Origin of the sequence: Bradyrhizobium sp. ORS 86 (assembly GCF_045571475.1) — a bacterium.
Classification (GTDB): Bacteria; Pseudomonadota; Alphaproteobacteria; order Rhizobiales; family Xanthobacteraceae; genus Bradyrhizobium.
In genome coordinates, this window is sequence record NZ_CP120699.1 from 5,284,431 (window position 1) to 5,341,875 (window position 57,445).

At 63.2% G+C, this 57,445-nt stretch carries 52 protein-coding genes (1 of these 52 running past the window's edge); 30 read left to right on the plus strand and 22 right to left on the minus strand.

All coding sequences use genetic code 11. The features are described 5' to 3' along the window. Positions 1-79: 79 nt before the first annotated feature. The 8 genes from P6U25_RS24510 to P6U25_RS24545 all read left to right on the plus strand — a co-directional run bounded on the left by P6U25_RS24510 (position 80) and on the right by P6U25_RS24545 (position 9,951). A complete protein-coding gene (locus P6U25_RS24510) occupies positions 80-2,002 on the plus strand; it encodes an HAD-IIIC family phosphatase (RefSeq protein WP_407147332.1) in 1,923 nt (640 codons plus the stop codon). 59 nt (positions 2,003-2,061) lie between these two features. Then, the gene (locus P6U25_RS24515) at positions 2,062-3,501 is read left to right on the plus strand and encodes an MBOAT family O-acyltransferase (RefSeq protein ID WP_407147333.1); all 1,440 of its coding nucleotides are present in this window, start codon (positions 2,062-2,064) and stop codon (positions 3,499-3,501) included. Positions 3,502-3,503: 2 nt separating this feature from the next. After that, complete coding sequence (locus P6U25_RS24520) at positions 3,504-4,619, plus strand: hypothetical protein (protein WP_407147334.1); 1,116 nt, start codon at positions 3,504-3,506, stop codon at positions 4,617-4,619. A 72-nt stretch (positions 4,620-4,691) separates the two neighbouring features. Then, the gene (locus P6U25_RS24525; protein ID WP_280972472.1) at positions 4,692-4,931 is read left to right on the plus strand and encodes an acyl carrier protein; all 240 of its coding nucleotides are present in this window, start codon (positions 4,692-4,694) and stop codon (positions 4,929-4,931) included. Between the two features lie 6 nt (positions 4,932-4,937). Continuing rightward, a complete protein-coding gene (locus P6U25_RS24530; RefSeq protein WP_407147335.1) occupies positions 4,938-5,381 on the plus strand; it encodes a VOC family protein in 444 nt (147 codons plus the stop codon). After that, entirely contained in the window at positions 5,378-5,839 is a 462-nt protein-coding gene (locus P6U25_RS24535; protein ID WP_407147336.1) for a hypothetical protein, read from the plus strand. Before P6U25_RS24530 ends, P6U25_RS24535 begins: the two co-directional genes overlap by 4 nt. 138 nt (positions 5,840-5,977) lie before the next feature. Further along, positions 5,978-6,961, plus strand: a complete 984-nt coding sequence (locus P6U25_RS24540; protein WP_407147337.1) for an NAD-dependent epimerase/dehydratase family protein — start codon at positions 5,978-5,980, stop codon at positions 6,959-6,961. Between the two features lie 575 nt (positions 6,962-7,536). Next, positions 7,537-9,951, plus strand: coding sequence for a polysaccharide biosynthesis tyrosine autokinase (locus tag P6U25_RS24545; RefSeq protein WP_407147338.1), 2,415 nt, complete (start codon positions 7,537-7,539; stop codon positions 9,949-9,951). 596 nt (positions 9,952-10,547) lie between these two features. On the opposite strand, the gene P6U25_RS24550 is transcribed toward P6U25_RS24545, so the two are convergent. Continuing rightward, complete coding sequence (locus P6U25_RS24550) at positions 10,548-11,717, minus strand: polysaccharide biosynthesis/export family protein (RefSeq protein ID WP_407147339.1); 1,170 nt, start codon at positions 11,715-11,717, stop codon at positions 10,548-10,550. A 426-nt stretch (positions 11,718-12,143) separates the two neighbouring features. Between P6U25_RS24550 and P6U25_RS24555 the strand changes: the two genes are divergently transcribed. From P6U25_RS24555 to P6U25_RS24575, 5 genes are all read left to right on the plus strand, one after another. After that, the gene (locus P6U25_RS24555; RefSeq protein WP_407147340.1) at positions 12,144-12,797 is read left to right on the plus strand and encodes a hypothetical protein; all 654 of its coding nucleotides are present in this window, start codon (positions 12,144-12,146) and stop codon (positions 12,795-12,797) included. Positions 12,798-13,019: 222 nt separating this feature from the next. Continuing rightward, positions 13,020-14,324 carry an O-antigen ligase family protein gene (locus tag P6U25_RS24560; protein WP_407147341.1) on the plus strand — a complete coding sequence of 435 codons (1,305 nt, stop codon included), beginning with the start codon at positions 13,020-13,022 and terminating at the stop codon, positions 14,322-14,324. Between the two features lie 74 nt (positions 14,325-14,398). After that, positions 14,399-15,061 (plus strand): hypothetical protein, encoded by a 663-nt coding sequence (locus P6U25_RS24565; protein WP_407147342.1) that lies wholly within the window; start codon positions 14,399-14,401, stop codon positions 15,059-15,061. Between the two features lie 165 nt (positions 15,062-15,226). After that, on the plus strand, positions 15,227-15,559 hold the full coding sequence (locus tag P6U25_RS24570) for a hypothetical protein (protein WP_407147343.1): 333 nt from the start codon (positions 15,227-15,229) through the stop codon (positions 15,557-15,559). 995 nt (positions 15,560-16,554) lie between these two features. Further along, positions 16,555-17,295: a metallophosphoesterase gene (locus P6U25_RS24575; RefSeq protein ID WP_407152602.1), complete on the plus strand. Its 741-nt coding sequence runs from the start codon at positions 16,555-16,557 to the stop codon at positions 17,293-17,295. A 159-nt stretch (positions 17,296-17,454) separates the two neighbouring features. On the opposite strand, the gene P6U25_RS24580 is transcribed toward P6U25_RS24575, so the two are convergent. Next, positions 17,455-18,831 (minus strand): undecaprenyl-phosphate glucose phosphotransferase, encoded by a 1,377-nt coding sequence (locus tag P6U25_RS24580; protein ID WP_407147344.1) that lies wholly within the window; start codon positions 18,829-18,831, stop codon positions 17,455-17,457. Positions 18,832-19,426: 595 nt separating this feature from the next. Between P6U25_RS24580 and P6U25_RS24585 the strand changes: the two genes are divergently transcribed. After that, a complete protein-coding gene (locus P6U25_RS24585) occupies positions 19,427-19,717 on the plus strand; it encodes a hypothetical protein (RefSeq protein WP_407147345.1) in 291 nt (96 codons plus the stop codon). Between the two features lie 213 nt (positions 19,718-19,930). On the opposite strand, the gene P6U25_RS24590 is transcribed toward P6U25_RS24585, so the two are convergent. From P6U25_RS24590 to P6U25_RS24605, 4 genes are all read right to left on the minus strand, one after another. Beyond that, positions 19,931-20,941 carry an NAD-dependent epimerase gene (locus P6U25_RS24590; RefSeq protein WP_407147346.1) on the minus strand — a complete coding sequence of 337 codons (1,011 nt, stop codon included), beginning with the start codon at positions 20,939-20,941 and terminating at the stop codon, positions 19,931-19,933. A 223-nt stretch (positions 20,942-21,164) separates the two neighbouring features. Continuing rightward, positions 21,165-21,578, minus strand: a complete 414-nt coding sequence (locus tag P6U25_RS24595) for a hypothetical protein (RefSeq protein WP_407147347.1) — start codon at positions 21,576-21,578, stop codon at positions 21,165-21,167. 57 nt (positions 21,579-21,635) lie between these two features. Next, positions 21,636-21,920 (minus strand): hypothetical protein, encoded by a 285-nt coding sequence (locus P6U25_RS24600; RefSeq protein WP_407147348.1) that lies wholly within the window; start codon positions 21,918-21,920, stop codon positions 21,636-21,638. 580 nt (positions 21,921-22,500) lie between these two features. Then, on the minus strand, positions 22,501-22,653 hold the full coding sequence (locus P6U25_RS24605) for a hypothetical protein (protein WP_407147349.1): 153 nt from the start codon (positions 22,651-22,653) through the stop codon (positions 22,501-22,503). Positions 22,654-23,048: 395 nt separating this feature from the next. Between P6U25_RS24605 and rfbA the strand changes: the two genes are divergently transcribed. The 5 genes from rfbA to P6U25_RS24630 all read left to right on the plus strand — a co-directional run bounded on the left by rfbA (position 23,049) and on the right by P6U25_RS24630 (position 28,098). Beyond that, positions 23,049-23,933: a glucose-1-phosphate thymidylyltransferase RfbA gene (rfbA, locus tag P6U25_RS24610; protein ID WP_407147350.1), complete on the plus strand. Its 885-nt coding sequence runs from the start codon at positions 23,049-23,051 to the stop codon at positions 23,931-23,933. Between the two features lie 18 nt (positions 23,934-23,951). Beyond that, positions 23,952-25,052 (plus strand): dTDP-glucose 4,6-dehydratase, encoded by a 1,101-nt coding sequence (rfbB, locus tag P6U25_RS24615; protein WP_407147351.1) that lies wholly within the window; start codon positions 23,952-23,954, stop codon positions 25,050-25,052. Between the two features lie 316 nt (positions 25,053-25,368). Further along, the gene (locus P6U25_RS24620) at positions 25,369-26,397 is read left to right on the plus strand and encodes a UDP-glucuronic acid decarboxylase family protein (protein ID WP_407147352.1); all 1,029 of its coding nucleotides are present in this window, start codon (positions 25,369-25,371) and stop codon (positions 26,395-26,397) included. Positions 26,398-26,852: 455 nt separating this feature from the next. After that, positions 26,853-27,815 carry a Ku protein gene (locus P6U25_RS24625; protein ID WP_407147353.1) on the plus strand — a complete coding sequence of 321 codons (963 nt, stop codon included), beginning with the start codon at positions 26,853-26,855 and terminating at the stop codon, positions 27,813-27,815. 49 nt (positions 27,816-27,864) lie between these two features. Continuing rightward, entirely contained in the window at positions 27,865-28,098 is a 234-nt protein-coding gene (locus tag P6U25_RS24630) for a hypothetical protein (protein ID WP_407147354.1), read from the plus strand. 12 nt (positions 28,099-28,110) lie between these two features. Here P6U25_RS24630 and P6U25_RS24635 read toward each other — a convergent pair whose 3' ends face one another. Further along, positions 28,111-28,275: a Flp family type IVb pilin gene (locus tag P6U25_RS24635; RefSeq protein WP_407147355.1), complete on the minus strand. Its 165-nt coding sequence runs from the start codon at positions 28,273-28,275 to the stop codon at positions 28,111-28,113. Positions 28,276-28,609: 334 nt separating this feature from the next. Between P6U25_RS24635 and P6U25_RS24640 the strand changes: the two genes are divergently transcribed. Both P6U25_RS24640 and P6U25_RS24645 read left to right on the plus strand, forming a co-directional pair. After that, positions 28,610-30,244, plus strand: coding sequence for a thiamine pyrophosphate-requiring protein (locus P6U25_RS24640; RefSeq protein ID WP_407147356.1), 1,635 nt, complete (start codon positions 28,610-28,612; stop codon positions 30,242-30,244). A 93-nt stretch (positions 30,245-30,337) separates the two neighbouring features. After that, positions 30,338-31,552 carry an NAD(P)/FAD-dependent oxidoreductase gene (locus P6U25_RS24645; RefSeq protein ID WP_407147357.1) on the plus strand — a complete coding sequence of 405 codons (1,215 nt, stop codon included), beginning with the start codon at positions 30,338-30,340 and terminating at the stop codon, positions 31,550-31,552. Between the two features lie 309 nt (positions 31,553-31,861). On the opposite strand, the gene P6U25_RS24650 is transcribed toward P6U25_RS24645, so the two are convergent. From P6U25_RS24650 to P6U25_RS24680, 7 genes are all read right to left on the minus strand, one after another. Further along, positions 31,862-33,109, minus strand: a complete 1,248-nt coding sequence (locus P6U25_RS24650) for an ABC transporter substrate-binding protein (protein ID WP_407147358.1) — start codon at positions 33,107-33,109, stop codon at positions 31,862-31,864. 37 nt (positions 33,110-33,146) lie between these two features. Continuing rightward, positions 33,147-34,628 carry an ATP-binding cassette domain-containing protein gene (locus P6U25_RS24655; RefSeq protein WP_407147359.1) on the minus strand — a complete coding sequence of 494 codons (1,482 nt, stop codon included), beginning with the start codon at positions 34,626-34,628 and terminating at the stop codon, positions 33,147-33,149. Then, positions 34,628-35,554: a branched-chain amino acid ABC transporter permease gene (locus P6U25_RS24660; RefSeq protein WP_407147360.1), complete on the minus strand. Its 927-nt coding sequence runs from the start codon at positions 35,552-35,554 to the stop codon at positions 34,628-34,630. Before P6U25_RS24660 ends, P6U25_RS24655 begins: the two co-directional genes overlap by 1 nt. A 1-nt stretch (position 35,555) precedes the next feature. Then, positions 35,556-36,431 carry a branched-chain amino acid ABC transporter permease gene (locus tag P6U25_RS24665; RefSeq protein ID WP_407147361.1) on the minus strand — a complete coding sequence of 292 codons (876 nt, stop codon included), beginning with the start codon at positions 36,429-36,431 and terminating at the stop codon, positions 35,556-35,558. Positions 36,432-36,527: 96 nt separating this feature from the next. Continuing rightward, positions 36,528-37,781, minus strand: a complete 1,254-nt coding sequence (locus P6U25_RS24670) for an ABC transporter substrate-binding protein (protein WP_407147362.1) — start codon at positions 37,779-37,781, stop codon at positions 36,528-36,530. Positions 37,782-38,752: 971 nt separating this feature from the next. Continuing rightward, positions 38,753-40,348 carry an MDR family MFS transporter gene (locus P6U25_RS24675; RefSeq protein ID WP_407147363.1) on the minus strand — a complete coding sequence of 532 codons (1,596 nt, stop codon included), beginning with the start codon at positions 40,346-40,348 and terminating at the stop codon, positions 38,753-38,755. A 171-nt stretch (positions 40,349-40,519) separates the two neighbouring features. Further along, entirely contained in the window at positions 40,520-41,044 is a 525-nt protein-coding gene (locus P6U25_RS24680; protein ID WP_407147364.1) for a YcgN family cysteine cluster protein, read from the minus strand. Between the two features lie 276 nt (positions 41,045-41,320). Here P6U25_RS24680 and P6U25_RS24685 point away from each other — a divergent pair, with 276 nt between their 5' ends. From P6U25_RS24685 to P6U25_RS24695, 3 genes are read left to right on the plus strand one after another with little or no spacing between them, the layout of a single operon-like run. Continuing rightward, a complete protein-coding gene (locus P6U25_RS24685; RefSeq protein ID WP_407147365.1) occupies positions 41,321-43,600 on the plus strand; it encodes a transglycosylase domain-containing protein in 2,280 nt (759 codons plus the stop codon). A 1-nt stretch (position 43,601) separates the two neighbouring features. Beyond that, positions 43,602-44,180 (plus strand): DUF1214 domain-containing protein, encoded by a 579-nt coding sequence (locus P6U25_RS24690; RefSeq protein WP_407147366.1) that lies wholly within the window; start codon positions 43,602-43,604, stop codon positions 44,178-44,180. Continuing rightward, a complete protein-coding gene (locus tag P6U25_RS24695) occupies positions 44,177-44,788 on the plus strand; it encodes a DUF1254 domain-containing protein (protein WP_407147367.1) in 612 nt (203 codons plus the stop codon). The genes P6U25_RS24690 and P6U25_RS24695 overlap by 4 nt, the downstream gene beginning before the upstream one ends. On the opposite strand, the gene P6U25_RS24700 is transcribed toward P6U25_RS24695, so the two are convergent. After that, positions 44,785-45,630, minus strand: a complete 846-nt coding sequence (locus P6U25_RS24700) for an MBL fold metallo-hydrolase (protein WP_407147368.1) — start codon at positions 45,628-45,630, stop codon at positions 44,785-44,787. The genes P6U25_RS24695 and P6U25_RS24700 overlap by 4 nt on opposite strands. Positions 45,631-45,722: 92 nt before the next feature. On the opposite strand from P6U25_RS24700, the gene P6U25_RS24705 reads away from it, so the two are divergent. Continuing rightward, on the plus strand, positions 45,723-46,604 hold the full coding sequence (locus tag P6U25_RS24705) for a LysR family transcriptional regulator (protein WP_407147369.1): 882 nt from the start codon (positions 45,723-45,725) through the stop codon (positions 46,602-46,604). On the opposite strand, the gene P6U25_RS24710 is transcribed toward P6U25_RS24705, so the two are convergent. Together P6U25_RS24710 and P6U25_RS24715 are read right to left on the minus strand one after the other, a co-directional pair. Beyond that, positions 46,573-47,340 (minus strand): hypothetical protein, encoded by a 768-nt coding sequence (locus tag P6U25_RS24710; RefSeq protein WP_407147370.1) that lies wholly within the window; start codon positions 47,338-47,340, stop codon positions 46,573-46,575. The genes P6U25_RS24705 and P6U25_RS24710 overlap by 32 nt on opposite strands. Positions 47,341-47,356: 16 nt before the next feature. Next, positions 47,357-47,554: a hypothetical protein gene (locus P6U25_RS24715; protein ID WP_407147371.1), complete on the minus strand. Its 198-nt coding sequence runs from the start codon at positions 47,552-47,554 to the stop codon at positions 47,357-47,359. 296 nt (positions 47,555-47,850) lie between these two features. Here P6U25_RS24715 and P6U25_RS24720 point away from each other — a divergent pair, with 296 nt between their 5' ends. After that, positions 47,851-48,783, plus strand: coding sequence for a DUF2336 domain-containing protein (locus tag P6U25_RS24720; RefSeq protein WP_407147372.1), 933 nt, complete (start codon positions 47,851-47,853; stop codon positions 48,781-48,783). Here the strand turns inward: P6U25_RS24720 and P6U25_RS24725 are convergent. Further along, complete coding sequence (locus tag P6U25_RS24725) at positions 48,780-49,124, minus strand: DUF1491 family protein (RefSeq protein ID WP_407147373.1); 345 nt, start codon at positions 49,122-49,124, stop codon at positions 48,780-48,782. The two genes, P6U25_RS24720 and P6U25_RS24725, sit on opposite strands and share 4 nt — an antisense overlap. Positions 49,125-49,346: 222 nt before the next feature. Between P6U25_RS24725 and P6U25_RS24730 the strand changes: the two genes are divergently transcribed. Continuing rightward, on the plus strand, positions 49,347-50,990 hold the full coding sequence (locus P6U25_RS24730) for a hypothetical protein (protein WP_407147374.1): 1,644 nt from the start codon (positions 49,347-49,349) through the stop codon (positions 50,988-50,990). A 9-nt stretch (positions 50,991-50,999) separates the two neighbouring features. Here P6U25_RS24730 and P6U25_RS24735 read toward each other — a convergent pair whose 3' ends face one another. Both P6U25_RS24735 and P6U25_RS24740 read right to left on the minus strand, forming a co-directional pair. Further along, positions 51,000-51,749, minus strand: coding sequence for a peptidoglycan-binding protein (locus P6U25_RS24735; protein ID WP_407147375.1), 750 nt, complete (start codon positions 51,747-51,749; stop codon positions 51,000-51,002). Next, positions 51,742-53,550 (minus strand): PAS domain-containing sensor histidine kinase, encoded by a 1,809-nt coding sequence (locus P6U25_RS24740; protein WP_407152603.1) that lies wholly within the window; start codon positions 53,548-53,550, stop codon positions 51,742-51,744. Before P6U25_RS24740 ends, P6U25_RS24735 begins: the two co-directional genes overlap by 8 nt. Positions 53,551-53,976: 426 nt before the next feature. Between P6U25_RS24740 and P6U25_RS24745 the strand changes: the two genes are divergently transcribed. Together P6U25_RS24745 and P6U25_RS24750 are read left to right on the plus strand one after the other, a co-directional pair. Next, complete coding sequence (locus P6U25_RS24745; RefSeq protein WP_407147376.1) at positions 53,977-54,366, plus strand: DUF5330 domain-containing protein; 390 nt, start codon at positions 53,977-53,979, stop codon at positions 54,364-54,366. Between the two features lie 90 nt (positions 54,367-54,456). Next, on the plus strand, positions 54,457-54,888 hold the full coding sequence (locus P6U25_RS24750; RefSeq protein ID WP_407147377.1) for a SufE family protein: 432 nt from the start codon (positions 54,457-54,459) through the stop codon (positions 54,886-54,888). Between the two features lie 32 nt (positions 54,889-54,920). On the opposite strand, the gene P6U25_RS24755 is transcribed toward P6U25_RS24750, so the two are convergent. After that, the gene (locus P6U25_RS24755; RefSeq protein WP_407147378.1) at positions 54,921-55,334 is read right to left on the minus strand and encodes a MucR family transcriptional regulator; all 414 of its coding nucleotides are present in this window, start codon (positions 55,332-55,334) and stop codon (positions 54,921-54,923) included. Between the two features lie 176 nt (positions 55,335-55,510). Then, entirely contained in the window at positions 55,511-56,392 is an 882-nt protein-coding gene (locus P6U25_RS24760; RefSeq protein ID WP_407147379.1) for a DUF308 domain-containing protein, read from the minus strand. A 339-nt stretch (positions 56,393-56,731) separates the two neighbouring features. Here P6U25_RS24760 and P6U25_RS24765 point away from each other — a divergent pair, with 339 nt between their 5' ends. After that, positions 56,732-57,445 carry the 5' end (the start) of a glycosyltransferase family 39 protein gene (locus P6U25_RS24765; protein ID WP_407147380.1) on the plus strand. 936 nt of this gene lie beyond the right edge of the window, so 714 of the gene's 1,650 nt are visible here — the first part of the coding sequence; its start codon is at positions 56,732-56,734; its stop codon lies off the right edge, out of view.

Genomic DNA, 57,445 nt, shown 5'->3' on the forward strand with positions numbered 1-57,445 from the left:
AAAGATTGTGGCTAACAACAGTGAGGGGAACGCAAACAAGTCGGGCAATAACCGTGTTGCCAAGATAAAGGGAACGGCCGTGTCCGCAGAGCTGTATCGAGAACTCGCCTGGCTTCCAAAACCTCCGTCCGATTTCTCGATCCGCTGCAAGGAGCTGGCGAGCGGCTCCGGCGGCGCTCTCGGAAAGAAGATCAGAGCGCTCGCGAGCCACGCGCTCGATGAGCGACAACTGTCCAGACTCGGACGGACGATTCGATCATTGCAACTTGGCGGCGAGACCCTCGCGCCGCTCATACCCTTTCGCCTCGGCCTGATCGGAAACGGAACGCTCGATCTGATCGTACCCGTTCTGGTTGCAACCGCGGCCCGCCACGGTTTTGCGCTCGAATGCATCACCGGCGCCTATGATCAGTATCTGCAGGACGCGCTGCAGCCGGAGTCGATCCTCAACAAGGCGCAGCCCGACGCGGTCCTCATTGCGCTCGACCACCGCGGGCTGTCGTTGCAGCCGTGCCCGGGCAACGAGCAGCTCGCCACTGAAACCGTTGATGCGGCAATCGGACTTCTCGATTCGATTCGTGCCGGCGTGTCCCGCAACGGCGGCGCGCTCTGCATCCTGCAGACGCTCGCCGCGCCGCCCGAAGGACTGTTCGGATCGTTCGATCGCTCCCTGGCCGGCACGGCCCGCAATCTGGTCGATCGCATCAACCAGAAGATATCCAGCGCGGTGTTGCACTCGACCGACATGATGGTCGACGTCGCCGGCATCGCCGAGACCGTCGGCCTTGCCGACTGGCACTCGCCGGCCCAGTGGAATCTCGCGAAATTGCCGTTTGCGGATGCGCTGGTGCCGCTTTACGCCGAGCATGTTGTGCGCATCATCGGCGCGCTGCGCGGGAAGAGCCGCCGCGTTCTCGTGCTTGATCTCGATAACACCGTCTGGGGCGGGGTGATCGGCGACGACGGCATGGAGGGCATCCAGATCGCCCAGGGCGACGCCACCGGCGAAGCGCATCTTTCCGTGCAGCAGCTCGCGCTGACACTGCGGGCGCGCGGCATCGTGCTCGCGGTGAGCTCGAAGAATACCGACAGCGTCGCGCGGCGGCCGTTCAGGGAACACCCGGACATGCTGTTGAAGGAGGAGCATATCGCGGTGTTCCAGGCCAACTGGAACGACAAGGCGACCAACATCCGCGCCATCGCAAAGGAGCTCGCTCTCGGTCTCGATTCGTTCGTCTTCCTCGATGACAATCCGGTCGAACGCGGCTTGATCCGGCAGGAGCTTCCGGAGGTCGCGGTGCCCGAGCTCGACACCGATCCCGCGAGCTACGCCCGTACGCTGGCCGCTGCCGGCTACTTCGAGGCGATCAATTTCTCCGAGGAAGACCGCGCACGCGCCGAAATGTATCAGGCCAATGCGCGCCGGCTCAGCCTGCAAGGTCAAGCGACGGATCTAAACGCTTACCTGCGCTCGCTCGAAATGCGGATCGTGTTCGGCCCGTTCGACCGAACGACGCGAGCCCGCGTCACCCAATTGATCAACAAGAGCAACCAGTTCAACCTGACGACGCGCCGCTATACCGAATCCCAGGTCGAGCAGTTGGAAGGCGACGACCGGGTCATGACGCTGCACGCGCGGTTAATCGACAAGTTCGGCGACAACGGCATCATCTGCGTGATCGTCTGCCGCGCCACGAGTCCCGACATCTGGACGATCGACACCTGGCTGATGAGCTGCCGGGTGCTCGGGCGATGCGTCGAGCAGGCTGTGCTGGCCGAGGTCGTGTCGCGGGCACGGGCCGCCGGCGTCACGACCCTCGAAGGCGTCTATCTTCCGACCGACAGGAACGAGATGGTTCGCGACCACTATGGCAAGCTCGGCTTCACGCGCCTCGACGAGGGAGCCGACGGAAGCAGCCGCTGGGCGCTCCGGACCGACGTTGAACTGGAGGCTTTGCCGATGACGGTTCAGCGCGAAGAGAAGCAGTTTGAGCCGGCCTGATCGGATCAGATCGCCGACTGACTTGAACGAGAACTTCTGACAGCCTCGAGCCCACGGACATGAGTCTGACATCGCCCCTGTTTTTTGCCTTTGTTGCCGTGGTCGTCATCGCATTTCACGTCAGTGAATCGGTGATCTACCGACGGCTCGTGCTCGGGGCCGCAAATGCAATCTTCATTGCAAGCTATTTGAGCGACGTCAGCCAGGTGCTGCCGCTGCTCGCCTTCCTGGCGCTCGGCTATGTCTGCGTATCCGCGCTCTCCCTGCGCCAGTCGTCTCTGGTGCTCGCGGCCGGCGTCGTCGCGATCCTGTGCTGCTACGTATTCCTGAAGCGTTTCTCGTTCTTCGAAGGGCTCGGCCAGCTTCCGTTCCCGTATCTGACGATCGGGCTTTCCTACATCCTGTTCCGCATCCTGCACATCATGGTGGACGTGCGCTCGGGCGATCTCAGCGAGCGAATTGGTCCGCTGGCATTCTTTCGCTTCACCTGCAACTTCCTGTGCTTCGTCTCCGGCCCGATCCAGCGTTATCAGGATTTCAGCGCGATGGATGGGAAGGCCGCGGTTCAGCTCGACGCATCGGTGGTCTACGCGGCGTTTTCCAGGATCGCGACCGGCTATGTGAAGTTCGTCATCATTGCCGCGACCGCCGACTACGCCTTCACGTTCGTCAGCCCGCACCTGCTGCAGCCATCCGGCCTTTCCTTCCTCAAGCTGTGCGCCGTCTATGCGACGGTCGCCTCGCTCTACACGGTTTATCTGTATTTCAATTTCTCCGGCTACATGGACATCGTGATCGGCATCGGAACCCTGCTGGGGCAGACGCTGCCGGAGAACTTCGACAGGCCATTCTCGGCGCGCAGCTTCCTAGAATTCTGGCAGCGTTGGCACATGACGCTGTCGCAATGGTTCAAGTTCTACCTGTTCAACCCGCTCCTGATGTTCCTAATGACCTGGCTGCCGTCGCCGGCGCTGACATCCTATCTGGGCGTGCTCGCCTTCTTCATCACGTTCGGCGTGATGGGTGTCTGGCACGGCACGACCGCGGTCTTCGTCATCTACGGCCTCCTGATGGGCGCCGGCGCCAGCATCAACAAGCTGTGGCAGGTGGCGTGCACTGAACGCCTCGGCAAGAAGCGCTATCGCGCGCTGACCGAATCCACTGCCTACATCTATTTCGCACGTGGTCTCACGGTCGCCTATTTCGTGCTGGCGCTGACCTGCCTTTGGGTCCCCGAACTGCCTCAATTCACCGCTCTGCTGGCGCGGCTCGGTTTCACCGGCGTGGTCGCAACCTTCGTCGTGGTGGCGGCGGCGTTCGGGGTCGCGGCGCTGATCCTGGACATCGCCCAAGCTCGGCTTCGCATCCCCGTCGCTCTGTCGGCAATCCAGAGCGGCGAGATCACCAAAAATCTGCACCTGGCGGGCAAGATGATGGCAATCGTTGCCGTCGCGACCCTGCTGCATAAAGCTCCGGACTTCGTCTACAAGGCGTTCTGAAATTGAAATACATCCTTCGACAGTCGGCGTTGACCTTGTTGTCGTTCGCCTTCCTTTATGTGCTGCTCGCCGGCGCGTCATTCCTCGTCTTTCCGGATCCATCGAGCGCCGGTCCGCGGGACTTCCAGGCCGCGGGAGACACGCTCTACATGACAGTTCCCAAATATGTCTTCCTTGGCCGCAGCGTGCTGGCCAACCCGGACCGGAAGATCATTCTGGTGGGAGCATCGAATACCGGAGTCGGGTTCCGGCAGAAGCTCGTGCAGTCGAAACTCGGCTGCGGCACGGTCAGCAACCTCGCGATGGGGGGCGCCAACATCTCCGAGGTCAAACAAGTGATCGACCTCGTCCACGAGGTCCAGACCGATCCGGAACGCCGGCAGAACACTTTCGTCATCGGCATCTGGTTCGGCATGTTCATCGATTCCGATGTGAAGTTTGCGGATGGCGATCGGCACCGTGGCGAGACCGATATCGATATCGAGCGCTACCGCTACGGCTTCTATCGACGCACGCCCGATGGTCCGGTCGCCGTGTTGCCGCCGCAATGGCTGGATGCGGGCGTCATGGCGATCCGGCCGTTTCTGCTGCTTGAGAAGGCCGCGCGCGAGGCCAGGGCCGGCGTCAATCTCGTGATGACCGGCCGCACCAGCGCCCAGCGCACCGACGACGAGCGCGAACGTGTCGTGGTATCGGAGGAGTACAAGCAACAGGCGTTGCAATACTGGACGGATACCATGGGGCGGCCCAGTGACATTGCTCCAGGCCAGGTCGACGTCCTGAAACAGACCATCCAGGCGCTGCTGGATTCCGGAGAGAAGGTTGTGCTCGTCGACCTGCCGATCCCGGCTTGGCATCGCGATGCAAGCCCGTATGAACCGAGCTACCGACTGGCGCTGAAGGGCCTGCTGCAGGAATTTGGCGACCGGCCGAACTTCACCTCGCTGAGCATGGACGATCTCGATAACGACCTCGACTATTCGGACGAGGTGCATGCCAAGCGGCATCTGGCCGATGTCTGGTCGGTCAGGCTGGCGAAGACGCTGGATTCGTTCATCTGCCAGCAAAAGCCCAACAACGCGCCACGAGTCACCACCGTGCGCTCTTCGGAGGGCTGACTGCTGTCCCCGACGACTGACCGCAATCCACGCAGCGGCACCACCGCAACTAATCGACAAAGGAAGACGCAAATGGAGAAGGCCGAAGTCTACAGCAAGCTCACCGCTGTATTTCAGGACGTGTTTGACGAGGACGACCTCGCACTGACGCCGCAGACCACGGCCGACGACGTCGACGGCTGGGACAGCCTGTCCCACATCCGCCTCGTGCTGGCCGTCTCGAAGGCCTTCGGCGTGAAATTTTCGGCATCCGAGATCGGCGGCCTCAAGAATGTCGGCGAGTTCGCCGACTTGATCGAGAAGAAAGCGTAACTGGGCGTGGACCACCCGGCGAACGACATCGCGTCAGCATCTGACGTCCTGGCCTTCCATCACCTCGGGCTCGCGGTCGCCTCCCCCGAGGAGGCCTTTCGTTACCTGGCCGCACTCGGCTATGTCGCAGGAAACTCCGCCTATGATCCGATACAGCGGGTCAACCTCGCCATGCGGCATCACCCCGTGATGCCGGATGTCGAAGTGATCTGGCCGGGCGACGGTCCCTCTCCCATCGATAAGCTGATCAAGCGGACTGGCACCATGATCTACCATTTATGCTACGCCTGCCCCAATGCCGAACAGGCGCTTGATGTGCTGGCGGCGTCCGGGATCGAGATCGTGCCGGTCAGCGCGCCTGCGCCGGCGATCCTGTTCGGCGGCCAGAAGGTCTCGTTTCACCACGTTTCCGGCTTCGGCCTCATTGAGCTTCTCGAGACGGGCGCATGACGAGCGTTTTCCGGTCACGCCGCGTTGGTCACGTCAGCCGCATTTCGTGCAGCCTGATGGCCGCTGCCCTGCTCGGCGCCGTGCCGGCGCAGGCTCAGGTCGTCGGCTTCGGACGATCGTCGGCGCCAATGTACGGAGGAACCGGCGTGTCGCCGATGCCCGCGAACCCGTTCCCGCCGATGAAGGGCACATATGCGCCGCCGCACAAGGCACCGGACGGGACGACCTGTATATCGGTCCACCCATCGACACATCCGCAAGTCATCAATCCGAAGATCATCGACCAGATCGTGACTGTGAACAATGCTTGCGGCCAATCGATCAACGTTCAGGTCTGTTATGCCGGCAGCTCGGACTGCATCAAGGTCGCGCTGAGCGGCTACCAGAAGCTGCAAAGGATCCTCGGGATCTCGGCGGGTTCGACCGCATTCCGCTACGAGTATCGCGAGCTCTATTGATGGCGCAGTCAGCACCAACCGCAGCCGTTGTCGCGTCGCGCGTTGCTTGCCCGCCGACGCAAGTGGTCCCTGATGACGTCCTGATGGAGATTTCCAACGCCGAATTCAGCACCCTCACGCGAACCGGGCCTTGAGCGCATGTCGAACACCACTCAGGCAATCGTCTTCGGAGGTGCCGGCTTCATCGGAACGCATCTGATGAACCGGCTGATCGCGTCCGGACAATACCAGCGCATTGTTGCCGCCGACATCGGCAAGCCGAGGACGCTGGTTGCCGGCGTCGAATACATCCATCACGATGTCCGTGAGCCGATCGACCCCAAGCTCGCGCGCGGCGTACCCGCCGACATCTTCAATCTGGCGGCAATCCACACGACGCCCGGTCATCCGGACGGCGAGTACTACTACACCAATGTGCTGGGAGCGGTGAACGTATGCCGGTTTGCCCAGGAAACCGGCAGCCGGAATATCATCTTCACAAGCTCGATATCCATCTACGGCCCGAGCGAAGCCCCGCTTGACGAAGATTCGCAGCCCGCTCCGGTCAGCGCCTATGGACGTTCGAAACTGTCGGCCGAGGCCATCCATCGTCTGTGGCAGTCGGAGGACCCGACAAGACGTCTCACGATCGTGCGCCCCGCTGTCATCTACGGTCTCTACGAGGGAGGCAACTTCACGCGGCTGTCGCGACTGCTGCAGAGACGAGCCTTCGTCTATCCCGGCCGAACCGACACGATCAAGTCGTGCGGCTATGTGAAGGATCTGGTGTCGTCGATGCTCTTCATGGCGGCACGCAACGACAGCGTGTCGGTCTACAACTTCTGCTACGAGCACCGCTACACGATCAGCGACATCTGCGCAGCGTTCGCACAAGCCGCCGGCTACAAGAAGCCAACGCTGACCATTCCGATATGGTTCATGAACCTCGCCGTCCTTCCGTTCGAGGTGCTGCACAAGATCGGCATCAAGACCGGGATCAATCGCGAACGCATCCGGAAATTGTGGTTCTCAACGAACATCCTGCCCAAGCGGCTGGTCGCCAGCGGGTTCAAGTTCGAATATGACGTGGCAAGCTCGCTTCATGAATGGAAGCACGATTCCGCCGTCAGCGATTTCGATTGATTTCCGCGGGCGATCTCGAGCCGGTGTTGACCGAGCAAGAGCGTCCTGGCGCATGGCCCAATCCAAGGACAGTTGGCGACAATCCGCCTCGGCTTGGCATTCTCGTTGAGCTGGCGCTGCCGTTCCATCTCCGTCGGGGTTCGGCCGGCTGGGAGCAGCCGTTCTGAATCGATCGTCGTCGTCCGCCTGCTGTGCAGTGCGAAAGCTACCTTCCAGCCCATGGAACCCGGATCTCGGGCGCAGAATTGCCGCCGAAATATGCGCTGCGCCAGGAGCTTTGGTTGCTATGGGTCATGCCTCCCTTTTGACTGGTTGCTCGCTGCCGAATTGCCGCGACGCGCGCCACCTCGTGCGCTGGCAACCGGCACGGGAATTGCTCCGCCTTGGCCGGAACCACAATCGGCCGGTGACAGCGCCCCAGATCCGGAGGCACGTTCCGGAAATGAATGATGCACTGCACTCTTGCTGACACATTTGTTTGGCACGTTCGGGGGGCTGATGCGTTCAGCGTGGGCCAATTTTCGCTCACTTCGACGCGGCACAATCCAGGAACTCTAGTCAGGTAGACGAGCCGGATGCTCCAAACTCGAATCACACCTCCTCGCGAGATCGAATCTCCCACGCAAGAGTCGGCTTCGCTGGAGCAGACGATTTCTGCGGCGGTCGCGCTGATCGGCCGCCAGTACCCGGTGATGATCTTCGTGATGTGCCTCTGCATCGGCCTGGCCGGCGTCTATTTGATGACCGCACCGAAGCGATTCACCGGCACCGCCGTGCTGCTGATCGACAGCCGCAAGATGCAGGGCTTGCAGACCCAGCAGGCAACCAGCTCCGACAGTTCGATCGACTCGGCCATGGTCGACAGCCAGGTCGAAGTGCTGAAGTCGGAGACCATCGCGACAAACGTCATCAAGCAACTGCATTTGCTCGATTCACCTGAGTTCACCGGCGAGGAAGCCGGGCTGCTCTCCAGTGTCTCGAACCTGTTTTCCTGGATGTTTCCGGAACAACGTCCGTCCGAAGCCGCATTGATGCGAATCGCGATCGGCAAGGTGCTCGGCAATCTCTCGATCAAGCGCGTCGGCCTGAGCTATGTCATCGAGATTTCCTATCAGTCGCGTTCGCCCGACGAGGCTGCGCGTATCGCCAATGCAGTGGCCGAAGGCTACATCAACGATTCGCTGGAATCGAAGTATCAGGCGTCGCGGCGCGCCGCGGTTTGGCTCCAGGATCGGCTGAAGGAGCTGCGAACGGAGGCTTCCACCGCAGAACGCGCAGTCGTGGACTTCAAGGCGAAGAACAATATCGTCGATGCCGGCGGGCGCCTTCTCACCGAGCAGCAACTCGCGGAGATCAACAGTTCGCTGACGCAGGCTCGCGCTCAGCGCGCCGAAGCGCAGGCCAAGCTTGAGCGGATCACGGCAATTCTGAACGCGGACGACAGTGATTCCAAGGTCATCCTGAATGATCTGGCGACCGTCACCGACACCATGAACAATCCGGTGATCACCAAGCTAAGGCAGACCTATCTCGACTATGCGGCACGTGAGGCCGATTGGTCCAACCGATACGGACCGACCCATCTTGCCGTCGTCAACCTGCGCAACCAGATGCGCGAAATCAGGCATTCGATCACCGACGAGCTGCGGCGCACGGCGGAGGTCTACAAGAGCGACCTCGCGATCGCGAAAGCGCGTGAGGAATCCAGCCAAAAGAGCCTGAACGACACCATCGCACTGTCCAATGGCACCAACCAGGCACAGATCGCGCTGCGCGATCTGGAAAGCAATGCACAGAGTGCCCGCGCGCTCTCGGACAACTTCCTGCAGCTCTATATGGTTTCGGTTCAGCAGCAGTCGTTTCCGATCACCGAAGCACGCGTGATCACGCAAGCGTCCAATGCTCCCAACAAGACGTCGCCCAAGACCACCCTCATCCTGCTGGCAACGCTGATTGGCGGGGCCATCCTGGCAGGAGGCGTTGCCGTTCTGCTCGACATGATGGATCGGGTGTTCAGGACGGTATCTCAGGTCGAGCAGTACCTGCACACCAACTGTCTTGCGTCGATCCCCGCGATCGGGAGCGAGCAGAACGTAGGTCTGACGGGGCATACCCTGCTCTCCAGGGCGGGGCGGCTGTTCAACAGACGAGCGAAGAAACCGCAGCCGCTGACGCCAAAGTCGGTTCCTGCAGCAGCTTCAGGTTTACCGATGGGGAAATCCGAGCTCGGGTCGAAATACCCGCAGCCGCATGGCGATCGTCTCCTGGCGGCCGACCAGAGCGTCGGCAGATATGTGATCAACTCGCCCTTCTCGCGCTTTGCCGAGGGCTTCCGCTCCATCAAGCTTGCATGCGATCTCAGCAGCTACGGATCGTCCAACAAGGTGGTGGGCATCACTTCCGGGCTCCCCAATGAAGGCAAATCCACGGTCAGCGAGGCACTAGCCCAAACCGTTGCACAAAGTGGCTCCCGCACGCTTCTGATCGACGGTGATATCCGCAATCCAAGCCTCACTGCGAGGCTTGCCCCCTCCGCGCAGGCGGGCTTGATCGATGTTGTCCTGGGCCGGGTCGATTGGACCGATGCGGTTTGGATCGATCCCCAGACCAACCTCCATTTCATGCCGTGCGTCGTGACCTCACGCTTCTCCAATTCCAGCGACGTGCTGGCTTCGCAGCAAATGGAAAGGCTGTTCCAGCATCTGCGGGAGCACTACGACCGCATTGTCCTCGACCTTAGCCCGCTCGCACCGGTGATCGACGTTCGAGCCACCGGCGCGCTGGCGGATTCGTACATCCTGGTGGTCGAATGGGCCAAGGCCAAGGTCGATATTCTCGAGCGCGTGCTGGGCGAAGCTCCGGTTGTCCGCGAGCGCTTGCTCGGCGCGGTCCTCAACAAGGTGAACATGGCAGTGATGAGCCGCTACGACATCTACAGCGCCGGCTACTATCGCAACCGATATTACAAGCGATACGGATACGTCGACTAACGCCCGCCGAAGAGGGACGATCATCCGGTGCGCCAATGACAGCGGCGCCCGGTGGTTCGAGGACTATCGCTTATGCCGCCTTTGGGTGGCTGCGCACGTCCTCGGCCTCGTGGTTCGAGACGCGCCGCAAGCGGCGCTCCTCACACCATGAGGGCCTGCCGTTGTGCTGTAAAACAAGGCCTCATCCTCTGAGAGGAGATGCAAAGCTCGGACAAATCATGTCCGAGAATGCGGATGCACATTCTCTCTCAGTCGTCATGGCCCGCCACCGGGTCGCGCGAACGCGCGCCCGATGACAGGCTCCGGCGGGCCATCCAGTACGCCGCGGCATCTCGGTTCAAGCATTGGCCTCTCTGGAATACTGGATCACCCGCGCGGGTGATGACACCGCGCTGTTTGACACGTGAACTTGGAACGGCCCTGTCATTGCGGATTCAGACCGGCGTGAAGTCGCCGACCTGGAACTTACCCACTTCGACTAAGGCTGATCGCACTTCGGCATTACCGACTTGATCGCCTTGATCCGCGGCGTCGAGGCGGTGAATTTAGGCAGCCGCGCTGGGCCGGCAATGCGGCCCAGCGCGGCTGGTCTCGCCTCACTGGCGCGAGTTGATCCGCAGGATCTGCGCGTTGTTCGCGGCGACAATCGTGCTGTTGGCAGTGCCGACCACCGCCTGGACGAACGTCAGGAACTTGGTCGTGTCGACGGTGGCGGCGTTCGCGGCAAACAACACGTCCTTGTCCCGCATTTCAAACTTGCTGGCGAGGAAGAAGCCAGATGGATCGCGGAAGTCGGCGTTGTAAATCACCGGAACCAGCGGACCGGTAAACTTGGAGCAGTCGGCGCCCAGTCGTTCCGCGAGCTCGCGCGGCTCGCGCCGATACACATAGACGCCCGCAGGCTCGGCTTGCGCATCAATCAGGCCGCCAGCCTTGGCCATCGCCTGCGCCATGGTGAGCTTCCACATATCGAATGGGAACTGGGCCTGCCCGCCAAAGTTTCCTCCAATTGTGAAGGCGCCGAAGGCGAGGAAGACCTGCGGTTCGCGGTAGACATAGATGGTGTCGCCAGGGTGGACCCAGATGTTGTTGGCCGACCCATACATCAAGGCTCCAAATGGAACCGTGGCGCGCTTGCCGCCGCGCTCCAGCGTCACCCAACTCTCCCAGCCTGGCCCCGTGAGGCCGCCAGCCCGCGCGATCAAGTCGAGGATCCGCTCGCCGGCCGCATTGGCCGTCAAACGGGCCGGCGTCTTCACCTCACCGAGCACGCTGATCAGCGACGTGTTCTGCGTGATCAACGACACGACCACCTGGGGCTCGATGGCGCGGTTTCCGATTGCCTTCACAATGTCCCGCTGGATCTCGACCGGGGTACGGCCGTTGGCCTTGACCTGTCCCGCATAGGGAACCGTAATGTTCCCGTTTATGTCGACGTTCTGGTTTGGCAGGGCCACGAAGTTACCGGGCCGCACGCCAGCCTCTGCCGGGATGAACAAGCCTCCCGCGGCAGCTTCGAAGATCGACACCGCCACTGTGTCGCCGATACCAAACCTGATGCCTGGCGGCGGCCTATGATCAGGAAATGACCCCGCGATGGCGCCCGGGCCGTATTCCTTCAGGATGTCCACGACGGTCGGTGTGAGCTTGATGAGGACGTAATCCGGCCCCGACCGCGTGATCTCGCTCTTGATGACATGATCTTCCGGGCCGGACGACGGCATGATCGCGCACCCCGCGGAAGAAAGCAGAATGCCGAGCAACATTCCCCATACTAAAACGCTACGCCTCACAACGCGTCCCCCTACTCCAGGCTAACTTCGTCGAATTCCCCAAGCGGCGTCAACGAAGCCCTAGGAAATGGTGAGAATAAGGAGAGGATGTTGCAGCGCAGTTACAGGTAAGCGCGATTTTAAATGGGCAGGGACACTGCCTAATACAGACGCGGCGCCCAATATTCGTCGGGTTGACGCACGAGTTCCAGGCAATCAGCGGTGCAAATGCTTGCACTCTTCACCGGTTCCATGGGTCTCGCGATAGGAGGTTCCATCGCACGCTGCCGGGTGTTCCGATTCCACCCGCCAAAATCAAATTCAGGCGGGTCGAGAGGGCCACAGTCGAGCTAGCTGTCGGTTGCTTGCCGCAAAATTGAGCAATGTAACCGATCGTCGTTTGATACTAGTGCGGCGTTGTTGGGCGTAGCGTCCAGCACCAGCTCCAATGAGGATTCTGTTATCGTTGACATGACACGCTTAACACTGCTGTGCGCCGCCCTGCTGGTCGCAGCTCATGGTTCCAGTCGGGCCGAGGCGCCGCGTCCAGGCATGACGAACTGCGCAACCGGGGTCAGTGCCGAGCAGCGGCAACGCTGCGACGAGGAGGCCTTCAGGCAGGTCCAGTCCGGCAGCCAATCGACGCAGCTCGACGGCGGATGGCGATTGGTGAGAAGCAGAGACCCCGAAGGCGGTGCCGACGCCGTTTCAGCGATGCATGTCGCCGACAGCTCGAAATCAGACGGGCGCCTCGCGGGCTTGAGCCTGCAATGCGCACGCGACGGAATTGACGTGGCGCTGATCGTCCTCGAGCCCTTGTCGCGCTCGGCGCGGCCGACCGTGGTCTTGACGAGCGGCGGAAAGCGCGCGGAGTTCGAAGCGTCCGTGGTCCAGGGCGGTGCAGCGTTGCGGCTGCCCACGGATGCATCGAGGCTTGCAGTCAGCGATTGGCAGAACGCCTCTGAGCTCTCGGTCGAAATTGCGATCGAGCCGAACGCAATCCATGGCATGGTACCGATCAGCGGACTTCCGACGGCGCTCAGCTACCTGTCGCAAAATTGCCATGCTCGATAGCTGGTGGCGGGAACCCCTGCGGGGTTCCTTGGTGAGATTCTCCGCGTATCGTGATGGCGAACGCCGAGCGCACGTGACAGTCTCGACAAACGATGATTGGCCTGCACGTGTTGGCACGTGTTGGCCTCACGCGATCGCATATGCGATAACTCGTGTTGGCCGCCGTTGTCGCAGTGACATCATTCCCGCCCCGATCCCAGCCCAGCTTCGAAGTCTCGCATTTTGCCGGTTGCTTCTTTCCTCCTGACAGTATTGCTGGCCGCCGTTCCGACCCTGGTCGTCGCAAATGGCGTTTTCGCACAGCATGCGGTCGCACTCGCCGCCGCCGTCCTGCTGGCCATGGCGGTCAGAGGAGCGGACGCTGAACTCACGTCGACCACACAATTGCTCAAGCGATTTTCAGTCGCGATCCTGATCCCCGTTATCTGGATGGTGGTGCAAATGCTGCCATTGCCGTTCGCGTCATTGGCAAACCCGATCTGGTCGGCGACGTCGATCGCGCTGAACGAACCGTCGCTACCGGGCCGCATCAGCCTTGATCCCGGCGCGACACTGCAAAGCCTGTTTGTTTATCTGGTCTACGTGTCGTTGGTGGTGTCGACTGTCATCATCAGCAGGGATCGCCACAGGGCCGAAACGATCCTGTTCGTCTTGTGCGCCGTGACAACTTTCATGTCGCTCGAAGTCCTGCTCGGCCGGCTCCATTTCTTCGCCGCGATGACTCCGGCCACCGATGCGCCGACGAGCCCGTTTCCCGCGATAGCCGCGCTTGCCGCGGTCGCCAACACCGCACTGATTTCTCGGGCACTCGAACGACATCTGCACCGGCGGGATATCCGCAATCTGGCCTCGGTCCGGCTCTGGCTCGGCGTGCTTTCCGGTTCGTTCGGAATTGTCGTGGCGATCATCGCGATGGCGGTCCTCGCGCGAGGCACGCTGTTGGCAGCCGCCGGCCTCGGCTTGATCACGATCGCCTTCGTCGCCGCCGTCCGCCGCCTCGGATTTCGCTCGTGGCCATCGGCGGTCTTGTTTGCGGTTCTCATCGTGATCGTCTGCTCGCTCGCCGTGCCGCGCTTTCAATCCGCCGGTGCGAGCCTGGCTGGATTGGCGAGATTCGCTCCCGAAACCGTGGCATTGGCAGGGCGCATGCTCTCCGATGCTCCATGGCTGGGGAGCGGCGTCGGAACGTTCTCCGCGGCGTCGCGAGCCTATCAGAACGTGGACGCCACCGCCCCGGCGGTCCCGCCTTCCACCGCGGTGCTGGTTGCGATCGAGTCGGGACGACTGGCGCTTGTGATCCTCGCAGCCTTCGCTGCCCAGCTTTTCTTCGTCCTGTTTCGCGGCGCCGTCCGGCGCGGACGCGATTCCTTTTTCGCATCAGCCGCGGCCGCCGGCGTTCTGGTCGTATTCTTCGAAGGCTTCCTGGATTCAAGCCTCTTAAGCCCCGCGGTCAGGATCATCGTGGCCGTCATGGTCGGATTGGGACTTGCGCAGTCTGCCGGCCGGACAAGCGGCCTCAAACGCTAGGCGACGGGGCGCTCGCAGCGTAGGATGGCGTGGCATAGAACCCAGGCCTGCCCTCTTCGCCGGACATCGCTTCCTTGAGCAGAATTCGTATCCTTCTGATGGCACTGGCGCTGACCATCGGATCTTATGTTTTCGTCTCCGCCGTCATGGCGATGACGGCGCTCGAGCCCGTGCCATTTCCATCCGATGCCGCCAAGATCAGCTCGCCCTGGGTCGGAGACGTGCCATCCGTTTCGGCAATGCTCTCACCGTTCGGATCGGAGCAGGAAAGCAATCACGCCCTGATCAGCGCGCTGCAGGCTATCGAGGCCAACCGGAAAAAGCAGACGACCGTGCAATCCGACCAATATGTCGAGGCCATCGGCAGGGTCAGGCGGACACTGTCGATCTCGCCTCACAATCCCGAACTGTGGCTCGCGCTCGCATTGCTTCAAGCGCAACGCGACCCGCACGACCCGGTCGTGTTCGAGGCGCTGAAGATGACCTACTTCACCGCTCCAAGCGATGCGCGGTTGATGCCGGTGCGGCTCGACGTCGCGGGCCGGTCCGACATGCTCGCCGATCCCGATATCAGCGATCTTGCACGGAGCGACGTTCGGCTGATCATGACCCGCCGGCCGGAGCTGAAGCCCGCGATCGTATCGGCCTTTCGACGGGCGTCGGACCGTGGCAAGGCGTTCCTGCAAGATGCCGTTCAGTCGATCGATCCGGCGTTCGCTCAGACGCTGCGTGGCTGACGTCCGGCACGACGCAAGCGCGAATCCGGCGCAAGGCCACGTGCAGACGCACTTTGATGACCCGTTTGGCCACACTTCATCCAATATTCGCCCGGCAGTATCGTTCCAGTTGCTCGTCCCGGCGCGAGCACTTAAGGTTTGATCGCGATCAGGGGAGCGGAAGCGATGTCACAATCCTATGTCGGTCTTGTTGCATTTGCCTCGACGATGATCATTGCGGCCGCGCCGGCGTGTGCCGCCGACTATGCTGCCCATCCGCGAAAGGCGCGCGTTGCGGCGTCCGTGCTGCACGTCGACCGCGGGCCCAGCCCCTATTGCGGTCCCCGATGCGGCTGCTGCGCCCCGATTTACGTTCGACACCGTTCGCTCGAGCAGGCCTATTCCTACACCTTCGATCCACGCACCAGGAGCGACGAGCCACACTATTATTATGGCCGTAACCGGACTTACGTCCGTTACGCGAATCCGCGCTATCCCGATCTGGTGTTTCAGTACTGAGGCCGGTCCGACGGCGCGAGACTCTGCCGATGCAAGCAGCACTCATCGCCGGCCCTGTGGTCCACGTTGGGGCTGAGCGATAACTGCTTGATGGAGCGGCGCGTGGCGATGGCTTACGAACGCGATCGATAGGCTTCAGGCCTTACGCGGCTCCAATTCGTCCGAACGCTGGTTCAGCGGTCGGCCGTTAGAGGGTGAGCGCCACGATCCTGGAAAGCTCGAACCGCTTTGCGAGGACATATAGCGTCCATACATCATGTGGTGCGCGCGACGCTTGCGCGAGCGCCGTTCGCGCGTCGCGTAGCCAAGGACGAATCCGAGCAGGAAAGACGCCACCAAGATCAAGGCTGGAAGCATGTTTTATGTCCTGTGAAGCTGAAGGATATTTTCATCTCTGGGCTATGACGTCACCACAATTCCCGCCCTGCACAATCGTTCGGCCCTCAAATTTTTGTGCAGAGCAGCACTACGCAAACAATCCGCTCGGAAGCAGCGCCAGGTCGCAAACCCGCCAAATTTCGAACCGCCCGTCCAAGGCGGTGGCAAGCGACAAGTCCATTCGCTAACCGCTGTGGAATCCATCCTGCGCGCGCGACAACCCAGCTCACCGGCATGGCCGCGAACCGCGGGGCGCTTGCGCAGAATCCCTAGTCGGACTATGCAGTTCATGATCCCCATGGAACCCAGACGCTTGGCGAGCTTAACGCAACAGGCTGACGATCGGAATTATGCCAAGCCGGGCTTGCTCCTCGACCTCTTCAATGACGTCCTGTGCAGGCTCGACTATGCCTGCCAGCATGTGAGAGCAAAGCACCACGCGAGCAGGTCCCTGTCTCGGTATGTCCAATTCCCCGATGTCGCACCAGGATCGTCGCCGCGCGTGCCTTTGCCCCCTGACAAACGCTTGCGAACCTTGAGTTGCGGGACAGCGCTCGCCGTTGGAGCGCACCAAAGCTAACATGTTCCGATCCTTTCGCGAGAAACCCCGCCGCCAGATGTTGTCACCGCGCCGACCTCAGCCGTCGAAGCACAAGCCGAGACTGCCGGATGGGGTACGCATCTACGCGATGAGCGATATTCACGGTTGCGCTCATTTGCTGAAGCAGATGCTCCGGGTAATCGACGCCGACGTCGCGCGAAGCCGTCCACGCTATGCCATCGAAGTGTATATGGGTGACTACGTCGACCGTGGGCCGGACTCACGCAGCACCCTCGACATCCTGATCAACCGGAGCCGGCGGGGCAACACGGTCTTCCTGAAAGGAAACCACGAGGCGTTTCTCGGCGACGTCTTACGCAATCCGGCACTCCTGCCCGAGTGGCTGCAGGTCGGCGGGCTGTACACGCTGATGTCCTATGGATTGGCGCCCTCCTCCGCTCCGGGAGAGGAGGAACAGCACGCGTTGGTGCGGGATTTGGCGCGTGCCATGCCCCCCCAACATCGGGAATTTCTCGACAAGTTGCGCCCGACGTTCAGTTGCGGCGACTTCTTCTTCGTCCATGCCGGCGTTCGCCCCGGGGTGCCGCTTGCCGAACAGCAGGAGGCGGATCTGCTTTGGATCCGCGAAGAATTCCTGCAAAGCAAGCAGAACTTCGGCAAATACGTTGTGCACGGTCACACGCCCGTGCACATGCCCGAACTGCTGGAAAACCGTGCCAATATCGACACCGGCGCCTTTGCGACCGGCAATCTCACCTTGCTGACGATCCAGGGCAACAGCATGCTTGCCCTCTAAGGTCCGCTCGCGGGAGCACCTCGATCGCTGCCGCGGGTCTGAGACGAGTTCAATTCATTTGCGCGCGGCTCGTCGCCCGGACGTGTCCATGTCCCTCGTGCAGTGGTCATCGACGAACAGCATCCGGCCCTCGCCGAATTAGCAGCATCGCGATCGACCTCAATAGGCCTCCTGGTACATCAACGCAGTCGCCGTGCGGATGAGGATCCGGATGTCGAGCCAAATGCTCCAGTTGCTCACATACCAGACGTCATACTCGACGCGCTTTTCCATCAGGTCGATGGTCGGGGTCTCGCCGCGGAAGCCGTTGACCTGGGCCCAGCCGGTCAGGCCCGGCTTCATGTGGTGTCGATAGACGTATTTGCTGATGAGCTGGTCGTAATAGTTGTCGTGGGCCAGCGCGTGCGGGCGCGGACCGACCAGGGACATCTCACCGCGCAGCACGTTCCAGAGCTGCGGCAACTCGTCGATGCTTGTCTTGCGCAGGAAGCGGCCGACCCGCGTCACCCGCTTGTCCTGCTTGGTGACCTGCGTGACGGTGGAGCCGTTCTCGGCCACGGTCATGCTGCGGAATTTCCAGATCTGGAACGGCTTGCCGTTGAAGCCGCGGCGCGACTGCCGGAAGATGATCGGACCGGGCGTATCGAGCTTGACCAGCAGCGCCGCCGTCAGGATCAGCGGCGCCAGCATCAACAACGCGAAGGATGCGAGCCCGATGTCGAGACAGCGCTTCTGGACCCGCTCGAACACGGACAGCGGCGGCCGCTGGATCTCGATCGCCACGGTCCCGCTGACCGGCAGGAATGGCCGCGACACCAGGTCGGCGATCGGGAAATCGGGCAGCAGACGGATCGGCTGCGGAACCACCCGGAGATGCTGGCTCAGCTTCTGCAGCATCGGCAGCTCGTTCCAGTCGATCGCCACGAGATATTCGTCGACATCAGCCGCGCGAGACTGACGGACCACATCGGAGATCTGCTGGCTCCAGGCCTCGTCGTCCTGGTCCGGGCCCAGGCTGAGCACGAAATGGCGCACGACATCGAAGCCGTGCTTGCGGAGATCTTTGAAACGGTTCGACGTGAAATCAAGCGAGCGCAGACTGAGCAGGATGACCTTGCGGTCGATCAGCCGCTCCTTGGCGAAAGCCGACGACAGGCAGTAGCGCCAGATCACACGGTGCGCGACAAGCCCAAGCGCCCCAATGATCGTGAACAGAATGATCGTGCCGCGAGACAGGTTTGCCGTCGACTTCAAGAGGAACGCCGCGACGGCCAGCGTGGTCAGCGCGAACAGCCAGGTGAACAGGACCTTGCGTGATTGCCATAACGTATTTAGCAATCTGTGGTTGTCATAAGCCCCCTGAAAGTAGGCGGCCGCGACGAACACCATGCCGACAATCAGCCCGGCGCCGAGCGAATTGTCCGGGTCGGTGGGCGAATTCGTGAACTCGCGATAGAGCGAGCTCGCCGCCACGTAGCTAAGCAGGATGAGAAGGAAGTCGCCCGCGATGACGAAAAGCTGAAACGGTCTCTGCAACGAGGTCCCGCGGTTCGAGCTCAGTATGTGGAGTCCATCAGAGCCGTACGTTGTTGCAGACATCTCGAACCTCATCATCACTTCAACGGCCGCGCGTCGCGTGAAAGAAAACGGACAAAGCCAAAAAATGTCGGTGGGACGACTCGAAACGATCTAACGCAAAAAGCTTGCCTGGGAAGTTCGGGTTCGCGCGAACGCCGGCGGAAGTTGTTTAGTAAACGAAGCGATATTGTGGCGCCGCACTAGGAAAATCAATTTCGTTCTTCGCATTGCAAAATTGTGACGTTGGTCTCGATCACAGCATGATGCACATGCAAGCAATTTGTGATGCGCAATTGTTCAGCGCGCGCACGGAACTCCCATCTCATGAGTACTGCGCAACGAGGATCGACTGATTGCACGACTTGACGTCATGCGGTTGACACTTCCTTGAGCAGCGCTGCTCGCAGCAACTTGTGCACGAAACAGAATCATTGACGCTTCCGGGCAACAGTCCGTTGCGTACACGCCTCTGATGTCACGACAATTCGACCGTGGCGCTTAAACCAATCTTAGCTCGCGGTCGTTAGGGAATATGGCGGCGAGGAGTACGAGTGTGACCACATTGGCGATCTGCTGCACCTTGTTTGGCGTGGCCTTGGGTGTCCGGTTCAGGTTTTTTGTCCTCCTGCCGGTACTGTTCCTGGGCACGCTGCTCATTGTCGTGCTCTCGGTCGCACAGCAGCTTGCCTTCGGTCAGGCGTTGTCCACCATCGCCGTGTTCGCCGGCTGCCTGCAGTTTGGGTATTTGATCAGCGCATTGATCAGGCACATGGCTGGCCCGGCGGTGGTGATCGGGAAAAAGGAACCGCTGGCGGTCCGCAGGTCCGTTGACCGCCGGCTGTGAGCCTTGCGACCGAAACGCGGCAAAAGCTGACGCAATCTGGGCACAAGAGCGGTAACAATCTGACAGCAACAGTCAGGAGCGCGTCTCGCCCTGGGCGGAGCCAAAGGGAAGAGCCCAGGCTGGAACCCGCGCCGACGTCACTCGGTTCGCCATGGCCCCCGCGAGATCTTGGTTAGGCGTCCGGGAGCCGACGAGAGTTCCCGGAACCTCGCTTCAGACGCGATGGTAGTCGCGATACCAGGTGACGAACGTCTCAATCCCCTGCTCGATCGCGACCTGCGGCCGATAGCCGATCTCGCGCTCGAGATCATCGACGTCGGCGAACGTCTCGAGCACATCGCCCGGCTGCATCGGCAACAGGTTCTTTTGTGCAACGCGACCGAATCCCCTCTCGAGCAGCGCGACCACGTGCATCAGGTCTTCCGGTTTGCTGTTGCCGACATTGTAGATGCGCCACGGCGCTTTGCTCGTGCTCGGATCCGGCGTTGCACCGGACCAGTTGGGATCGCCTTGCGGCACACGATCGATGATCCGGATGATCGCCTCCACGACATCATCGATATGGGTAAAGTCGCGCCGCATGTTGCCATGATTGAACAGGTTGATCGGCTGGCCGGTGGTGATCGCCCTGGCGAACAGATAAAGCGCCATGTCGGGCCGGTACCACGGTCCATAGACGGTAAAGAGCCGAAGGCCCGTCGCCGGAAGGCCGTAGAGGTGACTGTAGGAATGGGCCAGTAACTCGTTGGCCTTCTTGGTTGCCGCGTACAGGCTGACCGGATGGTCGACATTGTCGTGCACCGAGAACGGCAGCTTGGTATTGGCGCCATAGACCGACGATGACGACGCGAAGACGAGGTGCCGGCAATCGTGCCGGCGGCATCCCTCGAGCACGTTGACGAAGCCCTCCAGATTGGAATCAGCGTAAGCGTGGGGATTCTGGAGCGAGTACCGCACACCGGCCTGGGCGGCGAGATGAACCACGGCCGGAAAACGGTGCTGGGCAAACAACGCCTGCATTCCTGCCCGATCGGCCAGATCGAGCTTCTGGAACGTGAAGTTGGGATGCGCCTTCAGGCGGTCGAGCCGCGCGAGCTTAAGCGCCGGATCGTAGTAGTCATTGAGGTTGTCAATGCCGACAACCGTACTGCCCTCGTCCAGCAAGCGCCGTGTGAGGTGAAAGCCGATAAAGCCCGCACAACCTGTCACTAGCAAATTGGCCACAATCCGCTTCCTACCAATGCTGCCGGAGGGCATCGTGCTCGAATGAAATCGCTTCAGATCAGGCGATCCACGCCCCTTGAGAGCACGATCTTCGCCGGATTCGCTCCGGCTTTGCCCGAACGGGCGTCATTCCTAACGATATTGCGTGGAGGATCAAGCACCAAGGGCGGCGGCCGGACTGTCGCGGCAGATGTGGAAAGTGCACCGCCCTGTCTTGGCCGGGCTAGCCGGCGACAGATGCCTTGTAGTTGGGAAAGCGGCTCAGCACCGCGGCCTTCATGAACTTGAAATGGGCGATCTCGGCCGACAGTTCCTTCAGCCGGCGCTGCCCGTTGGCGATCTCGGCGGCGAACAGGTTCTGGTGGTGATTGTCGAGTTCTTCACGCTCGAGATACTCGTCAGTGCCGTTGCCGAACGTCACGGCGGCACGCGCCAGGACATCGTCGACTCGCCGGCTCAGGCCGGATTGCTCGCTTTCGGCCGCATGCAGAGCGGCGTCGATCGCGGTCATGATGGATTCGATCCGGGCCCGGTCGGTCTCGGCGTCGCGTTCCGGCGAGCGCGCCCTGAAGGCGTCGTCACCCAGGCGGCCCTTGATGTAGTTTTGCGCTCGAGAGCGCAAGAACAGCTGAAACATCCGCGTTTGTCCGATTCAGGCGCAATCAGGAGACGATCCGCTCAAAATCGCCTCGCCTTAGTTAAGAAAAGGTAAATCCTTGGCTCGCGCCATACGTGTATCCTCAACCCATTGCAACCACGCACGATCGTGTTTGCGATAGAGTTCGAGCCAGCGCCGCGCCGGTCCGCTTGCCGTACCGCTACCCGTGTCCCAAACCACATGCCCCGCATCGTGCAAGCTCGACTGGTGATCGAGCCGCTCGAACTCGAAAGTCTCCTCGACGGTAAGGCCGATCAGAACGCGCCGGCCGTTACCGTCGATGAAGTAGCGCCGCGGCGAATTATTCCCGAGGTCGGTCATGCTACGTGAGCTCGTTTATGATCGGGGAGAAGTTCGGCCGCGAGTTGCTCTCGGGCGAGCCCCGACCAACGTCGCAGCGGCGATCACGGGCACCGGCAGGACGATCAACCAGCGCAACGCACGAACGCCTTAACCAATCTGTCTTGACCTCGCTGCAGGAACCAGGCGACCGCAGCGATATGGGCTGTCGCTCGTATCGAAGCCACACTTGCTTGCGATTGGCGTCACACCAAACGCAAACCTGCGGTGGTGCGATCATGACCATAGCTAGAATGCCCGGCGCGCATGACCGAATGTTGTGCAGGGTGGCCTCGATCTTTCGGGTGTCTGCCGTTGCATGCGTCGCCTGTATGATCGCCAGGCGCACATTCCGCATCCGGCAAGGAAGCCAGCGAAGAACGTCGTCAACAACATCAGACTACCAGGCATATCCGTCGTCCCAATTCACCCGCGGTGTATCTACAGTCCGAAGTTGTGACCACATCATGATTCAGCGCGCCGAAAGATTGTTCATCCGCTGATTTTTTTGTGCAGCCTAACGATGTGGAACTGATCACACACGCGCGTGTGATTCCGCGCCTCACGAAAAAAACCAAAGCGCAAATTTCAGGAACATCGTGCTCAGCAGGTAGATCCATCCCGTCATCGCCAGCAGCACCAACCCGACAAGAACGCCGGAAAGGCTTCTTTCTTTCAACTGCGTCAGCAGAGGAAGTTTGAAACGATAAAGCATGTATCGAGCTCGCCCCGTAGTCGCAGGACAGACCTACTCGGCAAATTCGATAATCTCATGACGCAGCGTTGTGAGATCGCACGGCAGCGTGCACATGCGGAGTGACGTGCATTCACAATCGCGCGCTCGACTGATCGATCAATCGAGGTCCACATCGAATCTGTCGCGACTTGATCGACGCAATTTTCGTACGCGACATTTGCGGCGAGGTCGATTTCGGAGCGACCGCATTCGACACGCGATGCGGTCGGCGCACGTGCTCGCCGGACCGGTGCAAACGTTTCCGCAAGCCCCTGCATGGACGCGGCAAATTCGTCCAACGGACCCGTACCGCGGATAAAATCTGTGCTAGAGCTTCGCCGAGCAACCCTCAGATGCGACGGGGCGGAGGCGTGATGAAGGGGATAATTCTGGCGGGCGGAACCGGGACGCGGCTTTATCCGGTGACCACCGTTGTCTCCAAGCAACTATTGCCGGTCTTCGACAAGCCGATGATCTACTATCCCTTGTCAACGCTGATGCTCGCAGGCGTCAAGGATATCCTGATCATCACGACACCGGACGACCAGCACCTGTTCCGGCGGTTGCTAGGCGAGGGCAACGAGATCGGCCTCAAATTCTCCTACGCGGTCCAGCAGCAACCACGAGGTCTGGCCGACGCCTTCCTGGTAGGTCACGATTTCATCGGAGGCGACAATGTCGCGCTGATCCTCGGCGACAACATTTTCTACGGTCACGGCCTGGCCGACAAATTGAAGCGGGCCGGCAGCAGGCCCAAGGGCGCGACGATCTTCGGCTATACGGTCGGCTCGCCGCAGAGCTATGGCGTCGTCGAGCTGGATACCCGGGGACGGCCGGTCTCGATCGAGGAAAAGCCGGCCCAGCCGAAATCGGACATCGCAGTGACCGGTCTCTATTTCTACGACAATACGGTGCTTGACATCGCGGCCTCGATGAAGCCCTCGGCGCGAGGCGAACTCGAGATCACGGATGTCAATCGCATCTACATGGAGCGCGGTGAACTTGCCGTCGAAATGCTTCACCGCGGCTTCGCCTGGCTCGATACCGGCACCCATTCGTCGCTGGTCGAGGCCAGCCATTTTGTCCAGATTCTCGAGCAGCGGCAGGGTCTGCGGATCGCCTGCATCGAGGAGATCGCGTTGCGGATGGGGAACATCACGCTCGACCAGTTTCACAGCCTCGCCCAGAGATCGGCCAAGAGCAGCTACGGCGAATATCTGCTTTCCGTCTATCACAGCTTCGCAAAGTCGCAGCGCTAGCCCCCACATGTTTCAGGCATGAGCCAGGACCGATCAACGATCTTCGTGACGGGGGGAGCCGGCTTCATCGGCTCCGCCGTCATCAGGCATTTGCTCGACACCACCGATGTCTCGATCGTCAACATCGACAAGCTGACCTACGCGTCCAGCATGAACTCGATTCCACAAGCCGCCGGGCAATCGGCCCGCTATGCGCTTGCCAGGGTCGACATCTGCGACGGCGAGGCGCTGCGCGCACTGTTCGCGCAATATCAGCCGCTTGGCGTGATTCATCTCGCGGCCGAGAGCCATGTCGACCGCTCGATCGATGGTCCCCAGGATTTCATCAGGACCAACATCACCGGCACATTCACGCTGCTGCAGGAGACCCTGCGCCACTGGCGCGCGTTGACGCCGCAGGCGCGCAAGGCGTTCCGGCTGCTGCATGTCTCGACCGACGAGGTGTTCGGCTCGCTCGGCCCGGACGGCGCCTTCACCGAGCAGAGCCCCTACGCGCCGAACTCGCCCTACTCCGCGAGCAAGGCCGCCTCGGATCATCTGGTTCGCGCCTGGTGCGAGACCTACGAACTGCCCTGCTTGATCTCGAACTGCTCGAACAACTACGGGCCGTACCAGTTTCCGGAGAAGCTGATCCCGCACATGATCATCAAGGCGCTCGCGGGGGAGCCTCTTCCGGTCTATGGCGACGGCCGCAATGTTCGCGACTGGCTCTACGTTGAAGACCACGCGCGCGCGCTGCACACCATCCTGCGGCATGGAAAAGTCGGCGAGACGTACAATGTCGGCGGCCGCAACGAACGAACCAATCTTGAGGTCGTCGAACGGCTCTGTCTACTGCTCGATCGGCTGCAACCGTCAAATCACGGCGAGCGAACGCGATTGATCTCGTTCGTGGCCGATCGCCCGGGCCACGATCGCCGCTACGCAATCGACGCATCGAAGCTGGAGCGCGAGCTTGGCTGGACGGCGCGAGAGAATTTCGACAGCGGGCTCGAGAAGACCGTCCGCTGGTACCTCGCGAACAAGCCATGGTGGCAGTCGATCCAGGATTCCGGCTATGACGCCAAGCGACTGGGGCTTGCCGCCCCAGCGTCGCGAGACGGCAAGCCCGCCCACTAGGCCCAACTGCCGCTTCCAGCCGACAGAGCGGGCATGGATGCTCGCCAAGCCCAATTTAGTCGCACTCGTGCATACACCATTGCGCAATCCTGGCCGCGATGCATGCAGGCGTGGTTCCAAGATTCATATCACGGCATGAAGAAACCTTAACTTTGACACGTTCTTCGCATTCTTGCTGTCATGGGGCGTTTGACGATCGAGACGTTGGGCTTGGCTGAGGAGTCAACATGTGTCGGTTCGAAGAAGGCAGAACGCCCGGCAAGCTGGCGGTGCTCTCCACTCATCTCGATCAGGCGTAGCAATGTAGGGGGACGTCATGCCTTACAATCTGGCCGAACGCATCTTAGTGACCGGCGGCTCGGGATTCCTTGGCTCGCACCTCTGCGAGCGCCTGCTTGAAAAGGGCGCAGAAGTCCTGTGTGTCGATAACTTCTTCACCGGCACGCGAGGCAACGTCGAGCATCTGCTCGATCATCACCGCTTCGAGCTGCTGCGCCACGATGTGACATTCCCGCTCTATGTCGAAGTCGACCAGATCTACAATCTCGCTTGTCCGGCTTCGCCGGTGCACTACCAGCACGATCCGGTCCAGACCACCAAGACCAGCGTGATCGGCGCCATCAACATGCTTGGCCTCGCCAAGCGGCTCAAGGTGAAGATCCTGCAGGCTTCGACCTCCGAGATCTACGGCGATCCCACGACTCATCCTCAAGGCGAAGAGTATTGGGGCAACGTCAACCCGATCGGGCCCCGCTCCTGCTACGATGAAGGAAAGCGTTGCGCCGAAACCCTGTTCTTCGACTATCGACGCCAACATGGGATGCCCATCAAGGTCGCACGCATCTTCAATACCTATGGACCGCGCATGCATCCGAACGACGGTCGCGTGGTCTCGAATTTCATCGTCCAGGCGCTGCGTGGCCACGACATCACAATTTACGGCGACGGCTTGCAAAGCCGCGCGTTCTGCTACGTCGACGACCTGATCGACGGCCTCATGCGCCTGATGCAGTCACCCGACGAGGTCACCGGGCCATTGAATCTCGGAAATCCCCACGAGATCACCATGCGCGAGCTTGCAGAATTGACGATCGAATTGACCGACTCTCGTTCGAAGATCGTCCATCGTCCGCTCCCGCAAGACGATCCACGGCAGCGTCAGCCCGACATTTCGCGCGCCAACGCCATGCTCGGTTGGGCGCCCCGGACCCCGCTCAGACAGGGTCTTGCGCGAACGATCACCTATTTTGAAGGAATGCTCAGGGATTCCGCGGGCCGGCACTCTCAGGTTTCCTCGACGAGTCCGGTGGCGCGCAGTCTCGACCTTACGGTCCCGGCGTCCTGATATCTCGGGCGCCTGGATCAGGTGAGCTTGCCGATGGCGCCCCGACCGGGCGCACCGCAGGCATTACACGCGAAAGAACACGAACCAGACGACACCGAGGATCAAAACTGCGAGCCCCGTCGAGGCCGAAAGCAGCGCAAGAACCGACGGACCTGGCTCTCCTTGGCGCGCTTCAGTCGGGGTTTCAACGATCCGACCGTGTCGTTCTGTTGCCATGGCCACCTCTCTGCTTAAGTGCCTGTAATTCCCCAGCGATTGTCTCCCCAGCCAACGCCTGATCTGGAACGATGTTCCGAGCCCAGGGCCGGTACGGGAGCGATCTGCACCGGTGTCAAACCGACGCAGGAAGAAACGACGGTTAACGCCGTTGCGAGATTCGCCGGGCGCGATGTTTCAAACCGGGGTTCCCGGTGTTATCCTTGTTCATTCCGTCGGTTGCGTAATCGGAGTTTCCCATGGCCCCCCGCGCCAACTGGAAAGGCTTCTTGCGCCTTTCGCTCGTGACCTGTCCGGTTGCCCTGTACCCGGCGACGTCGGACACCGAAAAGGTCTCCTTCAACCAGGTCAACCGCAAGACCGGCCATCGGATCAAGTACGCCAAGGTCGACGCGGAAACCGGTGAGGAAGTGGCCTCCGAAGACATCATGAAGGGCTACAAGGTCGACACCGACACCTATATCGAGATCACCAAGGAAGAGCTCGACGACATCGCGCTGGAATCCACCCGCACCATCGAGATCGACGAGTTCGTGCCGCGCGCCGAGATCGACAGCCGCTATCTGATCCGCCCGTATTATCTCGTCCCCGACGGCAAGGTCGGCCACGACGCCTTCGCGGTGATCCGCGAAACCATTCGCAGCCTGAACAAGGTCGCAATCGGCCGCGTGGTGTTGACCAACCGCGAGCACATCATCGCGCTGGAGCCGCTCGACAACGGGCTGATGGGCACGCTGCTGCGCTATCCTTACGAGGTTCGCAGCGAGAAGGACTATTTCGACGACATCCAGGACGTGAAGATCACCAAGGACATGCTCGACCTCGCCAAGCATATCGTCGAGCAGAAGTCCGCGGACTTCGATCCGGAAGAGTTCGACGATCGCTACGAACAGGCGTTGATCGAACTGATCAACCAGAAGCGCAACGGCATCAAGGTCGCCAAGCCCGCCCCGAAATCGGGCGGCAACGTCATCAACCTGATGGACGCACTCAAGAAGAGCCTTGCCAACGAGAAGCAGGCCGCCCCGCCCGCCAAGGCGAAGGGCAAAAAGCCGAAGAAGCGTATCGAGGGCCAACGCGAGATGCTGTTGCCGATCTCGGGCAGTGGCAAGCGCGAGCCCAAAGAGGTCGCCAAGCCGGAGAAAAAGGCGGAGAAGCCGGTGCGCGCGCAAGGCGCTGCGCGCTCGAAGAGGGCCGGCTGATCCGGCATTCGCGGCGGCACTCAGATGATCCCGATCCGCTGCGCCTGACATGCCGTGGTCGACGCCGTTCGACGAACCGATCGTACTGCGCCGCGGCAGCAGCCTGGTGACGCTGCAACAGGCGGCCGACTACATCATGAAGTTGCCAGAAAATACCCAGCAGCAGCCACGCTGGCAGATCGCGGTGGAGCACCTGATCAATGCGGCCGAGACCGGCGGCGGCTGGCTGATGTTCGCGCGGATTGCGATACTGCGCGCGCTGAACGGAGACGGCGACACGTAAAGCCGCGTGCGATTACTTCAGCGATGTGCTCATCGCGGAGAAGCGGCCGCTGAGGTTGGCGCCGATGCCTCCGACTGCGGCAAGGATCACGATGCTGAGCCCGCCCGCAATGATGGCGTATTCGATGGCTGTTGCTCCGGCCTCTTCACGCAGAAATCTCGCCAGCAACGCACGCATTGAAAAACTCCTGTCGGCATCAGCGGATCATCGCCCATGCCGTAAAAATGTACCAGCCAAGCTACGCCACATTGGTTGATGGCGCATTGACGGACAGGATGAACGATCGCTTAAAGGTTGTACCGGATTTCCGGCCGTTCCGGCCTGCATCGATCCGCCCGGCCCGGGACCTTGTGACCCGCAGGCCCGCCCATCCTTGCCCGCAAACGCATATCAGCACTACCCGATCCGGGCGCGGGCGCGCTTTACCGCCCCGGAGAATCCTGTTCCTTTAAGCCGCATCAGACGACAACGAGGCCGGATGAAACCGGCCGCATCCAGGGGAGAGACCGTTATGAAACTCGGCACCGCGATCGCGGAAATCATGAAGCGCGAGGGCATCGAGGTCCTCACGGGCTATCCGGTCAACCACCTGATCGAATACGCCGCAGCCGCCGATATCCGCCCCGTGATGGTGCGCCAGGAGCGCATCGGCGTGCACATGGCGGACGCGATTTCCCGCGTCACCTCGGGCGAGAGGATCGGCGCGTTCTGCATGCAGCACGGTCCGGGCGCCGAGAACGCGATGGGTGGCGTCGCGCAGTGCTATGGCGAGTCGGTGCCAGTTTTGGTGTTGCCGATGGGCTATGCACGCCGGCTCGCCAACATCGATCCGAACTTCAACTCCAGCCAGGCGATGAAGGCGTTTTCGAAATCGTCGGAGCCGATCAACATCGCGTCCGAGGTCTGCAACATCTTCCGCCGCGCCTTCACCCGGCTCAAAAACGGCCGCGGCGGGCCTGTGATCGTCGAGATCCCCGCCGACATGTGGAACGAAGAGGTGCCAGAGCCGCTCAACTACACGCCGGTGCTGCGCACGCGCTACGGCGCCGATCCCGTGCATGTGAAGGAAGCCGCCGCCCTGCTTGTCAACGCCAAGCGGCCGGTGATCTATGCCGGCCAGGGCGTGCACTACGCCAAGGCCTGGCCGCAACTGAAGCGCCTCGCCGAGCGGCTCGCGATCCCCGTCACCACCAGCCTCGGCGGCAAGTCGTCGTTCCCCGAGACGCATCCACTGTCGCTCGGCTCCGGCGGGCTCGCCGTGCCGCGCGCAGTGCCGAAATTCTTAGGGGAAGCCGACGTGATCTTCGGCATCGGCTGCTCATTCACCGAGACGTCATTCGGCATCGCGATGCCGAAGGGCAAGACCATCATCCATTCGACGCTCGATCCGAACCACATCAACAAGGACGTCGAGGCCAAGGTCGGCCTGGTCGGCGACGCCGGCCTGGTGCTCGACGCGCTGCTCGAGGAGATCGGCAAGACCGTGACCTCCGATCGGGACGCCGGCGCCGTCGCCGAGGAGATCGCGGCAAGCCACAAGGAATGGCTCGCCAAGTGGATGCCGAAGCTCACCCACAACGAGGCGCCGCTCAATCCCTACCGCGTGCTGTGGGACCTGCAGCACACCGTCGACATCCACAACACCATCATCACCCACGACGCCGGCAGCCCACGCGACCAGCTTTCGCCGTTCTGGAAATCGGTCGAGCCTTTGTCCTATATCGGCTGGGGCAAGACCACGCAGCTCGGCTATGGCCTCGGCCTTGCGATGGGCGCCAAGCTCGCCAGGCCCGACAAGCTCTGCATCAACGTCTGGGGCGACGCCGCGATCGGCTTCACCGGCATGGATTTCGAGACCGCGGTGCGCGAGCGCATCCCGATCATGTCGATTCTGCTCAACAATTTCTCGATGGCGATCGAGTTGAAGGTGATGCCGATCTCGACCGAGAAGTATCGCTCGACCGATATCTCCGGCGACTACGCCGCGATGGCCCGCGCCTTCGGCGGCTATGGCGAGCGGGTCACCAAGCCCGAAGACATCATCCCGGCGATCAAGCGCGGCATCCAGAAGACCAGGGAAGGCGTGCCGGTGCTGCTGGAATTCATCACCAGCAAGGAGACCGAGGTCTCGCGGCCGGGCACCTGAGGGCGGCGATCGTCCCCGCCTCCCTCGTCCAGCCCCTTGATTTGACCTCGCTTGGGTAGGCAAGCTTGGCCCGACGCGAGGTCGGAGGGAGAGATGGCGCGCATCCTGGTGCTGGGTGCCGGCTTTGCCGGGCTGTGGGCCGCGCTCGGCGCGGCACGCAAGTGCGACGAAATCGGCGCGCGGGCGGCGGACACCGACATTCTGGTGGTCGATCGCAACGCGTATCACAACATCCGGGTGCGCAACTACGAGGTCGATCTCGGCGATGCCGCGCTGGCGCTCAAGGACCTGCTCGATCCCGTCGGCGTGCGGCATATGGTGGCGGAGGCCGAGGCGATCGATCCGGCGAAGCGGCAGGTCGTGGTCACGACGGGCGCAGGCGCCGAGGTTCTGAGCTATGACCGCCTGGTGCTGACGACCGGCAGCGAACTGGTCCGCCCGGCCATCCCCGGCCTTGCCGCCCATGGCTTCGATGTCGACACATACGACGCCGCGATGCGGCTCGACGCGCATCTTGCAGCGCTCGGCAAGCAGGCGGCCTCGGACGCACGTTCGACTGCGGTGATCGTCGGTGCCGGCTTCACCGGGATCGAGGTCGCGACCGAGATGCCGGCCAAGCTCGCAGAGGCCGGCATCACTGGCGACCGCCGCATCATCCTGATCGATCCCAATCCCGTCGTCGGCGCCACCTTCGGCGCGCACGGGCGCCCTGTCATCAACGATGCGCTGTCCGCGCTCGGCGTCGAGACGCGGCTGAACGTCCGGGTCAGCGCCATCGACGCCGCCAGCATCACGTTGAGTTCGGGTGAGGTCATTCCGGCGGCGACCGTGGTCTGGTGTGGTGGCATGCAGGCGAGCCCGCTCGCCGCAACGCTGCCGGCGGCGCGCGACCGGCTGGGCCGGCTCGCCGTGGACCACTATATGCGCGCCGAGGGCCTTGCAGGCGTGTTCGCGGCCGGCGATGTCGCCACCTGTCTGATCGACGGCGCGCATCCGACCGTGATGTCCTGCCAGTTCGCCCGGCCGATGGGCCGGTTCGCCGGCCACAACGTGGTCGCGGAGCTGTTCGGTGAGCCGATGCTGCCGCTCACCATCGGCTGGTATGTGACCGTGCTCGATCTCGGCGCCTGGGGCGCGCTCTACACCACCGGCTGGGACCGCGAGGTGCACACCACCGGCGCCGCCGCCAAGCTCACCAAGCAGACCATCAACCGGCAGCGCATCTATCCGCCGCGAGATGGCGATCGCGCCGCGCTGCTGGCGGCCGCCGCGCCGACGATCCAGGCGGCCCCGCCGACGCGATCATAAGAGAAGCCACGCCGTCATTGCTGTCGATTCGTGTCGCGAGAATGCGGATGCACATTCTCTCTCAGTCGTCATGGTCCGCCACCGGGTCGCGCGAACGCGCGCCCGATGACAGGCTCCGGCGGGCCATCCAGTACGCCGCGGCCTCTCGGTTCAACCACCGGCCCCTCTGGAATACTGGATCACCCGCATGCGCGGGTGATGACACCGTGAACTTGGAACTGTCCCTGTCATGAAGTCGCCGACCTGGAACTCCCCACTTTCTTCTTAGGAGCCAACGGGTCGCAATGACGGCTACTTGGGACGTCGCCGTTACTGCGACAGCTTCACGAAGTTCGGAAACTTCAGCTTGCCTTCCGCGATCGCCTTCGGCCAGACCGTGATCTGCTTGCCGCCCTGCCACTGGAACACGAGGCCGGTCACGGCGCCGGGACCCGACTTGATGCCGTGGGTGAACTCGTCGTTCTTACCGTAGAACTGGATCTTGCCGATCGTGCCCTCGAAGTCGGTCTTCTCGAGCTCGGCGACCATCTTGTCCGGATCGGTCGAGCCGGCGCGCTGGATCGCTTGCGCGATGATGTAGACCTCGTCATAGGCGGTGTAGCCGGTATAGGCCGGCGGCGTACCGAACTTGGCCTTGAAGGCCGCCGCGAACGGCTTGGTCTTCGGGGTGACCGCGACGTCGGGCGTCGCCACCGCGAGCGACGGCACGCCCTCGGCGGCGCCATTGGTGTCGCCCCAGAACGTCGGGCTCAGCGCCTGCGCGCTGATGCCGAACATCGGGATCGGCACCTGTTGGTTCTTCCACTGCACCGTCGGCTGCACGCCGACATGGGAGATGCCGGTGACGATCACGTCGGGCTTTGCGCTCTCCATCTTGTTGAAGATCGGGGTGAAGTCGGTGGTGTCGGGCGAGAAGCGGATGTGCTCGACCACCTTCAGCCCCGCCTTGGGCAGGCAGGCCTCGTAGCCGGCGTCGAGCGGCTTGGTCCAGGCCGCATCCTCGCTCATGATCGCCGCCGACTTGAACTTGAGCTGGTCGACCAGAAGCTCCTTGGCGGCATCGCAGACGAGCTGCGCCTGCGCCGCCGAGGTCAGGTAGCCGTGGAAGGTGTACTTGTTCTTCTCATAGTCGTTGTGAACGGCCTTGGTGATCTCGTTCGACGCAGCACCCGGCGTGATCAGCGGCATCTTCAGCCTCGCCGCCCACGGTTCGAGCGCCAGCACCACCTCGCTGATATAGCTCGCGATCACGGCGGAGACCTTGTCCTCGCTGACCGCGCGCTGGAAGGCGCGCACCGAATCCGCCGACGAGCTCTTGTTGTCGTAGGTGACGATCTCGATCTTGCGGCCCATCACGCCGCCCTTGGCGTTGATCTCGTCGGCGGCGATCTGCGCCCCGCCCGGCGTCGCCGCACCCGCGATCGACTGCACTTCGGCGATGACGCCGATCTTGATCGGATCCTTGGACTGCGCATAGGCGGGCGCCGCGAGGCAGAGCGCGAGCGCGGATGCGAGCGGCAACAGGCTTGCACGAGCAGCCGAATAACGTGACATCATGATCTCCCTTTCTTTGCTTATTGTTGTCAGCGAAGTTCTAGAGGAAGTCGGCACCGGCCTCCGCGGCGAACCGGGCGGGATCGCCCTCCCACACGATCCGCGCGTGCTCGAGCACATAGACGCGATCGGCATGCGGCAGCGCGAAGGTCACGTTCTGCTCGCCGAGCAGCACCGTGATCTGCGTGGTCTGGCGCAATCGCTCCAGCGCCTTCGACAGTTGCTCGAGGATCACGGGCGCGAGCCCCAGCGTCGGCTCGTCCAGGATCAGGATCTGCGGCTGCATCATCAGCGCGCGGCCGATCGCCAGCATCTGCTGCTCACCGCCGGACAGCGTCTGCGCCATCTGGCCCTGGCGCTCCTTGAGGATCGGGAACAGCTCGAACAGCCAGGCGAGCTGCCTCGCCCTCGCCTCGTCGGTGAGATGCTGGCCGCCGAGATCGAGATTCTCGCGCACCGTCATCTCGCCGAACAGCTCGCGGGATTCCGGACACTGCACGAGCCCGGAGCGCGCGATCTTCGCCGGCCCCATCCCGCGTAGCGTCTCGCCGCCGCGGATGATCTCGCCGGTATAGGGCAGGAACCCCGAGAGCGTGTTGAACAGCGTGGTCTTGCCTGCGCCGTTGAGGCCGACGACGGAGACGAACTCGCCCTCATGGACATGGATCGAGACGTTCTCCAGCGCCTGTGCCTTGCCGTAATGCACGCTGACATTCTCGACCTGCAGCAGCGGGGTCTTGTCCTTGAAGCTGGTCTCCGGCCGCGCATGGGTCTCGATCGCGCCGCCGAGATAGACCCGCCGCACGGTCTCATTCTTCATCACGTCATCGGCGCGGCCGGTCGTGATCTCTTCGCCGAGGTACATCGCAAGCACGCGATCGACCAAGGCGGCGACGCTCTTGACATTGTGGTCGACCAGCATCACCGCGCGGCCCTCGTCGCGGAAGCTGCGGATCAATTGGGAGAAGCCGCCGACCTCGGCGCTGGTCAATCCGGCGAACGGCTCGTCGACCAGCACGACCTTCGGGTCGCGCGCGATCGCCTTGGCGAGCTCGAGGCGGCGCAGATCGGCGAACGGCAGCGTCGGCGGGCGGCGATCCATCACCGCCCCCAAGCCGACGCGATCTGCGATCCACTTGGCGCGCTCGATCAGCGCCCGGTCGGGAAACAGCATGAACAGGCTGTCGGGCAACAGCGCGACCATGATGTTCTCGAGCACGGTCTGCCGGTTCAGCGGCCGCGAGTGCTGGAACACCATGCCGAAGCCCTTGCGCGCGATCTTGTGCGACGGCATGCCGGCGACGTTCTCGCCCTCGAAGATCACCTCGCCCGCGGTGGGGCGCTCGATGCCCATCACGCTCTTCATCGCCGTCGATTTTCCGGAGCCGTTCGGTCCGATCAGGCCGAGGATCTCGCCGGGGCGCAGATCGAAGCTCAGATTCTTCACGGCCGTCAGGCCGCCGAACCGCTTGGTCAGGCCGCGGACGGTGAGCGTGGGAGTGGTGGTCACAGTCTGATCCATTACGAGCGCGCCTCGCGTGACAGGGCTGCTCCGAGGAAACCGCCGGGGAAGAACAGGACGACAAGCAGGGCGACGGCCGAGACGATGAACGTCGCAAGCTCACCGGTCGGCCGCAGGAATTCGCCGGCCACGATCAGGAAGATTGCGCCGAGCGCGGCGCCGAGCACGGTGCGACGGCCGCCGAGCACGGCCGAGACGATCACATTCACCCCGACGGCGACGTCGACCACGGTGCCGACCGAGGCGGTGCCGAAGTAGAACACCAGGAGCGCGCCTGACAGCCCTGAGAAGAACGCGCTGACGATGAAGGCGGCGAGCTTGTGCTTGACGATGTTGAAGCCGAGCGCGCCGGCCTGCACCGGGTCCTGCCCGCTCGCCTGCAGCACGAGCCCGATCGGCGATTGCGACAGGCCGTACAGGATGGCCGCGCTGATGGTCATGAAGCCGAGCGCGATCCAGTAGTTCGCGCCGGCATTGATGGTGATGACGTCGGGAATGGTCAGCCCGATCTCGCCGCCGGTGAGATCGGCGAAGACCACGACGAAGTTCTGCAGCATTAGCACCGCGACCAGCGTGGTCAGACCGAAATACGGCCCCCTCACCCGCAGCGCCGGCAGCGCCAGTACGAGGCCGGCGATCACCGCGGCCAGCGCGCCGAGCAGGATGCAGAGATAGACCGACCAGCCGAACTGGTTGTTCAGGATGCCGGCGGTGTAGGCGCCAGTGCCGATCAGGAAGGTCGGGCCGAAATTGACCTCGCCGGCGAAGCCGAACAGCAGGTCCCAGGCCATCGCGAACACCCCGAAATAAAACGCGACGGTCAACAGCCCGAGCACGTAGCCCGAGACGTAGAGCGGCAGCGTCGCGGCGACCACCACGCAGGCCAGCGAAACGAAGAACAGCCGCGACGTGAAGAAGTTGGCCATCTCAGCGCCTCCCCAACAGGCCTTGAGGCCGGATATACATCACGAACACAAGCAGCAGCAGCGCCGGAATAGTGCGGTACGCCGGCGAGAGCAGGTAAGCCGTTACGGTCTCGAGATAGCCGACCACGAAGGCCGCGATCAGCGAGCCGGAGACGCTGCCGAGCCCGCCGAGCACCACGATCGAGAACGCGCTCGCGGTCAGCGGGCCGACGCTGTAGGAGCTGACTCCCAAGAACATGCCGAGCAGCACGCCGGCGATGCCGGCCAGGATGCCGTAGATCGCCCACACCACGAGATAGATCCGCGAGAGCTCGAGCCCGAGCAGCGTGACGCCCCGCGGGTTCATCGAGGCCGCCAGCACCGCCTTGCCGGTTCGGGTGCGGTTCACCAGCAGCCACAGCAGGCCGATCACGAGGCAGCAGACCAGCGCGGTGAAGATATTATTGCGCGGCGTGCGGTTGCCGAAGATATCGACGACGCCCTCGACGATCGGGAGCACCGTCTTGGCGTTGTTGGTGAAGAAGTAGGCGATCAGTTCCTGGATCATGATTCCCCACAGCAAGGTGCCGGTGAGGACGAAGATTTCCTTCTCCTCATTGGGAATCCGCTTGGAATTCTGGATCGGCTTCACGACCACGAAATAGGTCGCGAACGACACGATCAGCGCCACGCCGACGCCGAGCAATGCACCGGAATAGGTGTCGAGGTGCAGCACGCTGGCCGCGGCCCAGGCCGCAACCGCAGCGGCCACCATGATGGCACCGTGGGAGAGATTGAGAACGCCCGAGACACCGAAGATCAGGGTGAAGCCGGTGGCGCCGAGTGCATAGAGGGCACTGATGGCAAAGCCATCGATCAGGATTTGTAACGCAAGCATCGCAGATTGGCCGCGGCAGCAGGGCTGCCTATTGTGGAGGACATTACAACTGCAGAAAACTGCTCCCGGGAGAGCCCGGGAGCAGTTTGTCATCAGTTAATTCGCAGTGACCTTGATGAAGCTCGGGAACTTCAGGTCGCTCTTGGCGACCTCCTTGGGCCAGACCGCGACCTGCTTGCCGCCCTGCCACTGCAGCATCAGCCCGGTGATCAGGCCCTTGCCGTACTTGATCGAGTGGGTGAACGGATCGTCCTTGCCGTAGAACTGAACGCGCCCGATCGTGCCTTCCCAATCGGTCTTCTCAAGCGCCGCGACCATCTTGTCCGCCTCGGTCGAACCGGCGCGCTTCACCGCGTCGGCGATGTAGTAGACCTCGTCATAGGCAGTGTAGCCCGCATACGACGGATAGTTGCCATAGCGCTTCTTGAAGCCTTCCGCGAACGGCACCGACTTCGGCGTCACCGCAACGCCCGGTCCCGACACGCCCTGATACAGCACGCCTTCGGCGGCATCGTTGGTGTCTTTGCCGAAGGTCTCGTTGGTCGCTTGCGAGGAGATGCCGAACATCGGGATCGGCACCTGCTGGTTCTTCCATTGCACCGTCGGCTGCACGCCGACATGGGAGATGCCGGTGATGATCACGTCGGGTTTGGAGCCCTCGATCTTGTTGAAGATCGGCGTGAAGTCCGTGGTGTCGGGCGAGAAGCGGATATGGTCGACGACCTTGAGGCCGATCTTCGGCAAGCACTCCTCGTAGCCGACGTCGAGCGGCTTGGTCCAGGCAGCGTCCTCGCTCATGATGACCGCGGTCTTCATGTGCTTCTGATCGACCAGGAGCTCCTTGGCCGCATCGCAGACCGACAGCGCCAGCGCCGCCGATGTGAGATAGCCATGGAAGGTGTACTTGTTCTTTTCGTAGTCGGCGTGGACGCTCTTGCTGATTTCGTTGGAGGCAGCGCCGGGCGTGACGAACGGCGTTTTCAGGCGCGAGGCCCAGGGCTCGAGCGCCAGCACAACTTCGCTGATATAGCTCGAGATGACGACGTTGACCTTGTCCTCGTTCACAGCGCGCTGGAATGCGCGTACCGAATCCGCCGAGGACGAGTGGTTGTCGTAGCTGACGATCTCGATCTTGCGACCGTCGATACCGCCCTTGGCGTTGATCTCGTCGGCGGCCATCTGAGCCGCCTGCGGGATCGACGCGCCGGCGATAGCCTGCGCCTCGGCGATCACGCCGATCTTGAGCACATCAGCGGCCGGCGCTCCGGTCGGCGCCAGCGCGACCAGCCCCAGAGCTGCCGCTCCGGCGAGTTGCTGCGCATAAGTGGGCAATCGGTTTGGTCTATGCATTTTGTTTCACTCCTCTTTTGTCAATTTTCTTCGGCTGCTTCGCGCTCTTGGGCCGCGACTATAGCCACGACAAATCGCGCAGCAAGCAAAACCGCGCGCAGATCGCCATGCGGGAACGGCAACTAAAGTAGTGGGTCGCAGCTCGCAAGATTGGCGATTGCACTCGCTCTGGGCATCGTGCACGCAAATTGCCCGAGAGAATTGCAAAGGACTGGGAATGACGAAGAAATGAAGGAATAACCGCGTTCCCCCTGCCACTGAGTTGCCCGACGGCGCAAGACCCTTACGAAAAAATATTTCGGTTTATCGGAATGAAAACTCAGTGTATGAATAAACCCGTCTCACCCGCCTGAGGGGCGCTTCGCGATCGTCACGAGTGCTGGGTTGAGATGCGGTGGACGCCGATTGCGCAATTGACGAGTGCGCATGCGGCGGACGGTGAAGTCGTGCAGGCCTGACGCCCTAGTGGCAGGTGTCCTGTTGCAAGACGCAATTGCGTCTTGCAACAGCGGTGACAACCAAGCCCAGTCTCGCCGGGGCGAGCACGTATAAGCCGTAACCCATCGCGCAGGGAAAGCCGGGATCGCTCCGGTTACACCTGTGGTCCTACCCCCGAGCTTTCTACCATTGCTCGGGGCCCATGGGTGCGATCGGCACCCGGCTTTCCCTGCGCCCTCTCTGTTCGATGAGGGCGAAAACGAAGATGCAAAGCTCGGACAAAACATGTCGCGAGAACGCGAATGTATGACTCACAAGCTGCGCCACATACTCGCTGTCGTCCCGGCCTTGAGCCGGGACCCATAACCACGAATGGGCATTGTCTTGCGAGGTTGGAGCCACAGCGCGCTTCAGCAACGCAATCCTGTGGTTATGGGTCCCTGCTTTCGCAGGGACGACAGGGAGAACTTGGCACTGTCGCGGGGTCATCACGGGCTTTCGCCGGAATGACGGCCACTAACGACGCGACCGCCCTACTCCGCCATCTCGACGGCCGGCCGCGTGGCGGGGCCGGCGAGCGGGCGCTCTTCCATTGTGATCATGCAGATGGAGGCGGTGATGAGCAGCACGGCGGCTGCACCGAACACGTAGCGGAAGGCAGTGATCATATCGGCAACCGGAATCGCGCTCACGACGCCTGCGCTCGCGGCGTGATGCTCGCCGGCGAGCGAAATATCGGGCCCCAGCGTGATCAACAGGATCGCCGCGAAAGCCGCGACCGTGAAGGAGGCCATCAGCGCGCGGAAGAAATTCATCGCGCCGGTGACGGTTCCGACCTGTGCGCGCGCCACCGAATTCTGCAGCGACACCACACTGACTGGGAATGTGGTGCCGAGCCCGAGTGCGAACACGCCCATCAGAACCAGCAGTCCCCACAGCGGCAAGGTCGTCACGGCCATCCCGATGGCGCAGATCGCGGCGACCGAGGTGCCGACGATCGCCACGCGCTTGTAGTGCTTGGCCTTCGCCATAGTTCGTCCCGCGATCGCAGCCCCGCAGGTCGAAATCGCGGCGAGCGGAATCAGCGCAAGCCCGGCCTCGCTGGCGCTGAGGTGATAGACCACCTCGTAATAGAGCGGCAGATGGACGGTCAGGCCGACGATGGCGCCGAGCGCGCAGCCGCCTGCACCCATCGCGAAAGGAACCACCGAGCCGCCGAGCAGCGACAGCGGCAGGAACGGCTCGTCGGCGCGCCGCGCGTGCCAGACGAAGGCACCGGCGAGCGCGATCGAGGCGCCGAGCATCGCCGTGATGGTGGGCGACAGCCAGGAATAGCGCGTGCCGCCCCAGGTCAGCACCAACATGAACACGACGGCCGAGGCCATCAGGAGGATGCCGCCGAGCCAGTCGACCTCGCGCTTGCGGTGGAATACCGGGATCTTGCCCATCTTCGGCAGCAGCAGCGCGAGCGCAGCCGCCGCCAGCGGCAGGTTGATCCAGAAGATCATGGACCAGTGCAAATGCTCGGCAAACACGCCGCCGATCACCGGCCCGAGAATGCCGCCGGCCATCCAGACGCTGGAGAAATAGGCCTGGTACCGGCCACGTTCGCGTGGCGACACCACGTCGGAGATCACGGTCTGGACGACGGGCATGATGCCGCCGCCGCCAAGCCCCTGCAGGCCGCGGGCGAGGATCAGCGTGGTCATGCTTGGTGCGATCGCACACAAGACCGAACCGACCACAAACAGGCTCAGCGAGGTGATGATCATGGCCCGGCGGCCATAGATGTCGCTCAACGTGCCGAACACGGGCGCCACGGCGGTGGACGCCAGCAGATAGGACGTGATCACCCAGGACAGATTGCTGACGTCGTGAAACTGGCGGCCGATGGTCGGCAGCGCAGTGGCCACGATGGTCTGGTCGAGCGCCGCAAGGAACATCGTCAGCATCAGGCTGATCACGATGGTGCGGACTTCGTCGTGGTTGAGCGCGGCCGGCGGCGCGATAGACGGCGCCTCGCTGAGTTCGATCACCTCGCTCGGAACACCGGACAGTCTCACGGCAATGTCTTCGGGCAATGTCTCTTGGTCGGCAGGAAAACGGCTCTGCCGTTCATACTTGTTCATTTGAGGCGTATACGTGCTGCGCGGGCCCTGCCCGCGGTGGAATCATTCTGCAAGCCGCAATTTATGCAGCAATTCGTTACCCAGGCAGGCACCTCCGCGCATGGGTGCCTCCCGCCGCAGCATCCTCGCGATGACGTGATCGAAAGCTCCGTGGCCCCACGTCCTGCGACGTCACGCCTTGGTCAATTTCGGCCGCTTCTTCAACCTTGCCCGCTTCGGCAGCAGCGCCGGCCACCGCACGATGTGATCCTCGAGGTCGGCGTCGTTGACGTCGAGCTCGGTGCCCTGCACCCGCCCCCGCACCGAAACCCCCGCTTCATGAACGGTGTTGGGATCGCCGGAGATCAGTGGATGCCACCAATAGAGGTCACGCCCCTCGGCCACGAGCCGGTAGCCACAGCTCGGCGGCAGCCAGTTCAGGGTGCGGACATTCTCGGGCGTCAGGCGGACGCAATCCGGAACCTTGTCGGAACGGTTCGGATAATCCTTGCAAGTGCAGAGGCCGGCATCGAGCAGTTTGCAGGAGATGTGGGTAAAATAGATCCTTCCCGTATCCTCGTCCTCGAGCTTCTCCAGGCAGCAGCGTGCGCAGCCGTCACACAGAGACTCCCATTCGGCGTTGGACATTTCTTCCAACGTCTTGGTTTTCCAGAAGAATCCCTCCTGGTCCGACGGGCGTTTGGGCGGTGCGGTCATGATTCCTTGAGATCGCTGACAGGGCTCTTCTTGGGATGCCGCCGGAGGCTGCGCAAGGGGGTGGTTTTGCGGGCTCGCAAAAGCCGACGGGCGACGTTAGCCCTCTCATTAAATTCACAAGCTGCGCCATTGGTTTATGGCTGCCGCTCGGATAGAACAAGCAGCGAGTCCCCAACGACGCAAAAGCGCCTTGGGCTTGCCGCAACCTCCAAGCAGGACGCTCGTTGGTGCCCGCGTGGGGCGCTTGCAGCGCTGTCGAACTGATCAAGGGCCACGGTGCGCCAGATCCTACCGCCGCATTGGAAGCAGAAGGTCCGGAACTTCTTCCTCGACCTCGATGCGCGCATCGACTCGACCTTGTTCTCGTCGGGCAAGGGGCTGCGCGAACTCTACGAGCGCTATTCCACCTTCATGGACCGCTTCTATGTCGGTCGCTGGAAGCGCTGGGTATTCATCGAGCCGCTATCGGAGGCCGCGACCATCGGGCTCGCCGGCATGGTCTTGATGCTGACGCTCGCGATCCCTGCCTTCCGCGAGACCGCCGATGAGGACTGGCTGAAGAAATCCGACCTCGCCGTGACTTTCCTCGACCGTTACGGCAACCCGATCGGCAGCCGCGGGATCAAGCACAATGACTCGATCCCGCTGGAGGACTTTCCGGACAACCTGATCAAGGCGACGCTCGCGACCGAGGACCGCCGCTTCTATGATCATTTCGGCATCGACGTGCCTGGCCTTGCGCGCGCGCTTGTCACCAACGCGCAGGCAGGCGGCGTCCGCCAGGGCGGTTCGTCGATCACCCAGCAACTCGCCAAGAACCTGTTCCTGAACAACGAGCGCACCATAGAACGCAAGGTGAAGGAAGCCTTCCTTGCGATCTGGCTGGAGACGCGTCTCAGCAAGAACGAGATCCTCAAGCTGTATCTCGATCGCGCCTACATGGGTGGCGGCACCTTCGGCGTCGACGGCGCGGCGCATTTCTACTTCAACAAGTCGGTGCGCGACGTGAACCTCGCGGAAGCCGCGATGCTCGCCGGCCTGTTCAAGGCACCGACCAAATACGCCCCGCACATCAACCTGCCGGCTGCGCGCGCCCGCGCCAACGTCGTGCTCGACAACCTCGTCGATGCCGGCTTCATGACCGAGGGCCAGGTGTTCGGCGCCCGCCGCAATCCGGCGGTGGCGGTCGACCGCCGCGACGAGAACTCGCCGAACTACTATCTCGACTACGCCTTCGACGAAATGCGCAAGCTCGTCGACACCTTCCCGAAATCCTACACCGAACGCGTCTTCGTGGTGCGCACTGCGATCGATATGAACGTGCAGCACGCGGCCGAAGAAGCCATCGAAAACGAGCTGCGCCAGTTCGGCCGCGATTATCACGCCACGCAGGCGGCGACCGTCGTGTCCGACCTCGACGGCGGTATTCGCGCCATGGTCGGCGGGCGCGACTACGGCGCGAGCCAGTTCAACCGCGCCGTCGACGCCTATCGGCAACCCGGCTCGTCGTTCAAGCCTTACGTCTACACCACGGCGCTGCTGAACGGCTTCACGCCGAACTCGAAGATCGTCGACGGCCCGGTCTGCATCGGCAACTGGTGCCCGCAGAACTATGGCCACTCCTATTCCGGCTCGGTAACGCTGACGCAGGCGATCACTCGCTCGATCAACGTCATCCCGGTGAAGCTCTCGATCCTGCTCGGCGGCAAGCAAGGGCCGAAGGCCGGCCGCGCCAAGATCGTCGAAGTCGCACGGCGCTTCGGCCTCACGGCGCCGCTGCCCGACACGCCGTCGCTGCCGATCGGCTCCGACGAAGTCACCGTGCTCGAACATGCCGTCGCCTATGCGACCTTCCCGAACCGGGGCAAGGCCGTGACGCCGCATGCCGTCCTCGAGGTCCGCACCGGCGCCGGCGACCTCGTCTGGCGCTGGGACCGCGACGGCCCGAAGCCGCGCCAGGCGATTCCGCCGAACATCGCCGCCGACATGGCGGGCATGATGAGCCACGTGGTCAGCGAAGGCACCGCGCGCCGCGCCGCGCTCGACGGCATTCCGACCGCGGGCAAGACCGGCACCACCAACGCCTATCGCGATGCCTGGTTCGTCGGCTACACCGGCAACTTCACCTGCGCGGTCTGGTTCGGCAACGATGACTATTCGCCGACCAACCGCATGACCGGCGGCTCGCTGCCGGCACAGACCTGGCACGACATCATGGTGGCCGCGCATCAAGGCGTCGAAGTGAAAGAGCTGATCGGCGTCGGCATGGGCCAGAAGCTGCCGCAACCGGCCAACGTCGCGGCGAATGCGGCTCCGAAAGTGCTGGAGACCAGGCCGGGCCCGCCGCCGGTGCTGACCAAGCGCGGCGCGGATGTCCTGGTCCGGGTCGAGAAGGAGCTCGATGAAGCCGCCAAGACCATTGGCAAGACCACGCTGAACGAGCCCTCCAACGGCACCGCCAAGCCGGGCTCCTCCAGCGCGCTGGCCTTCCCCGAAAACTACGTCGCCACGGCCGGGGCGGACGGCACGACGGCGACCGTGCCAAGCAAGAATTGACGTGCGGCTGCTCTTCTCCACCCTGCTGGCGCTGTTGATCGCCACCGCCGTCGGGCTCGGCCTGACCTACATGACCGCGACCCGCGGCACTGATCTCGGCACCTTGAAAATCGGCGCCTGGACCGCGCGGCCGAAGAACGGCACGTCCGACGTCGACCCCTATTCGCGGGCGACGATCGCGCGCAGCGGCGAGCTTCCGGTCGGCACCGGTGACGGCATCGCGTTCACCGCCACAACCGACGACAAGAACAAGCCGCTCGACGGCCGCTGCGACGTCGTCGTCAGCGGCGTGACGCCGGCGGCGCGGTTCTGGACACTGACGCTGTTCGACCGCAAGGGCCATCTCGTCGCCAACGCGCTGCAGCGCTACGGCTTCACCAGCCAGGAGATCATCCGTGCCTCCGACGGCACGTTCGAGATCCACATCGCCTCGCGCGCGCGAGCCGGCAACTGGCTGCCGACCGGCGGCATCGAGCGCTACGCGCTGATGCTCCGCCTCTATGACACGCCGGTCGGGGTAGCGACCCGCACGCAGCGTGACGCGCCGCTGCCGGCAATAGCAACGACGGGCTGCCCATGATCCGGCTGCTGTTCACCATCATCGCGGGCGTGCTGCTGGGCGGCGTGGTGCATCTCGTCAGCGTGCTGGCGCTGCCGAGCATAGCCTCGCAGGACGCCTATTCGCGGCTGACGCCGATGACCAAGCTCAACGAGGTGACGCAGCTCCCGCTGGCCGATCCCGGCAACTCGCCGATGCCGTTGATGGACCCGGCCTTCGCGATGGCGATCTGCCGCTACGATCTGTCGACCGGACCGATCAAGCTCACGGTGCCGGTGAGCCAGGCCTATACGTCGGTGTCGTTCTACACCCGCCAGGAGATCGCCTATTATGCCATCAACGACCGCTCCGCCGGCAAGAAGGTGATCGAGCTCGACCTGATGACGGAAGCGCAGCACGAAGACCTGCCCGAGGACGAGGAGATCACCTCCGCCGACCGGCTGATCATCGACTCGCCGACCACCACCGGGCTGATCCTGCTGAAGGCGCTGGCGCCGGAGCCTGGCCTGATGCCGCAGGCGCAGGCCTCGCTGGCCGCCGCGAAGTGCAAGGTGCAATCCGAGCCGACGGCGGCAAAGCAGGATGCGCCAACGCCCGCTCCGGCTCCATCCCCAGCGCGCAAGCGCTAGGCAGCGGCCGCAGCGGCGTGCCGGCCGCAGCGGCAGGCGTCGTAGTCGACGGGGTCGTGGCTGTTGACGATGGTGACGGTCTCGCCATGGGCTGCCTTCAGCGCCCGTAGCCGCTCCTGGTTCTGGACGCGGGCGGCGCGATCCATATCGACGCGGCGCTGGAACATGCCGAGCACGAGCGGGATCCGCGGTCTGGCATCGAGCTGGGCATGATGGAAATAGGCGTCGCCGGCGTGAAGCAGCCACCTGCCGCCGTCGCGCACCGCGATCGCGCAATGGCCGAGCGTGTGGCCCGGCAACGGGATCATGAGGATGTCGGGCTCGCGTGCGCCGAGCGCACGGACGCCGGCGAAGCCGAACCAGTTCTCGCCGCCGTCGTCATGGAGCGCCCAGTGCGGCCCGTGCCGCCACTGCGCCGGGACGTAGCGACCGGCCGGCGGCGCAACCTGCCGCGTCACCGCCATCTCGTATTCCTTGCGATGGACGTGAACCCTGGCCTTCGGGAAGTCCGCCACCCCGCCCGCATGATCGCGATCGAGATGCGTCAGCAAGAGATGCCGCACGTCATCAGGCGAAAAGCCGAGCGCCTTGACCTGCCGCGCCGCAGTCTCCGCTGGATCGAGCCGCGGCGTGGTCTGCCGCACCCACTTGCGGCCGAGCCGCGAGGGGTCTGCGATGTCGTCGAGCCCGATGCCGGTATCGACCAGCACGAGCCCGTCATTGCTCTCGACGAGCAGGCAGTGACAGACCATCCGCCCGCGCTGGAACAGGCCGCCAGTGCCGTTCACAAGCCGCTGTCCGATCGGACACATGGTGCCGGTGTTGAGATGATGGATGCGCATGCTGAGCCCTCCGCTGAAACGAGCGCACGGCTTGCCATGGGTTTTGACATAGGTAAAATATTGTCTTCCGATCTATTCGATAGGACCGGTCTATGGATATCCGCGAGCTGCGCTATTTCGCGGCGGTCTACCGCGAGCGCAACCTCACTGCCGCAGCGAAGCGCTGCTTCATCTCGCAGCCGTCGATCTCGGCGGCGATCACCAATCTCGAGACCGAGCTCGGCACCACGCTGTTCATCCGGCACAAGAAGGGCATGGCGCCGACGGAATCCGCCGCGCAATTCCATGCCGTCGCCCGCAGGATCATCGACGAGGCGGACGCAGCGCGAAACCTGTTTCGCAAGCCCGCGATACGGAAGGCGCTGACGCTCGGGCTGTTGCGGACGCTCGATCAGGCGCGCACGATTGCGCTGCTGAAGCCGCTGACCGGCAACGCCGACCTCGCGCTACGCCTGGTCGGCGCCAACGAGAAGGCCGACGCGCGGATCGTCTCGAAGAGCATGGTCGGCGCCGGCGAGCACTTCATCCCGCTCTGGAGCGAGCGTTACGTCGCGGCGCTGCCGCCGTCGCATCCACTCACCTTGAAGGAGACGCTGCGGACCGCCGACTTCGCCGGCGTCCCGATGATCGATCGCTGTCATTGCGAGCAGCAGGAATTCTTCAAGCGCGCCTCGCCGCCGCGCGCCCCGGTGGCGATCGCGGAATCGGAGGATTGGGCGATGGCGCTGGTTGCCGCCGGCGTCGGCGTTGCGATCGTCCCCGAAGGGGTGGCGCGCGGCAATCCCGATGTCGCGGTGCGCGCGATCGAGATCGATGTGACGCGACAGGTCGGGCTCGCCTATCCGGCGGCCCGCCCGCCGTCCGATGCGCTGAAGGAATTCATTGCGAGGCTGCCGCGGCAGCACGCGAACAGCGCCCGCGCAAGGTCGAAGGCGAGCAAGCCTAACCCTTCGACACCACGGCGCGGCCGATGACCGGCGGCGAGACGACCGGCGAAGTGGCCGCGAGCCGGGCGAGTTCGCCAATCTGGCGGTCGGCGTCCGCCGCCATGCCGTCGGGCGCCTGGATCACCAGCCGCTCCAGCGCCCAGCGATAGGACGAGATGCGCCGCTCCAGGCTTTGCTGGACCCATTGCACGATCAGCGCGTTCTCTTCCATCCGCGCGACGGCGTCGGCGCGCTCGCGCGGCGACACGTCCGCGATCATGTTGAGGCTGGCGTTGCGCTTGCGGTCGAGGTCGATGACCTGACCCGCGGTGGCGAAGAACGGCTCGAAGCGCGTGATGTCGTCGCGGACGTCATCGATCAGCAGCGAATAGCGCGATGCAAACGAGCGATGCGGCTCGTCGATCAGATTGCGCCCATAAGCCGTGCGGTCAAACACCACCCTCTGCCGCCATGGCGACGGCAGGCGCTGGTAGTCGCCAAACACGCTCTTCCAGGCCGGGCGCGACAGCGGCGCCTCGATGAACTGATAGGCGAGATCGCGCAGTTGGCGTTCATTCTCGGTGAGCTGGAACTGGGAGGCGCGCATGCCGACGCTGCCGGTCGCCTCGGCGCCGAGCCAGCGGTGCATATCGTCGTTGCGGAAGTCTGCGCGGGTGCGTCCGAAATCACCGCCACTGCAGCCGCAGAGGGCTGTGCCCGCCAACAGCACTATCAACGCCGGGAACGCCCGTCGGCCGCCAATCAGTTGCGCAAGCTCCGGCATCGCGCGATGTCCGCAATCAGGAACGCCGGCGGCGACGGCGGCCCGGTGCAGTCCCTTGTTCGGGTCCGCGATCGCCGCCGGTTTGCTCGGCGCCTCGCTCGATCCGAACGACCGGAAGGATCAGGACCTTTCCTACGCCTTCGCTTGCAGCGCCGTCCATCATGCTCGGCCGCCGCGCAGTCGCATCCGCCGGAAACTCAATGATGGTGCCCATGTTCCGTTCTCTCTGGCCCCCGCATGGACATGATTTGCCCTGCGCCCTGAATTAAGAGCACGCATGGTTAATGACATCTTAATCTGCGGATGCGGGCGGTTACGGATGTGGCGCTGTGCCTTATTCGACACGCGCAAATTGTAGCGTTCGCCTTCACGACTTATTTTCCTTAACTGCCTCTTAAAGCAGCCCGCGTAAGCTCGCCTGCACAAGGCTTTCCAAGCTCGAACCGATACCGACGTCGCGTAACGCCCGAGATGAGCGCTGCTCCACTATTTCCCGGCTTTGATGGGCTGATGACGCTCTCCCGTCGCGAGGGTGTCGATATCCGCCCCACCTTGCTGCGCGTGCTGACTGACCTCTACGTGCAGGCAAGCGCCCACTCCGCCGACGAGGAGCAGCAATTCGTCGAGCTGACGTCGCGGCTGATCGATGAGGTCGACGACGCGACCCGCGCTGCCGTCCGCGCGCGCCTCGCGATCTATCCAGGAACGCCCGCCAGGATCCTCGACAAGCTTGGACTGCGCCGTGCCGATCCCGGCCAGCCAACGCCGGTCGCTTCTCCCATTCCCGCTCCCGCGCCTCCTGCGCCGACGGCCCGGATCCCAACGGAGGCGGAGCTGCGGATGGCGGCGAGCCTGTCGATGCGGCCGAACGATGCCGCCGAAATCTCGGACACATTCTTTGCCGCCAGCGCCAGCGAGCGCGCGCGGATCCTGCACAATCTGCAGGACACGCCGCTGAAGGCGGCGGCGCAGATTCCCGCCGCCCGCGCCGCCCGCGCGATCCATATCCTGGAGATGGCGGCATTCGCCGAGGACATCGACAACTTCACGCTGGAGCTCGGCGAGGCGTTGATCCTGCCGTCACGGATCGCCGCGCAGGTGGTGAACGATCCCGGCGGCGAGCCGCTCGCCTGTGCTATGCGGGCGCTCGACGTGTCGAGCGCGGCGTTCCAGCGGATCCTGATGTTCCTCAACCCCGAAGCGGGTTCATCGGTCAACTATGTCTATCGCCTGTCGCGGCTCTACGATCGCCTGAGCGAACGCTCTGCACTGGTGATGCTGGCGGCATGGCGCGGCTCGACCATGGCGGTGGCGCGCGCCAAATATCGCTCCTCGCTCTACGACGATGAACTGCATCGCACGCGTCCGGCGTCGTCGCTGACACGGCCGGCCGTGCAGCCCGGCAGCGCGCCGCCCATTCGCAACCAGAAATCCAAAAGCTAGCTTCTCGCAAGATCGAGGAAGTGGCGCCCGGTCGGGTCCTCGGTCTCGACGATCCAGGCGTCGGGATCGAAGCGGACCTCCTTGACCAGCCGCTGCTCGACCGACGGCTCGGGCAACGGCTGCGGCGCGATCGGAACAAACAGACGCTCGACCGGGCGGCTGTCGTCATAGACCGTCTGCGGCGCCGGCGCATAAAGCATCGCATTGCCATCCATCAGCGCCACCTTGACGAAGACGGCGCCGGCCTCCTCGGCGCCCTTCTTGCGGATCGCGCCGAAGACGCCCTCGGTCTGGCAGCGGCGCAGATAGGCGGCCACCCAAATGCTGGTTTTCAATCGCATCCGCCGACCTATAGGCCAGCGGCGCGGCCCCGTGCAATCGTGATGTCGAGCAAGCCCGCGGGTTGACCGTTACGGGGAGCGTCCATATCCTTGTCGTCGCGGTGCAAGCCGCACCCGGGTCCACGGGAAGGGTTGAACCCACTTGCAGCTATCAAGCGGCACATCGAGCCTTTGTGCAGCCGGTTTTGTGGACCATCGGCGATCCATGCACGGAGGTTTTCCATGGACCGATCGCCCGCGCGATTGAATCTCGAACATCTGAAGAAGCAGGCCAAAGAGCTGATACGGCTCTACCGGCGACGGGCGCCGGAGGCTTTCGCCCGCTTTCGGCATGCGCTTCCGGCGGCCGCCGGGCCCAGCGACGACGACATCGCTGCGCTCAATCTGCGGCTCCACGACGCGCAGTCCTGCGTGGCGCGTGACCTTGGTTTCGTCTCATGGTTGGATGTACGGCGTTACGTCGAGGCGCAATCACCTCCCGGCAAGAGCAAACCCGATCGCGTGCTGCGCTGGCTCCAGCTCGTCTATGCGGGGGATGTTGATGGGACGACCAATCGCGCCAATCCACGCGTCGCTGCGAGGCTGCTTGCTGAAGACCCCGATCTGGCCGCGGGCGATCCTTATCTGGCCTGTGCCATCGGCAACGAAGCTGCCGTGCGCCAGGCAACGACCAACGATCCCGGTTGGGTCAATCGGCCGGGCGGACCGTTGAAGCTGCCGCCACTTGTCGCCGTCACGCATTCCAGCCTGCTGCAGATTCCGGCCTTCCGCGCGCGCCTGCATCGCTGTGCGCGCCTCCTGCTGCAGGCCGGCGCTGACCCCGATCAGCACATCGCCAGTCGCTGGCCGCCGGCATCGCTCAGCGAACCGGACGACCGCTTTCCCTTGTCGGCGCTGTACGGTGCAGCCGGACGCAATCACGATCTGGCTCTGACGCGGATGCTGCTCGAGGCCGGCGCCGATCCGAACGATAACGAGTCGCTGTATCACTCGCTGGAAAGCTTCGTGACGACCGGCGCGCTGCTCGAGCATGGCGCGCGCATCGAGGGCACCAACGCGATGTACAAGGTGCTCGACGACGAGAACGTCGCCGCGCTCGAATTGCTGCTCCGGCACGGCGGCGACCCGAATGAGCCTGCGCGCAACGCGCCGCTGACCGATTACGGCTCGCCGCTGATGTGGGCTATCCGCCGGCGGCGCTCGCCCCGGTGCATCGCGATCTTGCTCGACGCCGGAGCCAATCCGCGGACCACAACCGCCGACGGTCTCGGCGCCTACAGGTTCGCGCTGCAATTCGGGTTGACCGACGTCGCCGAACTTCTGCGAGAACGGATCGGCGCCGAGCCGGTGCCCGATGACGAGCGGTTCGTCGCCGCGTGCGCCAGCGGCAACGAGAGCGAGGCACGGCGGATTCAGGCCGAACGCCCCGACCTTCCGCACTCACTCTCGGCGCAACAGTTGCGCTTGCTGCCCGAGCTCGCCGCTGCCGGTGACGACGTTGGCGTGCGGTTGATGGTCGAGCTCGGCTGGCCCATTGCGGTGCGCGGCGGTGACTGGGATGCGTCCGCGCTCAATCACGCGGTGTTCCGCGGCAATGCCGGCTTGACGCGGCTCCTGCTCGAGCACGGCGCACAATGGACGGAGCAGCACGGCTTCGGCGATAACGCGTCCGGCACGCTGTCCTGGGCGTCCTGCAACGGGCCGGTCGGAGGTGGCGATTGGGCCGGCTGCGCCCAGGCCCTGCTCGACCACGGCATGCCTCGTGCCGCTCCGGATGGTGACGATCCGGAATGGGTGTTGATCGGGGGCCGCAAGAAGCTGTTCTCCGACGAGGTCAGAGACGTCCTGCTCGGGGACATCGGCTGAGCGGCGGAATCATTCGATCGGGTGACCGATCATCGCAGAGAGCTCATGCACCAATCGATCGGACATTTGTCCGGTCACCGGGAGCCTACGCGCACGCTCGAACTTCGCGATCGCCGTCTGGGTGTCCGCGCCGATGGTGCCGGTCGGCTTGAGCTGGCCATAGCCATATTCGGTCAGCGTCCGCTGCACCGCTGCGATGCGCTTTCCGGCGGGGCTCAAGTGCGAGGTCGGGATCGGTGCCGGCGGTCGAATGACGTTGGACGGCGCGGCGGCCGGTGGCGCGGCGGTCGACTTCAGCACCAGACTGGTCATGGGGTCGGACGCCTTCGCTTCAACCGGCTTGGCTTCAGCAGGTTTTGGCTCGGCGGGTCTGGTTTCAGCGGGCCGCGTCTCCACCGGTTTCGCTTCGACCGGCTTGGACGGCTCCACGGCGGCGGGCTCGGCCGAGCGTGCGACAGCTTCAGCCGGGCGCGGACGCGGCAGCGGGCTGGCCGCGGCGGCGACCGGCGGCGGCGGCGGAAGCGTCACGACCGAACCGCCAAACATCGGCGACGGATGACGACCGGCCTGCAGGAACAGGGCATTGATCAGGATCGCAACAATGACGGCCGTTGCCAGCACGCCCGCGACCATGTCCTTCGGACTGTGCAGCAGCATGCGCAGGACGAGGCCACGTTCCTCCTCGGCCTCGATCGCCACTGCCTTGGCACCGCGGCGACGGCGCGGCGCTTCATCATCGTCCAAAGTCTTTCTAGGCACTTTTCTTCACCTGATGGGCTTGCTCTTGTAGTCCGGATCGCAGCGCGGGCTTCAGGGGTGAAACATTGCTGGATGGTTCGGAGGCTGCAGCCGGCGTGAACGCGAGCGGCAGCACGATCGATACCGTGGTGCCCTCGCCGACCTTGCTCTCCACGCTCAGTGCGCCGTGATGCAGGCCGACCAACCCCTTGACGATCGAAAGGCCAAGGCCCGTGCCCTCGTGCCGCCGCTGATAGGTCTTGCCGGCCTGGAAGAACGGATCGCCGATCCGCTTGAGGTCGTCGGCGGCAATGCCGACACCGGTGTCCGAGACACGCAGCAGCAGCCGCGATCCCTCGACCGCAGCCGATACCGTCACCCTGCCGCCGCGCTCGGTGAATTTGATGGCATTAGAGACGAGGTTGAGCACGATCTGCTTGAACGCGCGCGGATCGCCGTTCATGACCGGCAAATCATCGGGGACGCGGGTCACGAGATCGACGCCGTTCTCGCGTGCCTTCAGCGCCACCAGGTTGCAGCAACTGACCAGCGCCGGCCGCGGGAGAAACGGCTCGGGAGAAATCTCGAAATTGCCGGACTCCATCTTCGACATGTCGAGAATGCCGTTGACGACCGACAACAAGTGCTGGCCGGAGTCGTGGATGAGTTGGGCGTATTCCTTGCGGCGTGGCGCGTCGAGCCCCAGGGCATCTTCCTGCGCGATCATCTCGGAGAAGCCGATGATGGCGTTAAGAGGCGTCCGCAGTTCGTGGCTCATGGTGGCCAGGAAGCGCGTCTTCGACGCGTCCGCCTGCTCGGCGGCGGTGCGTGCCAGCTCGAGGGCTTGCTCCTGCGCCTTGCGGTCGGTGATGTCGCGGATCACGGCGACGACCTCGGCCTCGCCGGAGCCTTGATCAAGCGGACGGCAACGCATCTCGACCCAGATGAAGTCGGCCGCGGCGGTCTGTCCTCCGGCGGCGTCGCGGCGCAGCCGGAACTCGACGCTGCACGACGCGCCGCCGCGCGCGGCATCCGAAAGTGCCGTGAGATAGGCGGGGCGATCCGCGACGTGAACGCGATCGAACAGACCATGGCCCAACAGCCGCGGCGCCGTCACGCCGAGCATGATTTCGGCCGCGGGCGAAATGAAGCGCACCGCACCGTTGCGGCTGTGCCGCGACAGCACGTCACTCATGTTGTGCGCCAGCAGCCGATAGCGCTCTTCCTCGACGTAGAGCAGCGACACACTGGTGCGCGCCAATGACTCCGCGCCAAAGGCAAGCCCGGCTGCGTAGAATATCGCTGATACGACACCGAACCCGCCCAGCATGCTGTTCGCCGCAATCGCGGGCTCGGCAGCCGGCAGCATGTGATAGTATCCGAGGGCGCTCAGCAACGCCGCACAGGTCATCGCCAGCGCAAATGCAAAGGCTACCACGCGCCGCGACGCCGACAGCGCCGCCTCGATCGGAATGACGACGAGCCATACGGCCGCGAAGGACGCGATTCCGCCGGTGGTCGCCGCGATCATCATCACGAGACCGGCCAGCGCCAGCGACGACAGCACATGCGCGCCCTCGTAGCGGCCGGTGCGCGACAGGAACCACGAGAGCAGGATCGGCGCAATCAGCCAAGCGAAAGCAGCGACCTCGATCGCGGTGGGTGCACCGCGCATCGCAAGGAAGGCTGGAAAGGACGCGAGCGCAGCCAGGCTGCCGAGCAGCCGCGGCGCCATGAAGGCGCGATGGCGCGCACGCGTCAGCGCGTCATACTGCGCCGACGGATGCAGCAGCGCATCGAGGCAATCGCGGATCAGACTCACTACACTCACAGCACTCGCGCTTCGGCTCGATCGTCAGACAGACGCGCCGGAACGCCTCCTTGGTGATTGCAGGTCAACGTGTCAGAGCGAACTTAAGCGAACGCTAAGGCGAGGCGCCCCGCCACCAAACGCCATGCATTCGCGAAGCTTTGCCGCGCTATTCACCGCGCATTTGTCAGGGATGGTGAACGGCAGGTTTCCGGACCTGACGATCTATGGTTTCGAAATGGTGGACGCGGCCGATGCCGTGCATCCGGTACCGCTGGACATCATCAATCGAAAATTTACGCCGAATCAAATCAGGGCGATTTTCGGCGAGTTTACCTCAATGCAAACACTTCCGATTTATCGAGCGATGCTACGTGTGAGCCAAATGCGGCATCGACCGCATGTGAAGCAAAAGACAAGACAGACCGGGGTCGCGCCATGTTTTTCCTGTTGCGCTTGGCATTCTGGCTCGGGCTGGTGCTCGTGCTCCTGCCAAGGGACAAAACACCTGAATCGGACAATACGCCGCAGATCAGCGCATCGGACGCGGTATCGGCAGCGACTGCAACCATCAGCGACATGGGCCAGTTCTGCAAACGTCAACCCGCGGCCTGCGAGGTCGGCGGTCAGGCCGCGACCGCGATCGGCCAGCGCGCGACCGACGGAGCGCGCAAGCTGTACCAGATCATTACCGACAAGAAGGCTCCCGACCACACCGGCTCGATCGACCGAGACGATACGGACGGCGCCACGGCCGTCGCCGCATCCCGCGACACCCTGACGGCGGACGATCAGGCCATCGAATTCCACCAGCCATCGGCGCCATAACCGCAAATTAAGCCGGGAACCAGGTCCATTTCCGTCGCATTCGCGGTCCGCCTTCCTATATAACCCGCTAAGAACGAAACGCGGGCCGCAATGACGACGATCGACGACATCAGGGACAATTTCTCGCTGCTCGACGAGTGGGACGACCGTTACCGCTACGTCATCGAGCTTGGCCGCACGCTCGAGCCCCTGCCCAAGGAAGAGTATTCGACTGCAAACAAGGTGCAGGGCTGTGTCAGCCAGGTCTGGCTGTCGAAGCGGGTCGACCGCGACGCCAACGGCGAGCCACGGCTGATCTATCTCGGCGACAGCGACGCCCATATCGTGCGCGGCCTGGTCGCGATCGTGCTGACCCTGTTTTCCGGACATACCCCGAAAGAGATCCTGGCCACCGATGCGCTCGCTCTGTTCGATGAGTTCGGCTTCCGCGACCACCTGACGCCGCAGCGCTCCAACGGCCTGCGGTCAATGGTCGAGCGTATCCGCAATGATGCGCGCGAGGCGCTGGCGTCCGCCGCGTAGGGGAACCGCGGTCCACGCCGCGTCGACGCGCCCTACTTTTTCTTCCGCGCCTGCTGGCCCAGTCCCATCTTTTTGGCGAGTTGCGAACGCGCCACTGCGTAGTTCGGCGCGACCATCGGATAGTCGGCCGGCAGCCCCCATTTGTCGCGATATTGCTCCGGCGTCATGTTGTACTGCGTCCGCAAATGACGCTTGAGCGATTTGAAGCGCTTGCCGTCTTCAAGGCACACCAGATATTCCGGCGTAATCGACTTCTTCATCGATACCGCCGGCTTGGCCGGTTCCAGCGGTGTCTCGTTGCGGCCCGTCGCAACGCGTAGCAGCGCGGCGTGGACCTGGCTGATCAGGTTGGGAATATCCGAGGCGGGCGTCGGATTGTTGCTGAGATAGGCCGATACGATGTTCGCCGTCAGTTCGACCGGACTCTTGCCTGACGTTTCCGACATGGCTCAACCTTTCTCTAAGGGCGCGGCACGGCGCGCCGACCGGTCAGTATCCGGCCGCGGCAATACATGCGCAGAATCTCGTATTACTTTGCGAATATGAGCGAACGACCGGGAATCTGACAAGAATGGCGCGCCCCGGCTTCAAAGCCGGGCTTGCCGCAAGTATTGGCCTCAGCTCAAGGCCGCTGCTCCAGATGCGACCGGAGCTCGTCAATTGAGGCAAACCGCATCATGCCCTCTGGCATCTGCGCCTCGATTGAGCCGTCCGAGTAGAGCGAATAGGCCATGCCGTCGACGACACCGGACTTCAGCACCGTCACCGGGGGCTGTTCCTGCGGCGCAGGCGGGTGGCCGGGCGATGGCGGAGTGGCCTGTGTCTCGCCGAACGTCGACGGCGTGCGGGCTCCCCGCCGCGGGGCGACATCGACCGACCGCGGCCGTTCCGCCTTCGGCCAGGCATCTTCGAAGCTGGGTGAGGACTCGGTGGGCGCAGTGGGATTGGGGCGAAGTTCCGGCGACAACAGATCGGGAGGCAGCGGCTCCGCGGACCGCCCTTGGGCACGCTCGCGCTCCTTCCGCGAGGTCGAGGAAAACAACAAATTGCGTCGCTTGGGCGGCGCCGAGGCTGCCTCCGGAGCGGCCCCGGCTGGCGCGGACGGCACCTCGCCAGGGGTGCCACGGGACGCGATTTCCTCGGCCCAAGGTGGTGGCGAGGCGGCCGGAGCCGCTGCTCGGGCCAGCGGCGGAGGCACGGCCTGCGGCTCGCGCTGGAACGGAATGTCCCCCGGAACGGGGCCACGCGGGAAGCCCGGGGTCTCCGGCGGCGGGAACTCGGACCGCGCACCAACCGCAACAGTGCCCAGTCGCCGGGCGATGTTCTGGAGCTCCCGGACGGCCACGGCGATCGCCAACACGATGGCGCCGGTGCACACTCCGGTGACTCCAGCCATGATCAACGTGCTGCCGACGCTGAATTCCTTATTGGGAATTCCCAGGCCGATCGCCGCCAAGCCCGCCAGGACAAGGCCCGCGCCGACGACCAACAGAGCAACCATCATCGAACTAACCCCCGGGCGGCCCGCGTAAAAATCGGCGTAACCACCAACGCCACGATACCGTCATATTGCCCACACCGCCAACCGCCAACTGTGGACAGAGTTCCCGAAAATCTCATTACCGCCGGCAGGATAGCGCTCCTGCCGAGATCGGCGCTGGTTCTCCCGGCAACGATTCCCGTAAATCTACTGTCTACGAAATACTGCTAATTTATTGCAACGCTTCCGGGAAATTACGCCACAATTACCAATTACTTGGTGATGGAACTGCGCTATATGGACGCCGGGGAATGAGGCCCTAAAAGCGCCAACTGGGCCAAAGGGACGCCGGTACCGCTAGCCATGTCATCCATAACGACGTCTGCCATCGATACGCCTGCGCGGCGCTCGGTGGAAAAGACTTGCGACGATCTCGCCATTCTCGTCCTCGGCGTGGTCGCCGTGATCGCTGGTCTCACCTTTCGCGATTACGGACTGGGCTGGGACGACTACACCCACGCCGAATACGCCGACCTCCTGCTGCGCATGTATGCTTCCGGCTTCAAGGACACCGGCGCACTGTCCTTTGCCAACCTCTACATGTACGGCGGCGGCTTCGATATGGCGGCCGCCTTGCTGCACAAGATCGTTCCGCTGGAGCTGTTTGAGACGCGCCGGCTGGTCGGCGCCATCGTCGGCGTGATCGGGCTCGCGGTCACTTGGCGCCTGGCACGTCGCGTCGGCGGTCCGCTGGCCGGACTGGCGGCGCTCCTGCTGCTGGCGCTGTGTCCGACCTTCTACGGTCATATGTTCATGAACCCGAAGGATGCGCCGTTTGCCGTGGCGATGATCATCCTGATCATGGGCCTCGTCCGCTTGGCGGAAGAATATCCGGCTCCCTCGCCACGCACGGTCCTGATCGTCGGCTTCGGCGCCGGCCTGTCGCTCGGATGCCGGGTGCTCGGCGGGCTCGCGCTGATCTATGCGGCCATCGGCTTCATCCCGCTATGGATCGATGAGTGCCGCAATCAGGGCACGGGTGAGGCGCTGCGCCGCTTCGCGCATGTGGTCTACGTG

What these genes read in the sequence shown, in the direction of transcription:
- P6U25_RS24515 (WP_407147333.1), top strand. Translation starts at nt 2,062, where the DNA reads ATGAGTCTGACATCGCCCCTGTTTTTTGCCTTTGTTGCCGTGGTCGTC.
- P6U25_RS24525 (WP_280972472.1), top strand. Translation starts at nt 4,692, where the DNA reads ATGGAGAAGGCCGAAGTCTACAGCAAGCTCACCGCTGTATTTCAGGAC.
- P6U25_RS24535 (WP_407147336.1), top strand. Translation starts at nt 5,378, where the DNA reads ATGACGAGCGTTTTCCGGTCACGCCGCGTTGGTCACGTCAGCCGCATT.
- P6U25_RS24540 (WP_407147337.1), top strand. Translation starts at nt 5,978, where the DNA reads ATGTCGAACACCACTCAGGCAATCGTCTTCGGAGGTGCCGGCTTCATC.
- P6U25_RS24545 (WP_407147338.1), top strand. Translation starts at nt 7,537, where the DNA reads ATGCTCCAAACTCGAATCACACCTCCTCGCGAGATCGAATCTCCCACG.
- P6U25_RS24550 (WP_407147339.1), bottom strand. Translation starts at nt 11,717, where the DNA reads ATGTTGCTCGGCATTCTGCTTTCTTCCGCGGGGTGCGCGATCATGCCG.
- P6U25_RS24570 (WP_407147343.1), top strand. Translation starts at nt 15,227, where the DNA reads ATGTCACAATCCTATGTCGGTCTTGTTGCATTTGCCTCGACGATGATC.
- P6U25_RS24575 (WP_407152602.1), top strand. Translation starts at nt 16,555, where the DNA reads ATGTTGTCACCGCGCCGACCTCAGCCGTCGAAGCACAAGCCGAGACTG.
- P6U25_RS24595 (WP_407147347.1), bottom strand. Translation starts at nt 21,578, where the DNA reads ATGTTTCAGCTGTTCTTGCGCTCTCGAGCGCAAAACTACATCAAGGGC.
- P6U25_RS24600 (WP_407147348.1), bottom strand. Translation starts at nt 21,920, where the DNA reads ATGACCGACCTCGGGAATAATTCGCCGCGGCGCTACTTCATCGACGGT.
- P6U25_RS24605 (WP_407147349.1), bottom strand. Translation starts at nt 22,653, where the DNA reads ATGCTTTATCGTTTCAAACTTCCTCTGCTGACGCAGTTGAAAGAAAGA.
- rfbA (WP_407147350.1), top strand. Translation starts at nt 23,049, where the DNA reads ATGAAGGGGATAATTCTGGCGGGCGGAACCGGGACGCGGCTTTATCCG.
- rfbB (WP_407147351.1), top strand. Translation starts at nt 23,952, where the DNA reads ATGAGCCAGGACCGATCAACGATCTTCGTGACGGGGGGAGCCGGCTTC.
- P6U25_RS24620 (WP_407147352.1), top strand. Translation starts at nt 25,369, where the DNA reads ATGCCTTACAATCTGGCCGAACGCATCTTAGTGACCGGCGGCTCGGGA.
- P6U25_RS24625 (WP_407147353.1), top strand. Translation starts at nt 26,853, where the DNA reads ATGGCCCCCCGCGCCAACTGGAAAGGCTTCTTGCGCCTTTCGCTCGTG.
- P6U25_RS24630 (WP_407147354.1), top strand. Translation starts at nt 27,865, where the DNA reads ATGCCGTGGTCGACGCCGTTCGACGAACCGATCGTACTGCGCCGCGGC.
- P6U25_RS24635 (WP_407147355.1), bottom strand. Translation starts at nt 28,275, where the DNA reads ATGCGTGCGTTGCTGGCGAGATTTCTGCGTGAAGAGGCCGGAGCAACA.
- P6U25_RS24640 (WP_407147356.1), top strand. Translation starts at nt 28,610, where the DNA reads ATGAAACTCGGCACCGCGATCGCGGAAATCATGAAGCGCGAGGGCATC.
- P6U25_RS24645 (WP_407147357.1), top strand. Translation starts at nt 30,338, where the DNA reads ATGGCGCGCATCCTGGTGCTGGGTGCCGGCTTTGCCGGGCTGTGGGCC.
- P6U25_RS24650 (WP_407147358.1), bottom strand. Translation starts at nt 33,109, where the DNA reads ATGATGTCACGTTATTCGGCTGCTCGTGCAAGCCTGTTGCCGCTCGCA.
- P6U25_RS24655 (WP_407147359.1), bottom strand. Translation starts at nt 34,628, where the DNA reads ATGGATCAGACTGTGACCACCACTCCCACGCTCACCGTCCGCGGCCTG.
- P6U25_RS24660 (WP_407147360.1), bottom strand. Translation starts at nt 35,554, where the DNA reads ATGGCCAACTTCTTCACGTCGCGGCTGTTCTTCGTTTCGCTGGCCTGC.
- P6U25_RS24665 (WP_407147361.1), bottom strand. Translation starts at nt 36,431, where the DNA reads ATGCTTGCGTTACAAATCCTGATCGATGGCTTTGCCATCAGTGCCCTC.
- P6U25_RS24670 (WP_407147362.1), bottom strand. Translation starts at nt 37,781, where the DNA reads ATGCATAGACCAAACCGATTGCCCACTTATGCGCAGCAACTCGCCGGA.
- P6U25_RS24675 (WP_407147363.1), bottom strand. Translation starts at nt 40,348, where the DNA reads ATGAACAAGTATGAACGGCAGAGCCGTTTTCCTGCCGACCAAGAGACA.
- P6U25_RS24680 (WP_407147364.1), bottom strand. Translation starts at nt 41,044, where the DNA reads ATGACCGCACCGCCCAAACGCCCGTCGGACCAGGAGGGATTCTTCTGG.
- P6U25_RS24695 (WP_407147367.1), top strand. Translation starts at nt 44,177, where the DNA reads ATGATCCGGCTGCTGTTCACCATCATCGCGGGCGTGCTGCTGGGCGGC.
- P6U25_RS24700 (WP_407147368.1), bottom strand. Translation starts at nt 45,630, where the DNA reads ATGCGCATCCATCATCTCAACACCGGCACCATGTGTCCGATCGGACAG.
- P6U25_RS24705 (WP_407147369.1), top strand. Translation starts at nt 45,723, where the DNA reads ATGGATATCCGCGAGCTGCGCTATTTCGCGGCGGTCTACCGCGAGCGC.
- P6U25_RS24710 (WP_407147370.1), bottom strand. Translation starts at nt 47,340, where the DNA reads ATGCCGGAGCTTGCGCAACTGATTGGCGGCCGACGGGCGTTCCCGGCG.
- P6U25_RS24715 (WP_407147371.1), bottom strand. Translation starts at nt 47,554, where the DNA reads ATGGGCACCATCATTGAGTTTCCGGCGGATGCGACTGCGCGGCGGCCG.
- P6U25_RS24720 (WP_407147372.1), top strand. Translation starts at nt 47,851, where the DNA reads ATGACGCTCTCCCGTCGCGAGGGTGTCGATATCCGCCCCACCTTGCTG.
- P6U25_RS24725 (WP_407147373.1), bottom strand. Translation starts at nt 49,124, where the DNA reads ATGCGATTGAAAACCAGCATTTGGGTGGCCGCCTATCTGCGCCGCTGC.
- P6U25_RS24730 (WP_407147374.1), top strand. Translation starts at nt 49,347, where the DNA reads ATGGACCGATCGCCCGCGCGATTGAATCTCGAACATCTGAAGAAGCAG.
- P6U25_RS24745 (WP_407147376.1), top strand. Translation starts at nt 53,977, where the DNA reads ATGTTTTTCCTGTTGCGCTTGGCATTCTGGCTCGGGCTGGTGCTCGTG.
- P6U25_RS24750 (WP_407147377.1), top strand. Translation starts at nt 54,457, where the DNA reads ATGACGACGATCGACGACATCAGGGACAATTTCTCGCTGCTCGACGAG.
- P6U25_RS24755 (WP_407147378.1), bottom strand. Translation starts at nt 55,334, where the DNA reads ATGTCGGAAACGTCAGGCAAGAGTCCGGTCGAACTGACGGCGAACATC.
- P6U25_RS24760 (WP_407147379.1), bottom strand. Translation starts at nt 56,392, where the DNA reads ATGATGGTTGCTCTGTTGGTCGTCGGCGCGGGCCTTGTCCTGGCGGGC.